Source organism: Nocardiopsis halotolerans DSM 44410, assembly GCF_000341065.1.
GTDB lineage: Bacteria > Actinomycetota > Actinomycetes > Streptosporangiales > Streptosporangiaceae > Nocardiopsis > Nocardiopsis halotolerans.
The window spans coordinates 928-57,786 of the sequence record NZ_ANAX01000102.1 but is presented as its reverse complement, the minus strand read 5'-3'; the positions used below and the strand labels follow the sequence as shown (position 1 = coordinate 57,786).

General features: G+C 68.8%; 57 protein-coding genes, 1 tRNA gene and 1 pseudogene (2 of these 59 cut by a window edge). 34 read left to right on the top strand and 25 right to left on the bottom strand.

Annotated features, from left to right (window positions below):
• From D455_RS0108190 to trxA, 3 genes and pseudogenes are all read left to right on the top strand, one after another.
• Positions 1-247, top strand: partial view of a hypothetical protein gene (locus D455_RS0108190; RefSeq protein WP_017570256.1) — the 3' portion only. The gene continues 206 nt to the left of window position 1, outside the view; 247 of the gene's 453 nt are visible here — the last part of the coding sequence; the start codon falls outside the window, past its left edge; it ends in the stop codon at positions 245-247.
• 375 nt (positions 248-622) lie between these two features.
• Positions 623-1,547, top strand: a pseudogene (gene trxB, locus D455_RS32630) (thioredoxin-disulfide reductase).
• A gap of 85 nt (positions 1,548-1,632) precedes the next feature.
• Positions 1,633-1,956 carry a thioredoxin gene (gene trxA, locus D455_RS0108175; protein ID WP_026122433.1) on the top strand — a complete coding sequence of 108 codons (324 nt, stop codon included), beginning with the start codon at positions 1,633-1,635 and terminating at the stop codon, positions 1,954-1,956.
• Between the two features lie 106 nt (positions 1,957-2,062).
• Here the strand turns inward: trxA and D455_RS0108170 are convergent, their stop codons facing one another.
• The 8 genes from D455_RS0108170 to rpmH all read right to left on the bottom strand — a co-directional run bounded on the left by D455_RS0108170 (position 2,063) and on the right by rpmH (position 7,683).
• Positions 2,063-3,010, bottom strand: a complete 948-nt coding sequence (locus tag D455_RS0108170; protein WP_017570254.1) for a ParB/RepB/Spo0J family partition protein — start codon at positions 3,008-3,010, stop codon at positions 2,063-2,065.
• Positions 3,011-3,032: 22 nt separating this feature from the next.
• Positions 3,033-3,878: a ParA family protein gene (locus D455_RS29695; RefSeq protein ID WP_051064599.1), complete on the bottom strand. Its 846-nt coding sequence runs from the start codon at positions 3,876-3,878 to the stop codon at positions 3,033-3,035.
• A gap of 158 nt (positions 3,879-4,036) precedes the next feature.
• Entirely contained in the window at positions 4,037-4,792 is a 756-nt protein-coding gene (gene rsmG / locus D455_RS0108160) for a 16S rRNA (guanine(527)-N(7))-methyltransferase RsmG (RefSeq protein WP_017570252.1), read from the bottom strand.
• A gap of 282 nt (positions 4,793-5,074) precedes the next feature.
• The gene (locus tag D455_RS0108155) at positions 5,075-5,563 is read right to left on the bottom strand and encodes a Jag family protein (protein ID WP_017570251.1); all 489 of its coding nucleotides are present in this window, start codon (positions 5,561-5,563) and stop codon (positions 5,075-5,077) included.
• A 129-nt stretch (positions 5,564-5,692) separates the two neighbouring features.
• A complete protein-coding gene (gene yidC, locus D455_RS0108150) occupies positions 5,693-6,637 on the bottom strand; it encodes a membrane protein insertase YidC (RefSeq protein WP_017570250.1) in 945 nt (314 codons plus the stop codon).
• A 28-nt stretch (positions 6,638-6,665) separates the two neighbouring features.
• Positions 6,666-6,980 (bottom strand): membrane protein insertion efficiency factor YidD, encoded by a 315-nt coding sequence (gene yidD / locus D455_RS0108145; protein WP_017570249.1) that lies wholly within the window; start codon positions 6,978-6,980, stop codon positions 6,666-6,668.
• Between the two features lie 5 nt (positions 6,981-6,985).
• Positions 6,986-7,450 carry a ribonuclease P protein component gene (rnpA, locus tag D455_RS0108140; RefSeq protein WP_017570248.1) on the bottom strand — a complete coding sequence of 155 codons (465 nt, stop codon included), beginning with the start codon at positions 7,448-7,450 and terminating at the stop codon, positions 6,986-6,988.
• An 89-nt stretch (positions 7,451-7,539) separates the two neighbouring features.
• Positions 7,540-7,683: a 50S ribosomal protein L34 gene (rpmH, locus tag D455_RS0108135; RefSeq protein ID WP_013155858.1), complete on the bottom strand. Its 144-nt coding sequence runs from the start codon at positions 7,681-7,683 to the stop codon at positions 7,540-7,542.
• A 787-nt stretch (positions 7,684-8,470) separates the two neighbouring features.
• Here rpmH and dnaA point away from each other — a divergent pair.
• The 9 genes from dnaA (at position 8,471) to D455_RS0108090 (ending at position 21,791) form a co-directional block, all read left to right on the top strand.
• On the top strand, positions 8,471-10,402 hold the full coding sequence (gene dnaA / locus D455_RS0108130; RefSeq protein ID WP_017570247.1) for a chromosomal replication initiator protein DnaA: 1,932 nt from the start codon (positions 8,471-8,473) through the stop codon (positions 10,400-10,402).
• 1,279 nt (positions 10,403-11,681) lie between these two features.
• Positions 11,682-12,821, top strand: a complete 1,140-nt coding sequence (gene dnaN / locus D455_RS0108125) for a DNA polymerase III subunit beta (RefSeq protein WP_017570246.1) — start codon at positions 11,682-11,684, stop codon at positions 12,819-12,821.
• Between the two features lie 97 nt (positions 12,822-12,918).
• Entirely contained in the window at positions 12,919-13,821 is a 903-nt protein-coding gene (gene gnd / locus D455_RS0108120) for a phosphogluconate dehydrogenase (NAD(+)-dependent, decarboxylating) (RefSeq protein WP_017570245.1), read from the top strand.
• 109 nt (positions 13,822-13,930) lie between these two features.
• Entirely contained in the window at positions 13,931-15,064 is a 1,134-nt protein-coding gene (gene recF / locus D455_RS0108115) for a DNA replication/repair protein RecF (protein WP_017570244.1), read from the top strand.
• A gap of 16 nt (positions 15,065-15,080) precedes the next feature.
• Positions 15,081-15,563, top strand: a complete 483-nt coding sequence (locus D455_RS32625) for a DUF721 domain-containing protein (RefSeq protein WP_083922173.1) — start codon at positions 15,081-15,083, stop codon at positions 15,561-15,563.
• A gap of 482 nt (positions 15,564-16,045) precedes the next feature.
• Positions 16,046-17,983, top strand: coding sequence for a DNA topoisomerase (ATP-hydrolyzing) subunit B (gene gyrB, locus D455_RS0108105; RefSeq protein WP_083922172.1), 1,938 nt, complete (start codon positions 16,046-16,048; stop codon positions 17,981-17,983).
• 79 nt (positions 17,984-18,062) lie between these two features.
• Entirely contained in the window at positions 18,063-20,648 is a 2,586-nt protein-coding gene (gene gyrA / locus D455_RS0108100) for a DNA gyrase subunit A (protein WP_017570241.1), read from the top strand.
• 108 nt (positions 20,649-20,756) lie between these two features.
• Positions 20,757-21,539 carry a DUF3566 domain-containing protein gene (locus tag D455_RS0108095; protein WP_017570240.1) on the top strand — a complete coding sequence of 261 codons (783 nt, stop codon included), beginning with the start codon at positions 20,757-20,759 and terminating at the stop codon, positions 21,537-21,539.
• Between the two features lie 178 nt (positions 21,540-21,717).
• Positions 21,718-21,791 (top strand) — tRNA-Ile (locus tag D455_RS0108090).
• Positions 21,792-21,958: 167 nt separating this feature from the next.
• On the opposite strand, the gene D455_RS29690 is transcribed toward D455_RS0108090, so the two are convergent.
• From D455_RS29690 to D455_RS0108075, 3 genes are all read right to left on the bottom strand, one after another.
• Positions 21,959-22,210 carry a helix-turn-helix domain-containing protein gene (locus D455_RS29690; RefSeq protein ID WP_017570239.1) on the bottom strand — a complete coding sequence of 84 codons (252 nt, stop codon included), beginning with the start codon at positions 22,208-22,210 and terminating at the stop codon, positions 21,959-21,961.
• Between the two features lie 207 nt (positions 22,211-22,417).
• A complete protein-coding gene (locus D455_RS0108080) occupies positions 22,418-22,603 on the bottom strand; it encodes a DUF397 domain-containing protein (RefSeq protein WP_017570238.1) in 186 nt (61 codons plus the stop codon).
• Positions 22,572-23,462 carry a helix-turn-helix domain-containing protein gene (locus tag D455_RS0108075; protein ID WP_017570237.1) on the bottom strand — a complete coding sequence of 297 codons (891 nt, stop codon included), beginning with the start codon at positions 23,460-23,462 and terminating at the stop codon, positions 22,572-22,574. Before D455_RS0108075 ends, D455_RS0108080 begins: the two co-directional genes overlap by 32 nt.
• Positions 23,463-23,576: 114 nt before the next feature.
• Between D455_RS0108075 and D455_RS0108070 the strand changes: the two genes are divergently transcribed.
• The 4 genes from D455_RS0108070 to D455_RS0108050 all read left to right on the top strand — a co-directional run bounded on the left by D455_RS0108070 (position 23,577) and on the right by D455_RS0108050 (position 26,258).
• Positions 23,577-23,891 (top strand): hypothetical protein, encoded by a 315-nt coding sequence (locus tag D455_RS0108070; protein WP_026122431.1) that lies wholly within the window; start codon positions 23,577-23,579, stop codon positions 23,889-23,891.
• Positions 23,891-24,130 (top strand): hypothetical protein, encoded by a 240-nt coding sequence (locus D455_RS0108065; RefSeq protein WP_017570235.1) that lies wholly within the window; start codon positions 23,891-23,893, stop codon positions 24,128-24,130. The genes D455_RS0108070 and D455_RS0108065 overlap by 1 nt, the downstream gene beginning before the upstream one ends.
• On the top strand, positions 24,123-24,299 hold the full coding sequence (locus tag D455_RS34130; RefSeq protein ID WP_017570234.1) for a hypothetical protein: 177 nt from the start codon (positions 24,123-24,125) through the stop codon (positions 24,297-24,299). Before D455_RS0108065 ends, D455_RS34130 begins: the two co-directional genes overlap by 8 nt.
• Positions 24,300-24,587: 288 nt before the next feature.
• Positions 24,588-26,258, top strand: coding sequence for an SUMF1/EgtB/PvdO family nonheme iron enzyme (locus D455_RS0108050; RefSeq protein ID WP_241480204.1), 1,671 nt, complete (start codon positions 24,588-24,590; stop codon positions 26,256-26,258).
• Here the strand turns inward: D455_RS0108050 and D455_RS0108045 are convergent.
• Positions 26,241-26,669 carry an NUDIX domain-containing protein gene (locus D455_RS0108045; protein WP_017570231.1) on the bottom strand — a complete coding sequence of 143 codons (429 nt, stop codon included), beginning with the start codon at positions 26,667-26,669 and terminating at the stop codon, positions 26,241-26,243. The genes D455_RS0108050 and D455_RS0108045 overlap by 18 nt on opposite strands.
• 41 nt (positions 26,670-26,710) lie before the next feature.
• Here D455_RS0108045 and D455_RS0108040 point away from each other — a divergent pair, with 41 nt between their 5' ends.
• Positions 26,711-27,508 (top strand): transcriptional regulator, encoded by a 798-nt coding sequence (locus D455_RS0108040; protein ID WP_241480203.1) that lies wholly within the window; start codon positions 26,711-26,713, stop codon positions 27,506-27,508.
• A 1,122-nt stretch (positions 27,509-28,630) separates the two neighbouring features.
• On the opposite strand, the gene D455_RS0108035 is transcribed toward D455_RS0108040, so the two are convergent.
• The 7 genes from D455_RS0108035 to D455_RS0108005 form a co-directional block, all read right to left on the bottom strand.
• A complete protein-coding gene (locus tag D455_RS0108035; protein WP_241480202.1) occupies positions 28,631-29,383 on the bottom strand; it encodes an ABC transporter permease in 753 nt (250 codons plus the stop codon).
• Between the two features lie 32 nt (positions 29,384-29,415).
• Positions 29,416-30,156, bottom strand: coding sequence for an ABC transporter permease (locus D455_RS0108030; RefSeq protein WP_051064597.1), 741 nt, complete (start codon positions 30,154-30,156; stop codon positions 29,416-29,418).
• A gap of 62 nt (positions 30,157-30,218) precedes the next feature.
• Complete coding sequence (locus tag D455_RS0108025; RefSeq protein WP_017570227.1) at positions 30,219-31,223, bottom strand: ABC transporter ATP-binding protein; 1,005 nt, start codon at positions 31,221-31,223, stop codon at positions 30,219-30,221.
• Positions 31,210-32,040, bottom strand: a complete 831-nt coding sequence (locus D455_RS29685; protein ID WP_017570226.1) for an aminoacyl--tRNA ligase-related protein — start codon at positions 32,038-32,040, stop codon at positions 31,210-31,212. Before D455_RS29685 ends, D455_RS0108025 begins: the two co-directional genes overlap by 14 nt.
• A gap of 82 nt (positions 32,041-32,122) precedes the next feature.
• Positions 32,123-33,298, bottom strand: coding sequence for an acyl-CoA dehydrogenase family protein (locus tag D455_RS0108015; protein ID WP_017570225.1), 1,176 nt, complete (start codon positions 33,296-33,298; stop codon positions 32,123-32,125).
• Positions 33,295-33,534, bottom strand: coding sequence for an acyl carrier protein (locus D455_RS0108010; RefSeq protein ID WP_083922171.1), 240 nt, complete (start codon positions 33,532-33,534; stop codon positions 33,295-33,297). The genes D455_RS0108015 and D455_RS0108010 overlap by 4 nt, the downstream gene beginning before the upstream one ends.
• 63 nt (positions 33,535-33,597) lie before the next feature.
• Positions 33,598-34,602 (bottom strand): hypothetical protein, encoded by a 1,005-nt coding sequence (locus D455_RS0108005; RefSeq protein WP_017570223.1) that lies wholly within the window; start codon positions 34,600-34,602, stop codon positions 33,598-33,600.
• Positions 34,603-35,072: 470 nt separating this feature from the next.
• Between D455_RS0108005 and D455_RS35205 the strand changes: the two genes are divergently transcribed.
• The 13 genes from D455_RS35205 to D455_RS32610 all read left to right on the top strand — a co-directional run bounded on the left by D455_RS35205 (position 35,073) and on the right by D455_RS32610 (position 46,146).
• On the top strand, positions 35,073-35,888 hold the full coding sequence (locus D455_RS35205; protein WP_017570222.1) for an SCO6745 family protein: 816 nt from the start codon (positions 35,073-35,075) through the stop codon (positions 35,886-35,888).
• Positions 35,849-36,619 carry a thioesterase II family protein gene (locus D455_RS32620; RefSeq protein ID WP_338037815.1) on the top strand — a complete coding sequence of 257 codons (771 nt, stop codon included), beginning with the start codon at positions 35,849-35,851 and terminating at the stop codon, positions 36,617-36,619. The genes D455_RS35205 and D455_RS32620 overlap by 40 nt, the downstream gene beginning before the upstream one ends.
• A gap of 58 nt (positions 36,620-36,677) precedes the next feature.
• Positions 36,678-37,322 (top strand): hypothetical protein, encoded by a 645-nt coding sequence (locus D455_RS29680; RefSeq protein ID WP_017570220.1) that lies wholly within the window; start codon positions 36,678-36,680, stop codon positions 37,320-37,322.
• Positions 37,319-38,284, top strand: a complete 966-nt coding sequence (locus tag D455_RS32120) for an NAD(P)-dependent oxidoreductase (protein ID WP_017570219.1) — start codon at positions 37,319-37,321, stop codon at positions 38,282-38,284. The genes D455_RS29680 and D455_RS32120 overlap by 4 nt, the downstream gene beginning before the upstream one ends.
• A 68-nt stretch (positions 38,285-38,352) precedes the next feature.
• The gene (locus D455_RS0107980) at positions 38,353-39,471 is read left to right on the top strand and encodes a hypothetical protein (RefSeq protein ID WP_152487025.1); all 1,119 of its coding nucleotides are present in this window, start codon (positions 38,353-38,355) and stop codon (positions 39,469-39,471) included.
• A 14-nt stretch (positions 39,472-39,485) separates the two neighbouring features.
• Complete coding sequence (locus tag D455_RS32115; protein ID WP_017570217.1) at positions 39,486-39,851, top strand: cupin domain-containing protein; 366 nt, start codon at positions 39,486-39,488, stop codon at positions 39,849-39,851.
• A 190-nt stretch (positions 39,852-40,041) separates the two neighbouring features.
• Positions 40,042-41,100 (top strand): metal-dependent hydrolase family protein, encoded by a 1,059-nt coding sequence (locus tag D455_RS0107970; RefSeq protein WP_160167832.1) that lies wholly within the window; start codon positions 40,042-40,044, stop codon positions 41,098-41,100.
• Entirely contained in the window at positions 41,100-42,299 is a 1,200-nt protein-coding gene (locus D455_RS0107965) for a cytochrome P450 (RefSeq protein ID WP_017570215.1), read from the top strand. Before D455_RS0107970 ends, D455_RS0107965 begins: the two co-directional genes overlap by 1 nt.
• Complete coding sequence (locus D455_RS36115; RefSeq protein ID WP_083922167.1) at positions 42,187-42,585, top strand: ferredoxin; 399 nt, start codon at positions 42,187-42,189, stop codon at positions 42,583-42,585. The genes D455_RS0107965 and D455_RS36115 overlap by 113 nt, the downstream gene beginning before the upstream one ends.
• A gap of 1 nt (position 42,586) precedes the next feature.
• The gene (locus D455_RS0107955; RefSeq protein ID WP_017570213.1) at positions 42,587-43,402 is read left to right on the top strand and encodes a class I SAM-dependent methyltransferase; all 816 of its coding nucleotides are present in this window, start codon (positions 42,587-42,589) and stop codon (positions 43,400-43,402) included.
• An 88-nt stretch (positions 43,403-43,490) separates the two neighbouring features.
• The gene (locus tag D455_RS0107950) at positions 43,491-44,537 is read left to right on the top strand and encodes an aminotransferase class I/II-fold pyridoxal phosphate-dependent enzyme (protein WP_017570212.1); all 1,047 of its coding nucleotides are present in this window, start codon (positions 43,491-43,493) and stop codon (positions 44,535-44,537) included.
• A gap of 446 nt (positions 44,538-44,983) precedes the next feature.
• Positions 44,984-45,904, top strand: a complete 921-nt coding sequence (locus D455_RS0107945; RefSeq protein WP_017570211.1) for a replication-relaxation family protein — start codon at positions 44,984-44,986, stop codon at positions 45,902-45,904.
• Between the two features lie 89 nt (positions 45,905-45,993).
• A complete protein-coding gene (locus D455_RS32610) occupies positions 45,994-46,146 on the top strand; it encodes a hypothetical protein (RefSeq protein WP_241480200.1) in 153 nt (50 codons plus the stop codon).
• A 59-nt stretch (positions 46,147-46,205) separates the two neighbouring features.
• Here D455_RS32610 and D455_RS35200 read toward each other — a convergent pair whose 3' ends face one another.
• The 3 genes from D455_RS35200 to D455_RS0107925 all read right to left on the bottom strand — a co-directional run bounded on the left by D455_RS35200 (position 46,206) and on the right by D455_RS0107925 (position 50,098).
• A complete protein-coding gene (locus D455_RS35200) occupies positions 46,206-46,403 on the bottom strand; it encodes a tyrosine-type recombinase/integrase (protein ID WP_083922164.1) in 198 nt (65 codons plus the stop codon).
• Between the two features lie 96 nt (positions 46,404-46,499).
• Positions 46,500-47,186, bottom strand: coding sequence for a CBS domain-containing protein (locus D455_RS0107930; RefSeq protein WP_017570208.1), 687 nt, complete (start codon positions 47,184-47,186; stop codon positions 46,500-46,502).
• A 218-nt stretch (positions 47,187-47,404) separates the two neighbouring features.
• Positions 47,405-50,098 carry a bifunctional acetate--CoA ligase family protein/GNAT family N-acetyltransferase gene (locus D455_RS0107925; protein WP_017570207.1) on the bottom strand — a complete coding sequence of 898 codons (2,694 nt, stop codon included), beginning with the start codon at positions 50,096-50,098 and terminating at the stop codon, positions 47,405-47,407.
• Between the two features lie 230 nt (positions 50,099-50,328).
• Here D455_RS0107925 and D455_RS0107920 point away from each other — a divergent pair, with 230 nt between their 5' ends.
• The 3 genes from D455_RS0107920 to D455_RS0107910 all read left to right on the top strand — a co-directional run bounded on the left by D455_RS0107920 (position 50,329) and on the right by D455_RS0107910 (position 52,899).
• On the top strand, positions 50,329-51,009 hold the full coding sequence (locus D455_RS0107920) for a helix-turn-helix domain-containing protein (RefSeq protein ID WP_026122424.1): 681 nt from the start codon (positions 50,329-50,331) through the stop codon (positions 51,007-51,009).
• Positions 51,010-51,168: 159 nt separating this feature from the next.
• Positions 51,169-51,840, top strand: a complete 672-nt coding sequence (locus tag D455_RS0107915) for a response regulator transcription factor (RefSeq protein WP_017570205.1) — start codon at positions 51,169-51,171, stop codon at positions 51,838-51,840.
• A 153-nt stretch (positions 51,841-51,993) separates the two neighbouring features.
• On the top strand, positions 51,994-52,899 hold the full coding sequence (locus D455_RS0107910) for a universal stress protein (RefSeq protein ID WP_017570204.1): 906 nt from the start codon (positions 51,994-51,996) through the stop codon (positions 52,897-52,899).
• 54 nt (positions 52,900-52,953) lie between these two features.
• Here D455_RS0107910 and D455_RS0107905 read toward each other — a convergent pair whose 3' ends face one another.
• Positions 52,954-53,481 (bottom strand): flavodoxin domain-containing protein, encoded by a 528-nt coding sequence (locus D455_RS0107905; protein WP_017570203.1) that lies wholly within the window; start codon positions 53,479-53,481, stop codon positions 52,954-52,956.
• A 197-nt stretch (positions 53,482-53,678) separates the two neighbouring features.
• Here D455_RS0107905 and D455_RS29660 point away from each other — a divergent pair, with 197 nt between their 5' ends.
• Positions 53,679-54,416, top strand: coding sequence for a DUF4389 domain-containing protein (locus tag D455_RS29660; protein ID WP_040684681.1), 738 nt, complete (start codon positions 53,679-53,681; stop codon positions 54,414-54,416).
• 132 nt (positions 54,417-54,548) lie between these two features.
• Here the strand turns inward: D455_RS29660 and D455_RS0107895 are convergent, their stop codons facing one another.
• Together D455_RS0107895 and D455_RS0107890 are read right to left on the bottom strand one after the other, a co-directional pair.
• Positions 54,549-54,968 (bottom strand): Hsp20/alpha crystallin family protein, encoded by a 420-nt coding sequence (locus tag D455_RS0107895; protein ID WP_017570201.1) that lies wholly within the window; start codon positions 54,966-54,968, stop codon positions 54,549-54,551.
• Positions 54,946-56,859 carry the 3' portion of a heavy metal translocating P-type ATPase gene (locus D455_RS0107890; RefSeq protein WP_017570200.1) on the bottom strand. 528 nt of this gene lie beyond the right edge of the window, so 1,914 of the gene's 2,442 nt are visible here — the last part of the coding sequence; its start codon lies off the right edge, out of view; its stop codon occupies positions 54,946-54,948. Before D455_RS0107890 ends, D455_RS0107895 begins: the two co-directional genes overlap by 23 nt.

Below are 56,859 nucleotides of genomic sequence, written 5' to 3'. Positions count from 1 at the left end.
CGTGGTGGTCGCCCACGTCCCGCGCCCCCTGCTCACCCTGGTGTACACGGGGCTGGCCTACGCCGTGTTCTCGGTCGTGCTGAGCGCGGTCCTGTCCCCGGTGATGCTCGGCGAACTCCGGGGGCCGCTCACCAACCCGTTCGGCCTCGTCTCCGTCCTGGCCCTGAACGCCCTCTGGGGGCTCGTGGCGGGCGCGATCGCCCTGGCGGTACGGTCGGCCCTCGACGGCGGCCGGAGGGGCGTCTGAGGCGCGCCTGGGCGCATGAACACGGAAAGCGCTGCTCCGCATGCGCCCCTTGAGGGTGGTAGTCCGCTCTGGCGCGGAGCGCCCCCGGCGGGCGATGGCGGGCGGCGGGCGGGAGGAGCGGAGGCCCAAAGGAAACACAGCCGGGGCACGGAGTGGCAAACCCCTCCCGGCGCCCTCCCGCCGCGTCCCCGTCCGGAGGACCGTCGCGATCGCACGGAACCGCCCCGGGACAGGCGGTTCCGTATACCCCACCCCCGTAACCTGGGGGGATGTCCCACTGGGAATGCCCGGCGCCTACCATCGGTTGTGCTAACCATCTTCCCCTGAGGTCACACCCCGTGGCCAGGGCAGTGACTGTGTGAAGGGCCAATGAGCGTGAGTGACGTCCGCAATGTCATCATCATCGGTTCCGGACCGGCGGGGTACACCGCCGCCGTGTACGCCGGCCGTGCCGAGCTGCGGCCCCTGGTGTTCGAGGGATCCATCACCGCCGGCGGCGCTCTGATGAACACCACCGAGGTCGAGAACTTCCCCGGTTTCCCCGACGGCATCATGGGGCCCGACCTCATGATGGATCACATGCGCAAGCAGGCGGAGCGGTTCGGCGCCGAGCTGGTGCCCGAGGACGTCACCGCCGTGGACCTGACCAAGCCCGTCAAGGAGGTCGTCGCGGGCGGCGAGACCTTCCTCGCCCACACGGTCATCCTCGCCACCGGCTCCGGCTACCGCGAGCTGGGCGTGCCCGGCGAGAAGGAGCTGTCCGGGCGCGGCACCTCCTGGTGCGCCACCTGCGACGGCTTCTTCTTCCGCGACCAGGACATCGCGGTGGTCGGCGGCGGCGACACCGCCATGGAGGAGGCCCTGTTCCTCACCCGCTTCGCCAGGTCGGTCACCGTGATCCACCGCCGCGACCAGCTGCGCGCCAGCCGCATCATGGCCGAGCGCGCGCACGCCAACGAGAAGATCACCTTCCTCTGGAACTCGGAGGTCACCAGGGTCCTGGGCGAGGAGCGCGTCACCGGCCTGAGCGTCCTCGACAACCAGACCGGCGAGACCAGCACCCTGGACGTGACCGGGCTGTTCGTCGCGATCGGCCACGACCCGCGCGTCGAGCTGTTCGACAAGCAGATCGAGCTCGACGAGGAGGGTTACGTCAAGGTGGACTCCCCGTCCACCCGGACCAACCTGGAGGGCGTCTTCGCGGCGGGCGACGTGGTCGACCACCAGTNCCCCCGCCGCGGGCACCGGCTGCGCCGCCTCCCTGGACGCCGAGCGCTACCTCGCCGCGCTCGGCAACTGACGGCGGGGAGGACGGTCCTCCGGGCCGCCCGTCCCCACCCCGAACCTCTCCCACCCGCCCCGGTTACACGGAACCAAGGAGAACCATGTCCACCGTCAAGCACGTCACCGACGCCACCTTCAAGGAGGAGGTCCTCGCCAGCGACAAGCCCGTCCTGGTGGACTTCTGGGCCGACTGGTGCGGCCCGTGCAAGCAGATGGCCCCGGTCCTGGACAAGCTGGCCGAGGAGTACGGCGACAAGATCGAGGTCGTCAAGCTCAACACCGACCAGAACCCCGAGACCCCGCGTTCGTACAACGTGATGTCCCTGCCGACGATGAACGTCTACAAGGGCGGCGAGGTCGTCAAGCAGATCATCGGCGCCAAGCCCAAGCGCGTCCTGGAGAAGGACCTGGCGGAGTTCCTGTAACTCCCCGCACCGCGCAGCACGAAGGCCCCCGGGTTCCTCCGGGGGCCTTCGTCGTTCTCCGCGGCGGTGAGTCGGTGTTTCACGTGAAACACGACCGCCGCACCGGTCAGGAACCGCCGGTGTCCATCTGGCCGATGATGCGCTCCAGGTCCTCCATCGTCGCGAACTCCACGACGATCCTGCCCTTCTTCTTGCCGATGTCGACCTTCACGGTGGTGTCCAGCCGGTCGGAGAGGCGGGTCGCCCACTCCTCCACCTGGGGCGGGTTGTCGGTCCGCACCGGGGCGCGACGGGGCTTGGGAGCGTCATCGTCGGACTCCTCGCGGAGCGCGACGATCTCCTCCAGGGAACGGACCGAGAGTCCCTCCTGGATCACGCGCGCGGCCATCCGGTCCTGGCGGTCGGGGTCCTCCACACCCAGCAACGCCCGCGCGTGTCCGGCGCTGAGCACACCGGCGGCCACGCGGGTCTGCACTTTCGGCGTCAGGTTGAGCAGCCGCAGGGTGTTGGTGATGTGCGACCGGGAACGGCCGATCCGCTGGGCCAGCTCCCCGTGGGTGGCGCCGAAGTCGTCCAGCAGCTGCTGGTACGCCGCCGCCTCCTCCAGCGGGTTGAGCTCCTGCCGGTGCAGATTCTCCAGGAGGGCGTCGCGGAGCAGTTCGTCGTCACTGGTCTGCCGGACGATCGCGGGGATCCGGTCGAGACCGGCCTCCTTGCTCGCCCGCCACCGGCGCTCGCCCATGATGAGCTCGTAGCCGGACTCCCCCGTGAGCCTGCGCACGACGACGGGCTGGAGCAGACCGACCTCGCTGATCGAGTCCCGGAGTTCCTCCAGGGCCTGGTCGTCGAAGTGGTGCCGCGGCTGGCGGGGGTTCGGGGTGATCGCGCCGAGCTCGATCTCCTCCAGGTACGTTCCGTCCGGCAGGGGCGTCGGCCCCTCCTGTGCGGAACCGGGCGTGATCTCCTCCACGTCCTCGGAGTGCGCGGAGTCCGAGGGCCCCTGTGTGATGAGTGCCCCCAGTCCCCTGCCCAGTCCGCGCCGCTGCTGGCTCACCGGCAACTCCCTTCACACTCCCTCACAGACTCTGCCCGGCGCTGCCCGCCGGACCCTTGGCTCCCCGGTGGGCCATCTCCCGGGCGGCCTCCAGGTAGGCCACCGCACCGGTGGACCCGGGATCGTAGGTCATCACCGACTGGCCGTAGCTGGGTGCCTCGGACACCCGGACGCTCCGGGGGATCAGCGTCTCCAGGACGGTCTCGCCGAAGTGCGAGCGCACCTCGTCGGCCACCTGCTGCGAGAGCCGGGTCCGGCCGTCGTACATCGTCAGCAGGATGGTGCTGATCGCCAGTCCCGGGTTGAGGTGGGACTGGACGAGCTTCACGTTGCGGAGGAGCTGACTGAGTCCCTCCAGGGCGTAGTACTCGCACTGGATGGGGATCATGACCTCGTCGCACGCCACCATCGCGTTGACCGTGAGCAGGCCGAGCGAGGGCGGGCAGTCGATGAGGATGTAGTCCAGGTCCGAGGTGTCGTAGGCGGCGAAGGCCCGCTTGAGCCGGGCCTCCCGCGCGACGAGCGAGACCAGCTCGATCTCGGCGCCCGCCAGGTCGATGGTGGCCGGAGCACACCACAGGTTGGGGATGTCCGGGACCGGCTGGGCGAGTTTGCGGATCTCCTCGTCCTCCACCAGGCAGTGGTAGATGGACCGGGTCTGGCCGTCGCGTTCCATGCCGAGGGCGGTGGACGCGTTGCCCTGCGGGTCCAGGTCGACCACGAGGACGCGCTGACCGTGCATCGCCAGGGCGGCGGCGATGTTGACCGTCGTGGTGGTCTTGCCGACGCCGCCCTTCTGGTTGGCGACGCTGATCACCCGGCAGGCTCCGGGACGGGGCCAGGCGTCGTCGTGCCCGCGAACCGTCATGGCCGCGCGGGCCGCGCGTGCGAGCGGGGTGTCGGGGACTCCGTGGTCACCTTGGGGCGACGTTTCACGTGAAACATCGAGCAGGTCTCCATAGGCGCCCCCGGATGTTTCACGTGAAACACCGGCGTTGTCGGATGGGTTCTGGGGCACGAAGAAGTTCACCTCTTCCGTCCGCGCTTCTTCTTGCCGCCCCGCGCCTTCTTCTGGGATCCCGCTGACGGGGGCGGACCACCGTCGGATGTCACCGTGACGCGAACGACCGTGGTAGCGGGATCGACTTTACCCCGCCCCACCCGGATCACATCGCTAACGCTGGGCCGCAGTTTCGAAACGTCTTGCTCCGCGGCGGCCAGTTCGGCCTCCGCCTGTTCCCCCTTGAGCGCCAACAGGCTCCCGTTCCTGCGCAGCAGGGGGAGGGACCACCCGGCGAGGCGACCCAGGGGTGCGACCGCGCGGGCGGTGACGAAGTCGGTGTACAGGTCGCCGTGCGCCTCCTCCGCCCGGCCGCGCCGCACCTCCACGTTGGGCAGCTCCAGGAGGTCGACCACCTCGTTGAGGAAGACCGTTCTGCGCAGGAGGGGTTCCAGCAGGGTCATCCGGATGTCGGGGCGCAGCAGGCCGAGCACGATGCCGGGCAGTCCGGCCCCCGATCCGATGTCCACCACCTCCGCCCCCTCGGGAAGCAGCTCCTCGACGACGGCGCAGTTGATGAGGTGTCGCTCCCACAGGCGGGGGACCTCACGCGGACCGATGAGCCCCCGCCGCACTCCGTCGTCGGCGAGGAGTTCGGCGTAGCGCCGCGCCTTCGGCAGGGAGTCCCCGAAGACGTCCTCCGCCTCCTCGGGTGGGGAGGGGAGCGTGGAGCCGGACTCCTCAGAGCCCGAGGGGTCACCACCTGTGAACTCGTTCATCATCACTTCCATGCTCGGTTCGCCAAGCGGTGCAACGCGGTTGGCGGGGGAAAGACCCTCTCTGATCCTACGCGCGGGGTACACCGAAGGTTTCACGTGAAACGTGCCCGCCTCCGTGTTCCGCCTCCCCCGCGCGGAGGCCCGACGCGCCGCGCGGCGACCGAAGAACACTTGTCGACACGGCCACATGTCGGTTCGACCACCCCGGCGGCGTGTTTCACGTGAAACGCGGACACAGAGAAGGGGCGGTGTTTCACGTGAAACACCGCCCCGGAGACCTGCGTTCTAGGACGCGGGGTGCACCACCACGTAGCGGTTGGGCTCCTCGCCCTCGGACTCACTGCTCAGGCCGGCCGCCGCCACCGCGTCGTGCACGACCTTGCGCTCGAAGGGGGTCATCGGCTCCAGCGGGTGGATCTCGCCGCTCTCCTTGACCTTGTTGGCGGCGTCGGTGCCGACCTGGAAGAGCGCCTTGCGGCGCCCCTCGCGGTACCCGCCGATGTCGAGCATCAGACGGCTGCGCTCGCCGGTCGCCCGGTGCACCGCCAGGCGGGTCAGCTCCTGGAGGGCCTCCAGGACCTCCCCCCGGTCACCGATCAACTCGTCGAGGGTGGCGCCGACGACGGAGACCATCGCCCGGTCGCCCTCGACGTCCATGTCGATGTCGCCGTCGAAGTCCGCGATGTCGAGGAGTCCCTCGATGTAGTCCGCGGCGATGTCGCCCTCGTTCTCCAGGGCCTCGATGTCGATTCCGGCCTCAGGCGCCTCAGCCACCGCTACTCCACCGCTCTCTTCCTCGCTACTTGCCACAGCGATCCCGTCTCCTCATCCTTCACGCCCTGGCCGCCGTACGCCTCAGGGGCAGTGTCGCCTGCGCACTCGCAGCGCCTCCGCAGCCCGGAACTAGCGTGAACCGCCACCGGTGCGCTTGGAGCGCGGCTGCTTCTTCGGCTGCTTGCGTTCGATCTTAGGCTGTTCCTTCGGCTCAGGAGCGGATTCCGCGGCCTTCTTTCGGCTGAGCATGCCCTTGGCGGAACCGTTGGCCGAGGCGCCGTTCGCGGTCTTGGCGTCCTCCTGGCCGGGAGCCGGCTGGTTGCGGTAGAGGAAGTGCTGCTGCCCCATGGTCCAGACGTTGGAGGTGACCCAGTAGACCAGCACACCCACGGGCATCATGAGACCGAAGAGCCCGAAGAGGGGCGCCATGTACATCATGATCTTCTGGGTCTGCATCATGGGGTTGTCGGGCATCTGCGAGACGCTGCGCTTCATGCTCTGGCGCATGGTGAGGAACGTCGTCATACCCATGATCACGCAGGCGAGGGCGATGATGACCTTCGCCATGATCGGGTCGCTGGCCCCCAGGGCGGTGAGCTCCTCGGGGGAGCTGTTGAACTGGGCCGCGACGGGCGCCTCGAAGATCAGCGCGGCACGGGCGCTCTCGACCAGCTCCGGGGTGAAGCCGTACTGCGCGTTGCCCTCGGCGACGCTGCGCAGCACGCTGAAGAGCGCGAAGAAGACCGGCATCTGCAGGAGGAGCGGAAGGCAACCCATGATGGGGTTGGTACCGCTCTCCTGGTAGAGCTTCATGGACTCCCGCTGCAAGCGCTCCTTGTCGTGCTTGTAGCGCTCGCGGAGCTTCATGATCTTGGGCTGGATGTCCTGCATCTTGCGCTGCGTGTTCATCTGCTTGACGAACAGCGGCACCAACAGGAGCCGCATCAGCACGGTGAGCAGGATGATCGACAGGCCCCAGGCCCAGCCGCTGTCTGTGTCGAGGCCGATGAGTGTCAGACCCGAGTGGATCTTGACCAAGATCCAGCCGACGATGTTGTAAAGCCAGTCCAGCACCGGCCAACTCCTATGTGATTCGGTTCAGCTACTGGTCCCCGGAAGCAGTTCCGGTGTGACCGGCTCCGCCCGCAGACTCCTCGGACTCCCCGCTCCGGCGCCCCCTGGGCGGCGGAACCGGATCTAGCCCTCCCGGATTGAAGGGGTGGCAGCGGGCGATACGCCGGATGCCCAGCCACAACCCGTACAGGGCTCCGTGCACACGCAGCGCCTCGACGGCGTACGCGCTGCACGAGGGGTAGAAACGGCAGACCGGGGGGAAGAGAGGGCTGATGAAGCGCTGGTAGCCCCGAATGGGCAGGATCAACACGCGCGCGAACACCGTCGGTCCGTGCTCGGTCATCGGCCTCACCGCTCTCCGCCCGTGTCCGGGCGTCGGTCCCCTGATGTCTCGCGCCCCGCGGGTTCCACCGCCGGGGGCCGCGGTCGACCACGGCCGGACCGGCGGCGCGACGACGTCCCACGGGGACGCATCGCCGCGGCGATCGCGCTGTCGAGTTGTGCGGCCAGCTCCTCGTGCCCCGCGGTGGCGGCGGCGGGCCTGGCACGCACTACCAGCAGGCTACCGTTTGGCAGAACAGCCAACCGGGGGCGCATCAGGTGGCGCAACCTGCGCTGCACGCGCTTGCGCACCACCGCTCCCCCGACCGCCTTGCTGACCACGAACCCCACCCGGGGCGGGTCGGCGTCCTCGGCCCCGGAGGGCGGCGCGAGGTAGACCAGGCCAAGGGAGTCCCGGGACGCCCGCCGTCCCGAGCGCATGACGGAGCCGAACTCGGCACTGTGGCGCATCCGGTTCCTCGGCGACAGCATCGGCTTCCTTCGGCCCTTCTCCCACGACAAAGGGACCGGCCGGCGAGAAGGCCGGATCCGGTCCCGAAGAACTTGGGGCTGAGCGTGGCCTAGTGGCTCACGGTCAGCGCCGCGCGTCCCTTGCGGCGACGCGAGGCGATGATGGCGCGACCGGCGCGCGTACGCATGCGCAGCCGGAAGCCGTGGACCTTCGCGCGACGCCGGTTGTTCGGCTGGTACGTACGCTTGCTCACTACTGGCTCCAGGGGCGTGTCAGGATAAGTACTACGACAGACCCCCAGGATATGCGGGGCCTCAGGGTGCGTGGACCGTGGCCGCGCCTCCGTGTCGGCACGGGCGCAGGCAGATCAACGGCATAAGCATAAAGAAGATACGGCCATGCCCGCTCGGGGTCAAATCGGGCCGGGGACACGGGTCCCGCCACGGCCCCGGGCGCCCGCCGGCACGCCGGCCGGATCGACATCTCCACAAGTCGACCCCGCCCCCTCCCCGTCTCCGTGGACAACTCGTTGTCCACAGGCGTGTGAGACTTCCACATCCCCCGGTGTCTGTGGATAACCTCAGCCTGTGGATAACTTGTCCCCAGCGCCCACCGGCGCCCCTCCGACTGCGGGATCGGTCTTCTTGCGCACCTTCTGACCAGCAGTTTGTGGATAACTCTGCGCTGTGCACGAAGATCTGCCATCCTGTGGACAACCCTGTGGAAAACCTGTGGACAACGCCCTGAAGCTGTGGATATCCGGGGTTGCCCACAGGTACGACCGCTTCGGCGGCGTGAAGTTATCCACAGGCACATAACGCCCAGAAACCCCGATTCCGACCCGCTCGCCCGACCCGGCACACCGTGGGAGGGAGGACAATGGGGAGTCGCTCCCCGCGAGCGCACCACCGACCGACGCGCCACGGACTTCACCGTGGCCTCCATCGTGCCCTCCCGCTCACTCCGCACCGCACAGATCCGCACCGAAGGGACAGCACCCATGGCAGGTCGCCTTGTCTGACGCACAGGTCAACCTCGCAATGGTCTGGTCCAGCGTGCTGGACGGGATCGACAACGACTCCCTTCCCGCGCACCAGCGCGCGTGGCTGCCGCAGACCCGTCCGCTGGGCCTGATCGAGGACACCGCACTGATCGCGGCGCCCAACGAGTTCACCAAGAAGGTGCTGGAGACACGCCTGTACCCGGCGATCAGCAAGGCGCTCTCCGCGCACCTGGGCCGGGAGATCCGGGTCGCGGTGACGGTCGACCCCACCGCGGTTCCGACCCCGCCGCCCACTCCGACGCCTCCCGTCTCCTCCGCCCCGCAGGCCCCGACGCAGCGGTCCGTGGAGGAGCACGCCACACCCGCCTTCTCCCCCGCCGTGCCGGGGACCACGCCCCCGCCCAAGGGAGCCCACGGGTCCTCCCCGGAGGCCGCGCGGAACGCCCCCCGGGGCCAGCACGCGCGACCGGCCGCCTCCGACGAGGAACCGCCCACCGCGCGCACCGACGGCCCGGCGGCGCCGGAGCAGGCCGACCTGCTGGACACGCCCTCCCCCACCGAGGAGGAGCCGCACACGGTCCGCGACGCGCCCGCGCCCTGGGTCCAGCAGACCTTCGCCTCCCCGCAGGAGACCCCCACGGCTCCTCCGCTGTGGGAGCAGCCCTCCGCGCGGGAAACGCGGCAGGAGGCCGCCTCGTGGGAGCAGCAGGCCTGGACCGACCCGGAGTGGGAGCGTCCCAACCGCTGGGAGACCCCGCAGGAGGACGTACCGGTGCCCTCCGCCGGGGCCGGGGAGGCCGCCGGTGAGGGGAGCTCGGCCGAAGGGACGCCCGCGGAACAGGTCGAGGCCGCCGAGCCGCCCGGTGAGGGCGAGGCCGAGCCCGACGCCCCGTACTCTCCCCCCGGGCGCTCGCAGGAGGCCCCTCCCGGCGAGCACGCGCGGCTGAACCCGAAGTACACCTTCGACACCTTCGTCATCGGTTCCAGCAACCGGTTCGCGCACGCGGCGTCGGTGGCCGCCGCCGAGGCCCCGGCCAAGGCCTACAACCCGCTGTTCATCCACGGCGGCTCCGGGCTGGGCAAGACCCATCTGCTGCACGCCATCGGGCACTACACGCACCGCCTCTACGAGGGCTCGCGGGTGCGGTACGTCAGCTCCGAGGAGTTCACCAACGAGTTCATCAACTCGATCCGGGACGGCAAGGCGGACGGGTTCCGCCGCCGCTACCGGGACATCGACGTGCTCCTGGTGGACGACATCCAGTTCCTGGAGAACAAGGAGCAGACGCAGGAGGAGTTCTTCCACACCTTCAACACGCTGCACAACTCCGACAAGCAGATCGTCATCTCCAGCGACCGGCCGCCCAAACAGCTGACCACGCTGGAGGACCGGATGCGCAGCCGGTTCGAGTGGGGCCTGCTCACCGACGTCCAGCCGCCCGAGTTGGAGACCCGGATCGCCATCCTGCGCAAGAAGGCCGCGCAGGAGGGTCTGGCGGCCCCGCCCGAGGTGCTGGAGTTCATCGCGAGCAAGATCTCCACGAACATCCGCGAGCTGGAGGGCGCGCTGATCCGCGTGACCGCCTTCGCCAGCCTGAACCGGCAGTCGGTGGACCTGGAGCTGACCAGCCAGGTGCTGCGCGACCTGGTGCCCAGCACCGAGGTGCCCGAGGTCACGGCGGGGGCCATCATGTCCCAGACGGCCGCCTACTTCGGGCTGACGGTCGAGGACCTGTGCGGGAGCTCCCGTTCCCGGGTCCTGGTGACCGCCCGGCAGATCGCCATGTACCTGTGCCGCGAGCTGACCGAGCTGTCCCTGCCCAAGATCGGCCAGCAGTTCGGCCGTGACCACACCACGGTGATGCACGCCGACCGCAAGGTGCGCGGTCTGATGGCCGAGCGCCGGTCCATCTACAACCAGGTGCACGAGCTCACCAGCCGGATCAAGGACCAGCCCTCGCTGAACTGATCCACAGGCTGTGCACGTGGAGGCGGCCTCCCCAGGGGAGGCCGCCTCCACGTGTCCCGGGTCCTGGTGGTGGCCCCCCCGGGGGCGACGCGCGTGCGGATCCGTGACCCGAACACCGCGGGCCCGGGAAACCACCGCCGAACGGGCCGCGCACTCCCGACTCACGCGGCGGGGACGACGGGACGCTCGCCGCGCCCGGGAGGACGGAGCGAAGGTGGACCCGGCGACGAAGGTGGACCCGGTGACATGTCGTCCTGTGGAGAAGTACGCCTGTCGACTCGTCCACAAGGCGACACGCAGGTTATCCACAGGCTCTACACACCCCGGGCCGAGTTATCCACAGGCTTGTGCGTGCGAACGACCGCCTCTGGAGGGGTTCGCCGCCCCTGTGGTCGTCCGGGACCGTTCGTGCTCGGCACGCACCGTTTCCCCCGGTTTCCCGTGGCTCCCGGCCAGCTGTTGCCCTTCCCACATCCTCGCTGGACACGACCGTGTCAATGGTCGGTGCGCAGAACGCGGGACCATCTTGTGGACAACCCTGTGCACAGACTCTTTGTCCAGGTTCGCGAGGTCTGTGGAGGAGGCCAGAAAAAAATTTTGGCGCTCTCTCGCCGAAGTTATCCACAGGAGAGGGGTCAAATCTGTGGACAACCCTGTGGACAACCTGTGGAAAACCGCTCCGAGGCTGTGGGTAACTCCCCCTCCCCCTGTGGACAAGACAGCACCTCATCCCATGACCAAACCACGGGCTGTTGTGGACAACCTGGGGACAACCTGTGGACGAAGCTGTGGACAGAGTGTGGAAAACCTGTGGGCGCCTCTGTTCGTCCACAGGCGGGCGGAGTTACCCACAGGGTTACCCACAGGGCCTGTGGACAAAATTTCCCGCACTGACCTGCGGAAACAAGGGTTATCCACATTATCCACAGGCCCTACTACTACGACGCACCTTCAGTAACCAAGATGTGGCTTCACAACCGCTCCGCGGAAAATCTGTGGACAACTCGCCGAGTCCGGTGCGACGACGGCCCGGTGCTGAGCTGTCAGCGGCAGCGGATGAATCCGGGTAACGTGTGGTCTCGCCCCTGTCCTCCGCCGCCCGGGTCCGAGCGGTGGCCCCTACGGGACCCGAGGCAGCTCCCGGCGGCACCGGACGCCCGCTCGACCGGCGCGACGTCCACAGCCCTGTTGACGGAGCCCTCGGCAGACCCACAGATCCACGAGCTGCAACGTTGAGGCTTCGACCGGTACCCCGGTCGTGCGGAAAGTGAGTCGGAAAGTGAAGTTCCGGGTCGAACGCGACGTACTGGCCGAGGCTGTCGCCTGGACCGCGCGCACACTCCCGACGCGCCCCTCGGTCCCGGTGCTGGTGGGCATCCTGCTGGAGGCCGGTGAGTTCGACGGCCGTCAGCAGCTGCGCCTGTCCGGCTTCGACTACGAGGTCTCCACCCAGGCCGCGGTGGACGTCGAGGTCGAGGAGGCCGGCACGGTCCTGGTCACCGGCAAGCTCCTGGCCGAGATCACCCGCAACCTCCCAGCACAGCCCGTGGAGATCTCCACCGACGGGCCCAAGGTCGTCGTCACCGGCGGCAGCGCGAAGTTCACCCTGACCACCATGCCGGTGGAGGACTACCCCACGCTCCCGGAGATGCCCGGTGTGAGCGGGACCGTCGGCAGCGACGCCTTCGCCGCCGCGGTCAGCCAGGTGGCCGTCGCCGCCGGACGCGACGACACCCTGCCGATGCTCACGGGTGTGCGCGTCGAGATCGAGGGCGAGACCATCACGCTCGCCTCCACCGACCGCTACCGCCTGGCCGTGCGCGAGCTCACCTGGAAGCCGGAGAACCCCGAGCTGTCCGCGGTCGCGCTGGTCCCGGCCAAGACCCTCAACGACACCGCCAAGTCGCTCACCTCGGGTGCCGAGGTCTCGATCGCGCTCTCGGGCAGCGACTCCGGCGAGGGCATGATCGGCTTCGAGGGCGGCGGCCGCCGCACCACGACCCGCCTGCTCGACGGCGAGTTCCCCAAGTACCGCGCGCTGCTGCCGGACACCTTCAACACCGTCGCCGAGGTCAGCCGCTCCGAGTTCGTCGAGGCGGTCAAGCGCGTCTCGCTGGTCGCCGAGCGCAACACCCCGCTGCGGCTGTCCTTCACCCAGGGCCAGCTGGTCCTGGAGGCCGGTACCGGCGAGGAGGCCCAGGCGGTCGAGGTCCTGGAGGCCGACCTGGACGGCGACGACATCCAGATCGCCTTCAACTCCGGCTTCCTCCTGGACGGGCTCGGCGCCATCGGCACCGACGTCGCCCGCATGAACTTCACGACCTCGACCAAGCCGTCGATCCTCACCGGCAAGCCCCCGGAGGAGGGGGCCTCCCCCGAGTACCGCTACCTGATCATGCCGGTGCGTCAGCCGGGCTGATCCGCGGCCGGTCCGATTGACTGGCACCTGCCGGATCCGGTCCGCGAGCCGGACCGACCGATGTCCATCCACAGGCGGCGAAGGGGAGCAGAGCACGATGCAGATCGGAATGATCGGTCTCGGCAAGATGGGCGGCAACATGGCCGCCCGCCTGCGGGAGAAGGGCCACGAGGTCGTCGGGTACGACGTCTCCTCCCAGGAGCGCGACGTCGACAGCCTGGCCGCGCTGGTCGAACGCCTGGAGGCCCCCCGGGTGGTCTGGGTGATGGTCCCCGCGGGCGATCCCACGTCCAGGACCATCAGCGAACTGGCCGAGCTCCTGGACGGGGGTGACCTCGTCATCGACGGCGGCAACTCCCACTACGCGGACGACCGCGTCCGCGCCGAGGAGCTGGAGGGCGAGGGAATCGGCTACCTCGACGCCGGTGTCAGCGGAGGTGTCTGGGGCCGCCAGAACGGCTACGGCATCATGGTCGGCGGTACGGCGGAGAACGTCGAGCGGGCCCGCCCGATCCTCGACTCCCTGACCCCCGACGAGGGCGGCGGCTTCGTCCACGCCGGCCGGGTCGGCGCCGGACACTTCGTGAAGATGGTCCACAACGGCATCGAGTACGGCATGATGCAGGCCTTCGGCGAGGGCTACGAGCTCATGGCCGCCTCCGGACTCGTGGACGACGTCCCCGGCACGTTCGAGAGCTGGCGTGAGGGCACCGTGGTGCGCTCCTGGCTGCTGGACCTGCTCTCGCGGGCCCTGGAGGAGGACCCCGACCTCTCGAAGCTGCGCGGCTACGCCGAGGACTCCGGAGAGGGCCGCTGGACCGTGCAGGCCGCCGTCGACCTCGCGGTCCCCGCCCCGGCGATCACCTCCTCCCTCTACGCGCGCTTCGCCTCCCGCCAGGACGACAGCCCGACCATGAAGGTCGTGGCCGCCCTGCGCCAGCAGTTCGGCGGACACGCCGTGCACTCCGTGCACCGCGCCGAGACCGCTGAGGACGCCTGAGGCGCCTTCCCCACCCCACTCCCCGGGGGACGGGTCCGTCACGGGCCCGTCCCCCGGGTTCACCCTTCCCCCGACCGTTGCCGCGCCACCGCCCCAGGAGGAAGGCCGGATGTACGTATCCCACCTGCAACTGGCCGACTTCAGGTCCTATGACCAGGCCCTGCTGGAGATGGGCCCCGGCGTGAGCGTGTTCGTCGGCGCCAACGGCCAGGGCAAGACCAACCTGGTCGAGGCGATCGGCTACGTGGCCACCCTCGGCAGCCACCGCGTCTCCTCCGACACCCCGCTGGTCCGCCAGGGCGCGCCCCGCGCGATCGTCCGGGCCAAGGTGGTACGCGACGAGCGCTCCATGGTGGTGGACCTGGAGCTCAACCCGGGAAAGGCCAACCGCGCCCGGATCAACCAGGCTCCCGCCGGTCGGCCGCGCGAGGTCCTGGGGATCCTGCGCACCGTGCTCTTCGCGCCCGAGGACCTGTCCCTGGTCAAGGGCGACCCCGGTGAGCGGCGCCGGTTCCTGGACGACCTCCTGGTGGCGCGCGCACCGCGGATGGCGGGCGTGCGAGCGGACTACGACCGGGTGCTCAAACAGCGCAACGCCCTGCTCAAGTCGGCCTCGGGCCGGATATTCAGGCAGCGCTCGATGCCCGACCTGAGCACCCTGGAGGTGTGGGACTCCCACCTGGCGGAGACGGGCGCGGAGCTGCTCACGGCGCGTCTGGAGCTGGTGGAGGAACTGCGTCCGCTGATCGCCGACGCCTACGCGGGTCTGACCGACTCCGGCGGCCCCGCGGTTCCCCACTACCGCTGCGGGGCGGTCCCGGAGGGGGTGGAGCCCCCGGCCGCCCGTCCACAGCTTGTGGAAACCCTGCGCGAGGCCATGGCGGAGGCGCGGGAGCGCGAACTCCAGCGCGGGGTCAGCCTGGTCGGCCCGCACCGCGACGACCTGGTCCTCCAGCTCGGCGGCCTGCCCGCCAAGGGCTACGCCAGCCAGGGCGAGTCCTGGTCCTACGCGCTCTCCCTCAAACTGGCCGCCTTCGAGCTGCTGCGGGCCGACGGCGACGACCCGGTGCTCATCCTGGACGACGTGTTCGCCGAACTCGACAGTGAGCGCCGCCGCAGACTGGCCGAGCGCGTGCGGGACGCCGAGCAGGTCCTGGTGACCGCCGCCGTGCCCGAGGACATCCCCGAGGAGCTGCACGGGGCGCGGTTCGGTGTGGGCGAGGGGAGCGTCCGGAGTGAGTGAGGGTTATCCACACCCTGTGGACGGCGGGCGCCGCGCGCCCGACCCGGGGCCGACGGCCCCGCCCGTTCCTCCGGCGCCGTCCGGGGCGGACCTCGCCCGCCAGGCGCTCGCACGCGCACGGGCCGAGGCCAGGGACCGGGGCGCGGCTCCCCGCGGCGCCCCGCGTTCCCGGCGGCGTGGCCGGTTGCGGTCACGCAACGAGCCCCAGATGTTCGGCGACGCCGTGCGCACGTGGCTGATCGAGCACGGGTGGCAGGAGCAGGTGGCCATCGGTGGCGTGTTCGGCCGCTGGCACGAGATCGTCGGTGAGTTCAACGCCCAGAGGCTGCGCCCGGAGAGTTATTCGGAGGGCGAACTCGTGGTCGTGGCGGATTCGGCGACGATGGCGACTCAGGCGCGGTCGATGGTGCGCGATCTCATGCGCCGCCTGAACCAGGAACTGGGTGACGGCACGGTCGTCTCCATCAAGGTTCGCGGACCCGGTTTCCGGCGCCGCTGAGGCGAGACCGCAGGGGACGCCGTACCGGTGCGCCGGGTCCCTCCCCGTCCACAGCCTGTGGATATCCGCAGGTGAACACCTTCTCCGCGCCGGGGAGGGGACGGTTCGCGGAAGGGGCGCCGACCGGCGGCGGAGCACTTCCGGTGGTCTCCTCGACTCGGGCGCCACTCAACCGCACCGGGACTTGCGCGGGGGGCGTCCCGCGTGTAGGGAGTCGTCTCCCTCCCCGAACGTTCGTTGTGAGGCGGCACAGGGCCGCCAATGCCACTTTGTCGTACCGCGCGGGGTATCATGGAGTCGGTTCTTCAGACGCCTGTAGCCGGTACCACGCCCCCAGAGAAGAGGGTGGGCGGACGGCCCCGTGGCGCACGGTGATCCCCCAGGTGTCGCGGCACGATGACCCTTCCGATCACCGAGTCACGGGTTGACCGTCTCCGCTCGGCCACGGTCGGCAGGCGTCCCCAGCAGGAGGGTGTACCCACTTGGCCTACGACGCTCGATCAATCACGGTTCTGGAGGGGCTTGAGGCAGTACGCAAGCGCCCCGGAATGTACATCGGTTCCACCGGGGAGCGGGGCCTGCACCACCTGGTCTACGAGGTGGTCGACAACTCGGTCGACGAGGCGCTCGCGGGACACGCCAGCGCCATCGAGGTGACGCTGTTGGCCGACGGCGGCGTGTGCGTGGCCGACAACGGCCGCGGCATCCCCACTGATCTCCATCCCGTCGAGAAACGCCCCGCCGTCGAGGTCGTCCTCACCACGCTGCACGCGGGCGGAAAGTTCGACGGCAAGTCCTACGCGGTCTCCGGCGGTCTGCACGGCGTCGGCGTCTCCGTCGTCAACGCGCTGTCCACCGCCCTGGACGTGGAGATCCGCCGCGACGGACACGTGTGGCGCCAGCACTACGAGATGACCAGGCCCACCGGAGACCTGGTCAGGGGCGAGGAGACCGACGAGACCGGCACCCAGATCACCTTCTGGCCGGACGGGAACATCTTCGAGACGACCTCGTTCACGTTCGAGACGCTCGCCCGCCGCATGCAGGAGATGGCCTTCCTCAACAAGGGGCTGTCCATCACCATCCGCGACGAGCGGCCCGAGCACACCGACGGCGGTCCGGAGGTCAACACCTTCCACTACGAGGGTGGGCTGTCCGACTACGTCCGGCACATCAACGCCAAGAAGGAGCCCGCGCACGCGTCGATCATCTCCTTCGAGGAGGACGGCGAGGGCCTCTCGGCCGAGATCGCGATGCAGTGGAACCAGTCCTACACGTCGTCCGTGCACACCTTCGCCAACACCATCAACACGGCTGAGGGCGGCACGCACGAGGAGGGCTTCCGCTCCGCGCTGACCACCCTGGTCAACCGGTACGCCCGCGAGCAGCGGCTGCTGCGGGAGAAGGACGACAACCTCACCGGTGACGACATCCGCGAGGGTCTGACCGCCATCATCTCGGTCAAGCTGGCCGACCCGCAGTTCGAGGGCCAGACCAAGACCAAGCTGGGCAACACCGAGGCCAAGTCCTTCGTCCAGAAGGTCACCAACGAGCACCTGCGCGACTGGTTCGAGCGCAACCCCGGCGAGGCCAAGGACATCGTGTCCAAGGCCAGCCAGGCGGCCCGCGCCCGTGTCGCGGCCCGCCAGGCGCGCGACCTCACCCGGCGCAAGACCCTGCTGGAGTCCACCTCCCTCCCCGGCAAGCTCTCCGACTGCCAGTCGACCAACCCGGAGGAGTGCGAGGTCTACATCGTCGAGGGTGACTCGGCGGGCGGCTCGGCCAAGGGTGGCCGCGACCCGCACCACCAGGCCATCCTGCCCATCCGGGGCAAGATCCTGAACGTCGAGAAGTCCCGGATCGACCGCATCCTCAAGAACGCCGAGGTCCAGGCGATCATCACCGCCCTGGGCACCGGTATCCACGAGGACTTCGACGCCAGCAAGCTGCGGTACCACAAGATCATCCTCATGGCCGACGCCGACGTCGACGGTCAGCACATCCGCACGCTGCTGCTCACCCTGCTCTTCCGCTTCATGAAGCCGTTGGTCGAGGCCGGGAACGTCTACCTGGCCCAGCCGCCGCTGTACAAGATCAAGTGGGACCAGCGCGGCAGCGACGCGGACTACGCCTTCTCGGACCCCGAGCGCGACCGCCTCATCGAGGCCGGGGTCGCCGCGGGGAAGAGGGACCCGCGCCCGCGCGACATGGTGCAGCGGTTCAAGGGTCTGGGCGAGATGAACGCCAGCGAGCTGTGGGACACCACGATGGACCCCGAACGGCGGGTGCTGCTCCAGGTCAGCCTGGAGGACGCCGCCCAGGCCGACGAGATGTTCAGCGTGCTCATGGGGGAGGACGTCGAGTCCCGGCGCTCCTTCATCCAGCGCAACGCCAAGGACGTCCGCTTCCTGGACATCTAGGGACCCCGCCCGTGTCCGGGGCGTGAGGCCCCGGACGGCGAACCAGCTCAGACAAGCTTCGTAGAAGGGATCGACATCCGTGACGGATGCGAACAACCCGGACGCCCCCGAGGGTTCTGAGGGACCGGACTCCGCGGTGGAGGCCCCCGCACGCCCGGCCGACCGGGTCGAACCGGTCGACATCCAGGTCGAGATGCAGCGCAGCTACCTCGACTACGCGATGTCGGTCATCGTCGGCCGCGCCCTGCCCGACGTGCGTGACGGACTCAAGCCGGTCCACCAGCGCGTGCTCTACGCGATGTACGACGGCGGATACCGTCCCGACCGGGGCTACTTCAAGTGCGCCCGCGTCGTCGGCGACGTCATGGGCAACTACCACCCGCACGGCGACAGCGCCATCTACGACACCCTGGTGCGTCTGGCCCAGTGGTGGTCCATGCGGATGCCGCTGGTCGACCCGAACGGCAACTTCGGCTCCCCGGGCAACGACCCGGCCGCCGCCATGCGCTACACCGAGTGCAAGCTCGCGCCGCTGGCCATGGAGATGCTCCGGGACATCGACAAGGAGACCGTCGACTTCCGGCCCAACTACGACGGCCGCTCCTCCGAGCCCGTCGTACTGCCCGCCCGCTTCCCGAACCTGCTGGTCAACGGCTCCTCGGGCATCGCGGTCGGCATGGCCACCAACATCCCGCCGCACAACCTGCGCGAGGTCGCCGACGGCGTCAACTGGTACCTCGACAACCCCGAGGCCGGGGACGAGGAGCTGCTCGACGCGCTCATCGCGCGGATCAAGGGACCGGACTTCCCCACCCGCGGGCTCATCGTCGGCAAGCGCGGCATCGAGGAGGCGTACCGGACCGGGCGCGGCTCCATCACCATGCGCGCCGTGGTCGAGGTCGAGGAGGACCGCCGGGGCCGGCAGACCCTGGTCATCACCGAGCTGCCCTACCAGGTCAACCCGGACAACCTCGCGCTCAAGATCGCCGACCTGGTCAAGGACGGCAAGATCAACGGTATCGCCGACGTGCGCGACGAGAGCAGCGGCCGTACCGGTCAGCGCCTGGTCATCGTGCTCAAGCGCGACGCCGTCGCCAAGGTCGTGCTGAACAACCTCTACAAGCACACCCAGCTCCAGGAGACCTTCGGCGCGAACATGCTCGCGCTGGTCGACGGGGTGCCGCGCACCCTGCGCCTGGACCAGATGATCCGGTACTGGGTCAAGCACCAGATCGAGGTCATCGTCCGCCGGACCCGGTACCTGCTGCGCAAGGCCGAGGAGCGGGCGCACATCCTGCGCGCCCTGCTGCGGGCCATGGACCGCATCGACGAGGTCATCAGCCTCATCCGGGCCAGCGCCTCCGCCGACGAGGCCCGCAGCGGCCTGATGGGCCTACTGGAGATCGACGACGTCCAGGCCCGCGCGATCCTCGACATGCAGCTGCGCAAGCTGGCCGCGCTGGAGCGCAACCAGCTCACCTCCGAGTACGACGAGCTCATGGCGCAGATCGCCGACTACAACGACATCCTCTCCTCGGACGTGCGCCAGCGCGCCATCATCCGCCAGGAGCTCGGCGAGCTCGTGGAGAAGTACGGGGACGAGCGGCGCACGCACATCATCCCCTTCGAGGGCGACATGCGTATGGAGGACTTCATCGCGGAGGAGGACGTGGTCGTCACGATCTCCCGCGGTGGGTACGCCAAGCGCACGCGCATCGACAACTACCGCGCGCAGAAGCGCGGCGGCAAGGGGGTGCGCGGGGCCCAGCTCAAGCAGGACGACATCGTCCAGCACTTCTTCGTCACCACCACCCACCACTGGATCCTGTGCTTCACCAACCAGGGCCGGGTGTACCGAACGAAGGCGTACGAGCTGCCGGAGGCCGCCCGCGACGCGCGCGGCCAGCACGTGGCGAACCTGCTCCCGTTCCAGCCGGGCGAGGAGATCGCGCAGATCATGGCGCTGCGCGACTACGAGGCCGCCCCGTACCTGGTGCTCGCCACCCGTGAGGGCCTGGTCAAGAAGTCCCGTCTGGAGGACTTCGACTCGGCGCGCTCTGCGGGCATCATCGCGATCAACCTCCGTGAGGGCGACGAGCTGATCGCCGCGCGGCTGGTCTTCCCCGACGACGACCTGCTGCTGATCTCCAGCGACGCCCAGGCGATCCGTTTCCCCGCCTCGGACGAGTCGCTGCGGCCGATGGGCCGTGCCACCAGCGGTGTGATCGGCATGCGGTTCCTGGAGGGGGACTACCTCCTGAGCATGGACGTCATCCGGCCCGACGACGGCTCCACGGACGTCCTGGTCACCACCGAGAACGGCTACGCCAAGCGCACCCCGTCCGAGCAGTACCCGGTGCAGAACCGGGGCGGCAAGGGCGTGCTGACGGCCAAGGTGGTCGAGGCCCGCGGCAAGCTGGTCGGTGCCCTGATGGTCGACCCCGAGGTCGACGAGGTCTTCGCGATCACGTCCGTGGGCGGGGTCATCCGCACCGGCGCCGACGAGGTCAAGCGGTCGGGACGCACGACCATGGGCGTCCGGCTGATGAACCTGGACAAGGGCAACAAGATCGTGGCCGTGGCACGCAACGCCGAGGCCGCCGAGGAGGAGGCCGTCGACACGGCCGAGGGCACGGTAGAGGCCGAAGGCAACCCAGAGGCCTAGAATTTGCGTTAGGCCCCATATGACCCGCGGGGTTCGTTTTGCGGACCCCGCGGGAAGCCGGTCGTGCCAATCACCCGTTCTCAACGAAAGTCCAGCGGTAACGTTTCTATGTCTGACAACCAGCGGAACACCACCACGAACGAATCCGACCCGGACGCGGCGAAGAGCGCCAAGGGCGGGGACGTGGAGACGGCCGAGAAGGACACGGGAGGGACGGGGGCCACCGTGACCACCGAGGCCGACGAGAAGGCCGAGAAGGCCGAGGAGACCGAGGAGGTCGCCTCGGCTGAGGAGTCGGAGAAGACCGAGGAGCCTGGGAAGGCCGAAGAGGCCGACAAGGCGTCCGACGAGGGGGACGAGGGTTCCGCCGAGAAGGCGGAGGGGAAGCCCGAGGCCTCCACCGCATCGGCCGAGACCGTGGCGGAGGACCGCGCCGAAGCGGGGGGAACGCCAGTGTCCGAAACGAAGACCTCGGGGCCCCAGGGCCCGAGCGCCGTGAAGGCGAGCCTGTCCAGCCGTAAGGCACACCTGACGGTCTCCCGAGTGGAGCCCTGGTCGGTGATGAAGTTCAGCTTCGTCGTCTCCCTGGTGTGCTTCATCATCCTGTTCGTGGCGATCGCGGTGATCTACGCGACGCTGTCGATGCTGGGCGTCTTCGACGAGCTCACCAACATGCTCACCGCGCTCCTGGAGGGCGACGGCACCGAGGACGAGCTCGGCCTGGACCCGGCGTCCTGGTTCTCTCCGGGACGGGTCCTGGGCTACACCGGTGTGGTCGGCGCGCTGAACATCGTGCTGATCACCGCGCTGTCCACCGTGGGCGCCATGGTGTACAACCTGGTCGCCGACCTGGTCGGCGGCGTCGACGTGACGCTGACCGAGGCCGAGTAGGACCGTGTGTGGGCCCGGTTCCCGCGGGGCCGGGCCCACACGTGTCCGTCCGGAGCACTCTCCCACGGGGGTAAAATGGGAGGTGAAGGGGCGCGCCAGGCGCGTCCCGCGCCGTGTCCTCCCGGGATCACCGGTTCGCCCCGGTCCTGCGGATGCGGTAGAGTTCCACACGGAACGAGGGCGTATAGCTCAGTCGGTTAGAGCGCATCCCTGATAAGGATGAGGCCCCAGGTTCAAGTCCTGGTACGCCCACCCAGTTTCACCTGGTCAGAGCCTTGCTTCTCCACTCGGAGAGCAGGGCTCTTCCTGTTGTGACCGTCATCTGACCGTGGAACCCCACGGCATCCCCTGTCCGAGCCTGTGCTCCCCCGGTACTGAGCGGTACCGACAGGACGCCAAGTCGACAACAGATCGCATCGCTATGTCGACTCGACTCTAGCCGACGCTCCCCCAGCAGGCAGAGGCACGCCCAGAAGCTCCAGGAGCTCCGCGGTAGCCACCCGGTAAGTCCCGCCGTAGCGGAGCAGCCGACAGGGAAACTCACCGCGTCTGGCGAGCTCGTAGGCCATCGTCCGACCCATGTGCAGCGCACGGGCAGCCGTCATCAGGTCCACTGCCGCTGGTAGGTCGTACAGCTCTCGGATCGTGAAGGCCTTGCTCTCCTCGGTCACTGCTCTCCCGCGCGTTGGTTTCGTCGTCAAGGGGAGTAAGCCTCTACAGCCACAGCTTGTGACATCGTCCGGGAGAGATACCTTTTCGGAGGATCAACGACCCGGTGGGACGGTATGCTCGCGTCGATCCGCTCGCAGGTCGTTCTTTCTTGGGTATGCGTCGGCCCCCGGTCATCGACCGGGGGCCGCGTGTGTGTTCATGGCGCGTCAGCGGCGGTGCGTCTCGGCGCTGGTGAGGAACGCTGCCCACTCGGTGAGTGAGAACCGCAGGTGTCCGAGGCCGGGGTTCTGCGAGTCGCGTACCGCGGCACCGCTGGGCACGTCGGCGACCTCGACGCAGTTGTTCCGATCGCCGCTGTAGCTACTCTTGCGCCAGTTCTGCGGGCTCTGCATCTCGGTCCTCTGACTCGGCTATGAGCTGTTCCAGGAAGTCAACGGACTCGGCGGCACTGAGGGCGGCGTTGCTGATCAGGCCGAACGCGACGTCGTACCGCTCGATTTCGTCCGGTTGCTCTAGGAACATGCTAGCGGCGTAGGTCTCCGCGTAAGCCAGAGAAGGATCCAGGGGGTGCGGGAAGTCCAGCAGGACGAACGAGCCGTTCATCCCGGCGTGGTGACCGGCTGAGAACGGGAGCACGTTGATGGTGATGTTGAGGCGCGCGGCCATGTGTACCAGGTGGCGAAGCTGGGCGCGCATCGCTTCGGGGTCACGGGTCGGGCGCCGGAGGGCGGCTTCGTCGATGATCGCCCAGTAGCGGGGAGGGTCGAAGCGGTTGAGGATGCTCTGCCGCTGGATTCTCGCGTCAACGTTGCGGCGCACCGCATCGCCATCGCGGACCTGCCCACCACGGAACACGCTCTCCGCGTAGTCCGGATGCTGGAGTAGGCCGGGGATCACCTGGCACTCATAGGTCCTGATCACCGATGCCTCGGCCTCGAAATCCGGAAGCGAGTCAGTGAACACGCCACGGTACGGCGCGCGGGACCACCAGCCGCGTTCCTTGGAGTCCTTCAGCAGTTGGTGAAGCTCGGACCGGGGCTCGGGGTCGGTCACGCCGTGCAGGTCGAGAAGTCTGTCGAGATCGGTGGCATTCAGGCGCCGCTCTGCGTTCTCGATCTTGGACAGCTTCGGGGAGCCCCAACCGAGGGCCTTCGCCGCTTCAGCCAGGGACTTTCCGGTCGCCTCCCGTGCCCTGCGCAACTCTGTGGCGAGTCGGCGTAGCCGGACGGTGGGGCTGTGGTCGCGTCGCATGTCCCGCAGTCTAGACACCTCGAATCATGGCAATTTCCAGTTTTCTGCTTGTGCAATGGCAAGTTCCGATACATCATGGCTGTACCTAAGGATGGCCACAGAGAGTGAACTGACATGACACTTTCGATGATCAACGCTACAGGGGAGCAACTTGCCCTAGAGGTGGATCAGGGATCCCGCCATGGCCACATGGCGCGGGTAGCGGACGTGGCGTCGTTCGGCGTTGGCTTGGTGCGTCAGTCGCGTTCCAGCGGGGCCATGTTCCGCTACGTGTGTCTGGTGCTGACGACCGTGCGGCTGACCGTCAACATCGACGTTCGGCGACGTCGGGCCCGCCGTGTGCGCCGCTATGCCAATCCGGGCCTCGCCTGGCCCTCCGCCGTCACCGGGCCCGTTCCGCTTGTCCGGCCCAGGGCGGCGGTGGCGTGATGGCACCCGAAACGGTCTGCGACATCCGCGAACTCGCTGACATGCACGCGCTGAGCGCGTGGGCCCACGATCACCGCACCAACGTGCGGTACCTCGGTTCCACGTTGGAGGGCGAACCGCTGTGGGGTGCCACCCAGGGACCCGTCACCCGCGTGGCTCGTGGACGCCAGCCAGACCCTCACCCGCTTCCCCTCGTGTGGGAGTCCCCCCTCGAACACCTGGAGACCAGTGGTGAGTGACCCCTACGATTCCGCTTTCGACGCCCCCGAGCCTGAGCCAACCGAAGTGCCGATCCCGTCCACCCTCGCGGACGCGGTCGGACTGGCCTTGATCGCGCCTCCCAGACCCGTGACCGACGGCGACGTCGTCGCCCAACTCCAGGTCGTCATCCGCGCGGCCATGGGTTGACCCGCAGGCCCGGAACGTTCCCCGGCTTCGGAGACGGTTCCCGGCCGCGCATGCGGCCCGGTGACGCTCTCGTCCCAGTGCACGGGAGCGTCACCACCCAGAGTTTCGCGCCCGCCCCAAGGCACCTGGACAGGAGCACGGTCATGGACGGCGCAACCCCATGTACCAGCCCGCAAGGGCACGACTACATCCCGGACCAGCCCCCGGTCCGCCACGGCCGTACCGCTACGGCCACCTGCAAGTACTGCAAGGACACGATCACCGCGACGCGGTGACCACCTCTTCCCCTTGGAGGACGTTCCCATGGCACCTGACCGCCCGCCGATACTCCTGCTCGGCACGTCGGAACGTGTGGGATCCAACTGGACTCTGGACGTTCTGCGACACGCGACGATCCAACACAACGAGCCCCTCCGGCAACAGTTGGGGTCGGAACATCCCTACTCACCCCTGTCCCTCGCTTCGAGCGATCACACGAGCGCGTCGCTCTCCCCGATCGCGGTGCACTGGTTGAAGGCGTTCGTACGAGGCAAGCACCAGGGCGGGCCGCACGTGATCAAGGAGACCAACCTCTACTTCGCGAACGACAGGTTCCTGCGTCTCTTCCCCGAGTCACCAGTGCTCGTGCTTTCCCGCTCCCCGTTGGGAGTGGCCAGCTCGTTCGTTCGCGGAGACCTGTGGCGGCGATGGGGGTACGGCGATACCTACCGCCGAGTCGTCGCCATGGCCCACGACCTGGCACGCAACCAGTGGGCCCGACTCGTTCCCGATGACAGCCCTGGCGCGCCTGTCGCTCTGACCCGCCTGATCGCTTTGAACGCGGGCTTGCTCGCGGAGGCCCTGTCCGGACGCGAACACGCACATGTTTCCTACGAATCCGCCGTGCTCGATCGAGACGCCGCCATGGGTCCGACCATGCGCCTCGTGCCCGAAGCCAGGCGAACGGTGTTCCCCGGATCCGAAGCCGACCAACCCGTGGTGGACGGCACCTTCGCCACCAACCGCACCAAGCACGAACTGGTCGTGGGCCTGAGCCCAGGTGACGTCGAACTCGTCAACGCCGAGACCGAACGTAACGCGGCCCTGTTGCGTGACTTGTTGACACCGTCAGCCGCCGACCTCGCCACCCGCTGGCTGGCAGGGGCGGACCGTTACCGACGCACAGACCCTCCCACCCGCGGCTTCAGGAGTTCGCGGGCACCCGCTTCGCTGCTGGCCCCTCCGCCGAGCCCTACCTACGTCGCGGCCACGCCGGGCGAGCTCCGGTGGCGCAACGTCCTGGTGACGAACGCCGAGATGTGCGTTCTGCTCAACGGCCTTGCCGCGGCCGGGATGGACAACACGGTCGACGGTGTACGCCTCCTGACAATCGTCATGCCGCACGAACGCGGCGGCCGACTGCATCACGCCAAGGAAGGATGGCGTGTCAGTCCTGGCTTCGAGCACCACCCCGTCTACTGGGTCACCTGGATCGGCGCGGCTGCCTACGCCCTCTCCGAAGGGGCACGATTGCCCACCCGGGCGGAGATGGAAGACCTCACCGAAGGAGTGCAGGCGAGCAACGCCGCTTACTCGGTGGGAGACGTGACCCCGGTCGCCGAGCCCGGCTCCGGGGCGGACGCGGTGCACCACCGGGTCGGCAATCTCCAGGTCTGGTGTGACGACGGCCCGCGGAACGAACCGTCGTGGGCACCGGTGACGCGCTATCTCCACGGGGCGGCGTGGAACACTCCGAGCACCCGGGAGGAGGTGAGCCGTCCTCGTTCCCGACACCTGCTCGGAGCCTCACGCGGGGTCGGTATCCGCCTGGTCCGCGACTGGACGACCGGATCGGGTCTCCCGCTGGAGGAGATCGCGGATCGCCTGCGCACATGGACGGAGGATCTCGACCGGACCGACCGCTCCCTGAGCGAACACGACCAGCAGGTGATCAGCGTCCTGTCACAGGCCGATCGCTGACTTCGGCCCCATGTAGGAACCGGCTCCGGGGAACCCGTCCTCGACCAACCGGACGAAACGCTCGCTGAATCCGAGGTGGGGTAGATCCCCCGTCTTCACGAATTCCACCCCTCGAATCGGACGCGAGTCGAGCCCTTCCGTTATTTCACCCAGGGATCCACCCAGACGGCGAACCTCAAAGGTGATGTGCACGACGTGCAAACCCTTTTCCGGGACGATGTGGTCACACAGGTACAACAGGCGCCCCACCTGAACCTCGACGCCGGTCTCCTCACGCATCTCGCGCACCAGGGCGTCGCCGAGCTGCTCGCCCTCCTCGACTCGCCCACCAGGCAGGCTCCACCTGCGAGGACCGTCGGTGTCCTGGTCCAGGAGCAGTACTTTCCCGTCCTCCACGAGGAGGCCCGTCACTCGTGTATCCATACCAGCACACTAGCGAACGGAATGGAACCATGAAGCTGGTCGATAACCACGGTCGAACCGATGTCGTGATCGCTGCCGGTGGTCTGGGAACACGGAGAGAGAAATGGTCCCGCTATCTCCCCAAGGAGTTCTACCCGGTGCGGGGCATTCCGGGGATCGTTCACGTCCTGGACGAGATCGCCCGAATGGGGCGCGTGCGGGCCGCGATGGTCCACCATCCCTACTACGAGCGCTTCATCCTCGCCTGGGCCAGCCGGGCTCTGATCGACTCCCAGGAGTACGCTCGAGCGGCTGAACGGCCCCTTCCCCGTGGTCCACGCTGGCCCGACCTCGACCTGAGGTTCACGGCGCAGCGAGGCCCGTACAGCGACATCACCTCGGTCCTCAACGCTGACGCCATGCTTGGCCACCCCCACGAGCTCTATGTCGCCTACGCAGACAACCTCTATCCCGAAGACGCCCCGTTGTTGAGGCTGCGTGATGCGGACGGAGGTACGTCGGTGATCGCGCGTCCGTACAACCGAGTGGAGGCGCCGAGCCGAGGGGTGATCGTCTGCGACCGCGGGCTCATGGTGGATCTGGTGGAGAAACCGGACGAGTCCACGGCACGTGGTCTCGAACGCGAGCACGGTCCGGACGCGCTCGTACTGCTGGAGGGACGGGCTCGTACCGACCGCTCCTTTCTCGACTTCCTGTGGTCGTACCGTCCCGACCACGCTATGGAACCGAAACTGTCTCTGGCCCTGTCGGTCTACGCACGCACCCATCCAGTCCGTGTGTGCCCCGTCAGCTCACCTGTGACCGACCTCGGAGCCCCAGCGCCGTGAGAGCGTGGCCAGGGCCCGTGGTACGTGTCTCGTGCTGGTACGCCAGAGCCTCCATCACATCCCGGAACGAAACAACGGGCGTCATTGCCAGCAGCCGGAGATAGCCAAGGGCTGGTTCTTCGTCATCGGCCCCATGGGCGTCTGGCTTTGAGCGGACCAATGCGGGCCTACTCCGCCTCACAGGGAAGGAAGTGGGGGTTAACGCCATATTCAGGACGTCGGCAACCCTTGGGAGCGGTGACGCAGGCGGATTTGCCGACGTGGTTTGCCGATTCTGTCGGAAAACCACTGTGACCAGTGCCGGTGCCCTTGCCGACGGGTGGAGGAACAGAGTGGTACGGGGTTGGCCCATGGTGGTACGCGTGCACGGTCAGCCTGGTGCACCCATGGATACGACCACGCAGTAGTACGGTTCGACGGCCAGGCGTGGGGCGTTCTTCGAACGCCGAGTGTTCCTGGCCGTACAGGCATGGCCGGAGAGTCTGCCCGGGGTGTATCACCTCTTCTGTGACCTGGTCCGCTTGGACCACGTCACCGGAGCGGATCCGGATCGCTCTCGCCGGGGCTTTGGCCCCGTTGCTGTCTGAGCCTGCGTCAGTCGACTCCCGGGGCTGGAACGCTTGAACGGTCATCTCGCTGCGCCCTGACCGGGTGGCCTCCTGTCCGCAGTCCCGCGGAGAGTAGGCACCAAGACTCGAACACCCTCGGCAGGGTTGACATAATGGTTCGAACAAGGGTTGACCCTATGGTTGACCGGGCGCTACAGGCACCACTACAGGAACGGGTTCAACCTTTCCGAGGTCGCGGGAAACGTCAAAGCCTGACGCAGTATGGGATGGGGCGTTGTCGGCAAATCCCGACATCTTCTCTCTTGCCTCATGTAAGAGAGAAGCTTCTTCGTCCCTATGGATTCTTCCTTTCACAGATCCGCCTGCATCATGCTCTCACCCTTTATGAACTTGATGCTTCCCAGGCCACGATGACCTACCTTCCACGCAACCTCCACATGACCTGCGGTGTTGCTACGAAGGTATGACACCACCGACGATCAGGCCGATCAACAGAGCAACTACCTTGGTCAAACGTCCCTTCGGAAGAGCAACACCCTTCGTCGTTCCCGCGTCAGCTGCCGGTCATCTCGTACCTGCGCAGCCCCGTGCTCCAGAGCGTGAGACCCACTGCGAGCACCGCGGCGGCCGCCACTGGCGACCACAGCACCTCGTCCCTCTCTCCGAAGAGGAGGTAGCGTGCGGGGAAGTACGCGGTGAAGGCGAACGGGAGCACCCAGACCAGGGCCCGGCGCAGCACCGGTCCGTAGAGTTCCAGCGGATAACCGGAGAACTCGGATATCTGGTTGGCGCCGTGCATGACCGGATGGCTCGTCGTAGTCCAGAACGCCAGTGAGGCGGTCACCAACTTCACTCCTGTGAAGACCAGCGCCCCGCAGAGCACGAGAAGCGGTCCGGTGACCGCCGCCTCGGCCAGAGGCACCCCCAGGCCGACCCGGCTCCCGGCGTAGACGACCAGGACCAGACCGAGCAGGATCTCCCCCAGGGCGTCGGGCCAGAAGAAACGTTCGGCGATCACCAGGAAAAGGGGGCGCACCGGGCGGATCATGAATCGGAAGAGGTCACCCGTCCGGACGAGGAACCCGCCCACCATCCACAGGTTGTCCGTGAAAAGCTTGTCCATTCCCCGGGCCAGGATCGCGAAGCCCAGAAGGAACAGGACCTGCTCGTAATCCCATCCGTGCACAGACGGCACAAGCGAGAAGATGATGTGGACCAGGGCGACCTGCACGCCGACCCGCAGTAGGAAACCGACCAGTCCGATCATGAAGTCGGCCCGGTACTCCACCAGCCTGTGCAAGCTCACACCGCACAGGAACCAGGCAAGACCGACGTACCTCATCCGCCCTGCACCTCGATCTTGGCCAGTGCCCACCGCCACGCCACGGTGCACAGCACCACCATGATGACCGCCCACATCCACTGCTGTCCCAGAATCGCCAGAGCTCCCCAACCGCCCTCGTGCCGCCCCATCAAGAGGTTGACGGGACCGTAGACCATGCTCTGGAAGGGGAGTGCGGAGGCCACCGCGGCAAGCCAGTCGGGCATCAGGTCCACCGGCACGAGAGCGCCGGAGAACAGGGAAACGACACCCCCCACGACGATGCCGACACCCCAAGTGTTGACGGTTAGCAGGGCCGCAGTGCCGATCAACATCTCGATGCAGAAGGCGATGACCAGCGAGGAGAGAGCCGCAGTGATGAACAGGAACACGCCCTTGAGGGCCGGCGGTTCCACCGGAAACATCAGGGAGAAGAACAGGACCACCGGTACCCCCACGAGGACCGTGTTGGCGAACGCCACGGGAAGTGCGAGGGCGAACCGGCTGATCGGATAGCTCACCGGCCGTACCAGCGCGACCGCGATGGAACCCCGTGCGATGTCGTTGCTGATCTCGGCGCTCACCCGGGTCGCCTGCATGGTGGTGAGCAGCTGCGCGGCGATGACGTACGTGGTGATGCCGCGCTCGTTGAAGCCGGCCGTCTCGAAGCCAGAGGACTGGCTGAATACCGCACGCCACAGGAAGATCATGACGGCCATCGTCGTTGCGGTGGTGGCGAGGTTGGTGAACAGCAGCATGCGGTACCTGATCAGGGTCTGCAAACCGGCCCCGGCAAAGGGCAGGTAGCGTCCCAAGGTTGTCATACGGCACCGGTCCCGGCACCGTAGATCTCGCGGACGACGCTCTCGAGATCCGGCTCCGGTGCGTAGCAGTCCGTGACCTCGAAATGCTCCAGGAGGATGGACAGGACCTCCCGTGACCCGAAAGCCGCCGACGGGTAGTCGACCCTGAACCTTCCGTCCTCCATCACCGATGCCGCAGACCCCGGCAGGACGGAGCGCACCCGGGTGAGTGTCTCTTCCTCCCCCAAGCCTTCTTGATGACCGAAGAGGACCGACCTGGACGTGGCCGTACCAGCCAGCTCCCGTACGGTTCCACGGTGGATGACCCGGCCGCGGTCCACCACCAGAACGCGGTCGCAGATGGCGGTGATGTCACCGATGTCGTGGCTGGTGAGCAGGACGGTGGTCCCGAGTTCACGGTTGGCGTGGGTGATGAGCTCGCGGACGGACTCCTTCAGGCGCAGGTCCAGTCCCACGGTGGGCTCGTCCCAGAAGACGACCCTGGGGTCGTGCAGGAGGCTTGCCGCGATCTCCGCCCTCATGCGCTGCCCCAGGCTCAGCTGTCGGACGGGGGTCGTACCGAGCGCGTCGATGTCGAGCATTTCCCGGTACAGGCGGAGATTGCGCTGGTAGACCGAGTCAGGGATCCGGTAGAGGCGCCTGAGGATGCGGAAGGAATCGGGGACAGAGAGGTCCCACCAAAGCTGGCTGCGCTGGCCGAAGACCACCCCCATGTCCAGGGCTGCGCGCCGCCGGTTCAGGTAGGGCTCCCTGCCATTGACCAGGCAGCGGCCCGACGTCGGGGTCATAATGCCGGTGAGCATTTTGACGGTGGTGGACTTGCCCGCCCCGTTGGCGCCGATGTAGGCGGTCCTCGCCCCCTCCTCCAGTTCGAACGACACCGCGTCCACCGCGCGTACGCTCTTGTAGGAGCGGTTGAAAAGTGTCGCCAGCCCGCCGCGCAGACCGGTTCCGCGCTCATAGCTGCGGAACTCCTTGACCAGCGACTCAGCGCGAATCATCGTTTCCCCTCTGGTCCCCGACACGGAAGGGCCAGTTCGCCGGGTCGGGGCCGTGCGCCGCAATGAGGGCCAGGACCACGCGTTCGAGCCCGAAGCCGACGCAGGAGGTGTGTACCGGGGCGCCTTCAGGTCCCCGGATGCTGAACGAGGAGGTGAAGTGGTCCTTGTGGTGGTTGGAGGAACCGAGGGCTTGCACCCGCCCCCCACCGGTGTCGGCGTGGAACTCCCACTTGAGTCGCTGCTCCCGTTGGGACGCCTTGAGCAACCGCTTCCCGGGACCGAAGAAGGGGTCGGAGGCGGCTTCGACGGTGTGCCGGATGCCCAGGCCGGTCAGCCAGTCTCGAACCCGTTCCAGGGAGCTTTCCCGTAGTTCGACGCAGGTCTTGGGCTCGGCCACGAACACCGCCTCCCGCTGGCGGAAGCTGAGTAGCCGTCCGTGTTCGGTCGTGGACTCGTCGCGGAAGCACGGGCTCTCGGTGGTGAAGGCCGAAGGGGAGGCCACTTCCCGGCCGCTGAGCATGGTGTAGACGTGGTGGCAGGCGGCTGGGACGAGGACTAGGCCGCTGGCCCGCCCTCTCCCGCTGTCCCCGCCAGAGGCCGGCACCCCCTCCTCCGCGATCCCCTCACCCGGTCGGGCCGCTCCCACTTCGGCCAGCAGGTGCGGGAAGGAGTCCGCGTACCCGGCGCGAACCGGGGCGGAGCGGGAGATGACGGGCGGTCCCCAGAAGACGGAGGGCCGGTAGGGGGCGAAGGCGTCGGCGAGGCCCTCCCGCAGGACGTCGACCACCTGTTCGTGGAGTCCGGTCAGCAGTCGCACCCCTGGTTCCGGGGTGCTGACGGAGAACCGGGATAGATCTGCGTTGAGGGCCCCTGCCGGAGAGCCATCCAAGGAAGGGGAGTCATCCAAGGAAACGGTGTTCATAACTTCCCTTCACCGAAGCGGCCAAAGTGGTGTTGGCGGAGAGCAGACGCTGGTTGGAGACCATGAGGGGCGCGGACAGGAGGTCGCGCAGGATGCGGGCGACCGAGTGGTCGCCGTGCTCCAGGTAGCCGGGCATGCCTGTTGCGCGCAGCGCGATCTGGGCGATGTCAGTCGCCAGTTCGGAGGCGCCGACCTTGAGCGCGTTCAGGCGCGCGCTTTGCGACATCGACGCACTGTGGTCTGCGGACCACAGGCGGCTGACCAGATCCACCGCCGCCGAGATCTGTGCTTGGAGCGCGTCGAGGCGCCACTGGGCCTCCCCCAGGAGGGGTGAGGGGTGGTCCCGTCTGCGTGCGAGGCGCGCGGCCCGGTGCACGGCCTCCGTGGCGAGCCCGCACCAGACCGCTGCCTGGAGTACATGGGCGATAGGGGTCATAGTGTCCTCGGCGATCTGCCTGAACGGTGCCGGGAACACCTGTTCCGCCGAGAACTTGGACGAAAGTTCGAAGGGTGGGCTGCAGGTCCCCCGCATACCGAGCGAGTCCCATACCCCACTCTGTGTCAGGGCGGTCTGCTCCCGGTCAGCGAGGACTAGGACCTGGTCGTTGGGGGCCGCGTCCTCGGACCGCCGTGCGGTCACGAGGAGGAAGTCGGCGTAGGCACCGTAGGAGATGACGGGGGAACTCTTCTGGACGGAGAGGCCTTCACCGGATGGCACGACCGCCGCGCCGCTGCTGCCGAGATCGCCGCCGACGGCCTTTTCGCTGGTGACGGAGGCGACCAGGCACTGCCGGCTGACGATATGGTCCAGGCGGTCCCGCAGTTCCGGAACGGACCGCCCGTGCCTGAGCAAGCAGGCGACTTGGATCTGATTCATGGCCCAGATCATCGCCGTGGCCCCGCATGAGCGGGCGAGGGCGACCGCGATGTCGGCGAGCGCGGCGACCCCGCCCTCCGGTCCGAGGCCCTGTTCCCCGCTCGCGACCGCGCACAGCAAGCGCGCACGTCTGAGGGCATCGATGCCCTCCACGGGGAAGCGGGCCCCGCGGTCCACATCCCGGGAGTGCTTGGCGAGCACCTTCTGGGCGATGCGCGCGGCCTTTGTGACCGGTTCCGTTCCTACTGCCTCCCGGGCGGGTTCCGTGACGGTCATCCCGCCTCCTGTTCACCGGTGATGGAGAGGACCGCTTCGGCCAGGGCCCGTATGCTGGAGAAGGTTTCCCTGGTGAGGAGTTCGTCCGGCATCTCCACGTCGAACTCGTCCTCGACGGCGATCATGATGCGTACGCTGCGCGCCGAGTCCATACCGGCGTCCCAAAGGTTCGTGTCCGGGGCTGACACGTCCGTGGATTCGTCGAGCCCGGAGTTCTCGGCAACGATTCTCCGCACTCGGTCGAGTGTTTCCAAAGGTCGTCTCCTGTTCTTCAGGGGAAGGGGTGGGCACGGGGCCGGTCATGTCGGACGAAGGGCTTCGACGGCGCTGCGGAGAATCTCCGTCTCCCGTTCCCTGACCCGTTCCAGGCGTGCTTTCCAGGTGTCCGCGAAACGGGAGGAACGCCCGCTGAGCTCGTACTTCAACATCCCGTTTCGCAGGGCTAGCGCGTCGGCCTCCACCTCTCGGAACGTTGTCGCCAGTCCGGAGAGGCAGTCCTTCCCTGTCAGTTCGGTGAGTCGCTCGAGCCGCAGGGTCATCAGGTGTTTGTGTTCCCAGAGGACGTGCAGGTTCCGGATGTCGTAACGCTCGGCTCCGGAGACGTAGTCGGTGACGTACTCGGAGAGAAGGTCGTAGGACCGAATCCCGTAGACGCGGTTCCAGGGGGTCTGGAGCGAGCCGAAGCGCAGCGACGCGTTGTCCCCCCGCAGGTACTCCTCCAGGGCCTCTCCGACGAGTGAGGGGTTCATCGTGTAGTCGCAGTCACGACTGACTCTGTAGAAGAAGACCTGGTGGCAGCCGTTCGGAATGGCGTCGAGGTCGGCGTATCCCGCGGCGAAGTCCCGGTAGCCGATGTGTGAGCGGTCCAGCGTTCCCGTGTCCGAGTAGCCCAGCAGCTCGAAGACCCCTGCCCCGTCGTCGAATCCGCACAGGAGCACGTCGTGGGACTGGTCGCGTTTCCCTGTGGCGTCGCGGCCCGGTACCCGGAACTCGTTGAGATTCAGGTACGGGTAGTACCCGGCGGCGATGGCGTCCCTGCAGACCGACACGGCGTCCTGCCCGGTGGCCGCCATCCAGAACCGGTCCGTCTTGACCGTTTCCAGCCAGGGGCTCCGCGAGTAGTCGAAGAAGTAGAACGCGAAGGGGACCGGAGCCCTCTGCTTCCTGGGGTCGTACACCACGTGTATGTGGTTGCTCAGCACCCAGTCGGTGGCGTCCTCGACGGTGGCGAGGATGGCCAGGGGAAAGGCGTAGAACTGATACCCGGAGGCCAGGGGGACCTCGATCGGAAGAGAGATCCGCACGGTACTCCTGTCTTCCTGATGTGAATGATGGCGCCGGGGCAGACCAACACTCACGCACCCGGAGTAAAGATCCTTGCTCTCTCTTGCTTGGTCAACACAAGAGCAAGAGGCGCGTTAAGCCTGATCATTAGGGCTTTCCGGCTAGAGCCACGGCGAGAAGCTACCACCGATCAAGTCACACACGCAAGGTTTTTCAGGTTCTGGTTAATCTTGCGTTCACACTTTCATGGGGCTAGTGTCTGCTCCCGTCCACTGGCGAGAAGGAAACCCCTTATCGAGACACAGGCACTCCCCCAACGCTCCTTGGCGGTCCCGGGAAGCCTTCCAGGAAAGCGGTCTTGACCTTGTGTTTCACCCATTTCGCAAGCCCTCGCTGGTACTACGGAACGAGACGTGCTCCCTCTTGGAGAGAGGGGAACCCTCTTGCGAGGGTTTCCGTAAGAAGTTCACAGATACGGAAGGCGAAACCCATGCCCACCCCTCTCGGTGATGTGTCCACATCCGGCCATTCGAAGGTCGAACGTGCTTCCCTGCTGGCAGAGACGAGCCGGGATCTCATCGTCCGTGTCGGAGGCGAGTTCATGAGGTCGTCCAACATCGCGGAACGCGAGGCGGAAATCGGGGTGCGGGAGCGCAGCCTCTACGTACGCGGCAGGCTTTCCGCTACCGGCACCCCTTCCCTGGCCACCGCGACCCAGGTCTTCGGGATCTTCCCGGAGTGGTTCATGAAGTACGTCTTGCGCAGATCACGCACTCTGACCGGTGAGGATGCGCTCCGGCACTACAGCGAGGTCTGCTGGGAGTGGGGAGAGCGCAACCTTCCCGAAACCGGTGACGAAGGCGCTCTGGCCCGCACCCTGCTCACCATCGCCGACCGCGCTGACGCCGGTGCCCTCCCCCTGTTCGCGGGCTGGCGGTCCGCCCCCCGCCCTGAGAGCGACCGTGCTCTGCTCGCCCACGCCTTGATGCTCGTGCGCGAGCTGAGAGGCGGCCTCCACTTTGCGGCGCTCCGCGTCCACGGACTTGACATCCCCCTCGCCATCGTGGCGGACCGCTTCGAAGGGGGCCGGGCGCGTCTCCTGCGCAGCGGTTGGAGTGAGCCTGAGGTGGACGAGCTCATGGCCCGGGCCGAGCAGCACCCCGACCTGCACCAGGCCTGGAAGCGGGCGGAGGACACGACCAACCGCCTGTTTGGCGAGGTGTTCGTCGGGACCCTCACCGCCGAGGAGTTCGACCGTCTGACCGTATCCCTGTCGAACGCGTCAGAGCAGGCCGACCCCGCCTGAGCGCCTCCACCCTGACCAAGGAGCTGTCACCGCTGTCCCCCATCCGGCTCTTCTGTTTCCCCCACGCTGGGGGGAACGCACGATTCTTCGCCCCTTGGCGCCCCGCCCTCGCGCCCGGGATCGAAGTGTGTCCGATCGAAATCCCTCCCCGTGCGGAGGTCGCACGGCCCCACGCGACGACCCTGGCGGAGACACTCGCCCGCACCGTCCGTGAGCGTTCCGGCGACCGCCCCTACGGCCTCCTCGGTCACAGCATGGGGGCCACCCTCGCGTTTGAGACGGCACGGGCACTGGCCCCCTTGCCGGGGCCGCGTCCGCTGTGTCTGGTGGTATCCGCGTGTGCTGCCCCGGGGGTCGCAGAACCGGGTGCCCCGCACGCCCTCATGGGTGACGACGAACTGGTCAGGGCGATCACCTCAATCGGTGGGGTCCCCGAGGAGCTGGCCCGGCATCCGCGGATGCTTCGTATGCACCTGGGCACCCTGCGATGGCACCTGGACCTCGATCGGGAGCTTCGTGCGCGCCCACGGACCCGGCTCGACCTGCCCTTGGTCGTCTACGTGGGCGCTGCCGACCGGCAGGTCGACCACGCCGAGCTCTCCGTATGGCGGGAGCACGGGACCGGACCGTTCACCTTCCGGGTTTTCGAGGGTGACCACTTCTACCTCCAGGGCGCGCCGGCGGAGGTCATGACTGCCCTGGTCGATGATCTTGGCGCCCCGGCCGGCTGAGACCAGGGAAAACCAGAGCAGGCCCGACCGGGCACACCACCGGAGGAACTCGGAAGAGATGGCACAGAAACGAGCGGAACGGCTGGCGACGCGGCCCTTCCCGAAGGGATCACCGCCCCCTGCGGGCCTTGGCCGGGCGATCGCCACGCTCGGACCGAAGGGGACCGACGCCGAGAACGAGGCCCGGAGGTGGTCCGAGGACGTCGTGCTGAAGGACTCCTTTCCCGAGGCCATCGAACACGCGCTGAAGCACTCCTCCTATGCCCTCGTCGCCGCCGGATACCTCGACATCGTCGACGGCGCGGTGGTCGACAACTGGGCCGACGTGCACTTTCGCTACCACGGCAGGCTCAACCTGGCGTGCGTTTGGGAGAGCCCCACCAAACCCATGTGCCTGGCCGTCAACCCCGCGAAGGCACAGGTGAGGGATCACATCGGCTCGGCCGCCCTGCACCCCGCCACCCTGGCGTTCGCGAAACGACTCCTTCCCCCTACCGCGCGCCTCACCTTCGTCACCGCGAAACCGCTCGGTGCGTACAAGGCCTCCTCCGGTGAGGTCGACGCGTGCATCGGATCCGTCGACGTGGTCGAGGAGCTGGGAAACCTCACGGTCCTGGAGACCATGCACCCCAGCATGGTCTGGTGCCTGTACGGGCCCGACCCGCGCAACCGCACCGAGATCGCGCGATCGGTGACCCCATGAGCCGGGAACCGCGCATCCGCACCGTGGCGGTCCTAGGGGCCGGTGTCATGGCCTCGGAGATGATCCCCCTGCTCCGTCGGTCCGGGTTCCGACTGCGCCTGTACAACCGTGGGGTGGAACGGCTCCGGGCGGTCGCGGGTGCGGACGAGGTCGCCGCCACGCCTCGGGAGGCCGCGGAGGGCGCCGACCTCATCTGCTCTGTCGTCGCCGACGACGACGCAGGCCGCGCCGTCTGGACCGGACCGGATGGGGCCCTGGCCGGGTTGCGCACCGGCGCGGTCGCCATGGAGTGCTCCACCCTGAGCCACCGGTGGGCCGACACCTGGGCTCGGATGGTCGAGGCCTGCGGCGGTCTGCCGGCGGACGCCCCGGTGACGGGGAGCCGACCGCGTGCCCGTAGCGGGGAGCTCATCATGTTCCTGGGAGCGGACGACGAGACCGCCGAACTCCTCAGACCGGTCACCGATGTTCTGACCGAGCGGGTCTATCGCCTGGGCCCCCCTGGGTTCGGCACCCGTTTTAAGCTGGCGCACAATCTGTTGGCGGCCTCCCTCCTGGCCGCCCTCTCGGAGGCCCTCAACCTGTCGGACTGTATGGGGCTCCCCACCGGGACGGTGGGCGAGATCCTCTCGACCTATGGTTGGGCGTCCGGGGTGGCGTCCACGTACTCGGACAACATGCTCTCCGACCGTCACGACCAGATCATGTGTCGACTCGGGCTCATCGCTAAGGACGTCCGCTACGCGGTCGACGCCGCGCGGGAGCACCGCGCGGAGGTTCCGCTGGGCGAGGCCGCCGACCGGGGTTTGCGCCGCGTCGTGGCGGAGGGGCACGGAGACCTCGACATGTCCGCGATCATGCGCCTCTACTCCTCCGCGGTCGCGGTCCCAGGAACAGCGGGCACCGGACCGTCCGACGCCAGACCGTTCGACACTGACCGACGACCGCGGAGAGCACTCTGATGCCGTACGCCTTGCGCCACCCCTCCCGATTCGCACCCCAGGGTTCCTGGTTCAGCCACTCAGTCTTTGTGCCGGACGAGGCTCGAACGCAGGTTTCCGCGTGGCTGGACCTCTACGTGGAGGCCGTGCAGGAGGAGTCCGCCGGGCTCACGGAGACGGACATCCTGGTGAGCGGGTCGCTGGCCCGGGGTGAACCGGCGGTCCTGGAGCACGCTCCGGGGCAGTTCCGGCTGGCTTCCGACGTCGACCTGGTCGCGCTCGTCCCGGACTACTCCCGCGACCGGTCCCGGGATCCTTTGTCGTCCCTGCCCTCAGCACTCAGGAGGCGCTTCCCGGACGTGGTGACCACGCTCTTCCAGGTGCGCAGGTCTCGGCTCGCGCACGTGCGCTCCCTCTTCGGCCTCGACCTGTGGTCGGGGAGCCGCCGCCCCCTGGCGGCGCGGGTCCCTCCGGCGGACTTCCCTCCCCCGGCGATCGGGCGTGAGGAGAGGTTGGAGGTATTGGTCCACCAGTTGGCCTCCTTCCTGCTCCTTGCTCCCCGGACAGGGCCGGGCGCTCTCCCGCTCCGGGAGGGGCTCTGGTTCCAGCGGAACAAGATCGCCTTGGAAGCGCTGCGGGGGACCCTCCCCCCGGGTGGAATTGGACCGCTCCGTTTCTCGGACCTCGTTCCCCAAGTGCCGGAAGGAGATCCGGTCGCCTGGGACACCGCCGCCCGGTTCGTCAAGGCACGGGAGTTGACTCTGGTGTCGGACCCCGGCGCCACCGACCTCGACGCTCTGGTCTTCGCAGTCCTGCTCCAGCACTTCACGTCCGAGGACCGATCGCCGGAGGCCCTCGTCCACGCGGTCGGGGCCGAGGCCGAGAACGCCGACGACCCCCTGGTGCTCTTCCGCCGCATGCTCCTACTCCACTACCTGGCGGTGCGGGGGCCGGTCCGTGCGCGGACGGCCGCCGCCGGGACCCTGCTCTCGGTCCTGGACCGCACCGAACCTTTCGGCCCTGAGGGGAGCCGGACACTGCCCGCCCGGGTGGCGTGGACGGCTCCCGAAGAGGTCACCTGTGGGACTGGGACGGGCCACGAAGAAACAACGGCCGTGCTGCGCGCACTGCGCCTCGATTACTACGCCCTGCTGGGGCCCCGCAACTTCGGAGAGCCGGCCGGGAACGCCGACCCCTCTGCCACATGACGAGGAGAGAAAGCATGCCTGAACACACACTGAGCGCCTACCCCGAATGGGTGTGGCGGCTGCCCGAGGCCGACACGTCCTTTCCCGGTTCCGAGGGGCGCCTCATCTCCGGGGGCACTGGGACGTCCGGGAACGGCGGGCAGGTCGTCCTGTGGACGTTCGAGGAAGGCGGTACCGTCCCCCCGCACGCGCACGGCCCTCAGCTTGGGGTGGTCCTGACCGGTGGCATGGAGCTGACCATAGGCAATCGGGTGCTTCGTTGTGGCCCCGGCGACGCCTTCGAAGTCGCGGACGGGGAGACACACTCCGCCGTGCTGGAGCCCGGAACGCGCGTGATCGAACTGTTTGAGGAGGGTGACCGGCACCGTGCGCGCGCCTGACGCCTCCGCTGTGTACTGGAACCCGCCCCCGACCCCCGGGAGCGCGGACGAGGCGTATCTGCTTCTCCCGGACCGTGTCGTCACGGGGAGGGGCGGGCGCGTCCTGAATGGGGGTTCGGTCCTGGTCAGGGGCGACCGGATCACCTGGGTCGGCTCTTGCGGGGAGCGATCTCCGAGCATCTTCCACCGCGTGGTCCGGCTCGAAGGCACCACTCTCCTGCCCGGGCTGATCGACGCTCACACGCACCTAGCCCTCGACGGCGGAACTGACCCGATGGGCGAGGCGCTCAGGAGTTCGGACGACGAGATCCTCGCGACCATGGAGACATCCGCCCGGCGGCTCCTGCTCTCCGGGGTGACCACGGTGCGCGACATGGGTGCCCCCCGCTTCCTGGACACCCAGTTCCAGGAGATCGCGTCCCGGGACGGCCTGCCTGTCCCCCGGCTCCTACTCTCGACGCGCCCGCTCACCCGACCCGGCGGCCACTGCTCCTTCATGGGCGGGGAGGTCACGGACGCGGAGCAGGGTAGAGCGAAGGTCATCGAGAACGCCGGTCGGGGCGCCGACTGGGTGAAGATCATGGTCACCGGTGGGTTCACCAGCGGAAGCGGCTCCCCGCACCGGTCGCAGTTCGACGACCGCGAACTGGATGCGATGGTTGGCGCCGCACACCTGCACGGCCTGCCCGTCTCCGCCCACGTTCACGGGACCGAGGGGGTGCGGGCCGCTGTACGTGCCGGGGTTGACACCCTCGAGCACTGCACCTGGTTCACCCCGTCCGGATTCGACCCCGACGCCGCGCTCATGAACACGATCGGCGCGAGCGGGATCGCCGTCTGCCCGACGATCAACCACCGTGCGCGAGCGTCCACCGGAAGCCTGTCCTGGGCAGTGCGGGCCGCCCACCTGCGGTCGATGCGCTCGGCGGGAGTCAGCTTCGCTGCGGGCACCGACTCCGGTATCCCCGGTTCCCCCCACGACCGAATGGCTGAGTCCCTGGCCGCCTACCGGGACCTCGGGTTTTCCGCCCTGGAGGTAATTGAGACCGCGACGTCGGGCACAGCCGAGGCCCTGCGCCTGGGCCACCTCGTCGGTGCGGTAGCGCCGGGCCTGCGCGCCGACCTCGTCGCCGTGCGCGGCACTCCCGACCATGACCTCTCCCACCTGCGGAGCGTGGCCTTCGTGATGCGGAACGGCCGCGTGGTGGGCAGTGCCCTCCCCGTTCCCCCGACCCACAGGAGTGAGTAGTGCACACCGACGAACGCCTGGTGATCGCCTATCCCTTCGATCCGGCCCCGACCCTCGACCTCGAACCGGAGTACGGCCCGATTTTGCTCGGCGATAGCCTCGTCCGGATCGCCATGCCGGTGGGCGGCCAGGCCTGGCTGGCCACCGCCCACGCCCATGTCAAGCAGGTTCTGTCTGATCCTCGGTTCTCCCGAGCTGCGGCGACCACTCCCGAGACACCGCGGCTGTCCCCGGAGATGATCCCCGCCAGTTCGATCATGGCCCAAGACCCTCCCGAGCACACACGGCTGCGGCGGGTCATCGCGGGGGCGTTCACTTCCAGGCGGATCGAACTCCTCCGCTCCCGGGTCCGGGACATCGTGGACGATCTCCTGGACGGAATGGAACAGGCTGGGGGTCCCGCCGACCTGAACACCCACCTGTCGGTCCCACTCCCGCTCATCGTGATCTGCGAGCTTCTGGGCGTCCCCGACCAGGACAGGGAACGCTTCACCGCCCTCGCGGAGAAGTTGACCTCCCGGGAGCTGAGTGGAGACGAGATCGCCCGGGCCAGGACCGACATGGAGGAACGCCTGCGCCTGCTGATCGCGGACCGCACACTGGCACGGGGTGAGGACCTCCTCAGCGACATGCTCGACGCACAACAGGAGGCGGACCGCCTCAGCGAGGCCGAACTCGTCAACCTGGTCGTCGCCCTGTTGGTGGGCGGTCGTGGCAGCCCTTCGGTCTTCCTGAGCAGCTCAGTGTTCACTCTGCTCCAGAACCCGGACCAATGGCAGTTGCTGTGCGAGGACCCCACACTCGTCCCCAGCGCGGTGGAGGAGCTGCTCCGGTACGTACCCATCGGCGTGGCCGGAGGCTTCGTGCGTGTGGCCTTGGAGGACGTCAGCGTGGGCGACACCCTGGTCCGCGCGGGAGAGGCGGTGGTCCCGGCCATGATTGCGGCGAACCGCGACGGCCGCGTCTTTGAGGAACCCGACCGCCTCGATATCACTCGGGAGCGCTGCCCCCACCTGGGATTCGGACACGGAGCCCACCACTGCGTGGGCGGCCCACTGGCCCGGTTGCAGGCGCAGGTCGCCCTGGATGCCCTGGTCCGGCGCTACCCCCGCCTGTCACTCGCCGCCGGGGAGCGGGACACCGACTGGGAGACAGGCCGGGTCGTCCGTGGCCTTGCTTCCCTACGGGTCGTGTGGTGACCCGGTGAGAGAGGAGAGAGGGAACGAAGCGGAGTGGTCGGTATGGGTCGACCCCCTCCGGTGCGAAGGGGCGGGGGTGTGCGTCTCCGCCGCTCCTGGATACTTCGTACTTCGTGAAGGGGTGTCCCACCCGCTCAACGGGCGGGTATTCCCCTCCGACGACCTCCTGGCGGCGGCGCAGACCTGCCCGGTCGAGGCCATCAGGCTGCCTGGGATCACGGAGTCACCGCCCCGACAGACGCGGGCGGAGCCAAGCACGACGAGCGCAGAGCATGAGGAGCAGTGACATGAGCCAGGGAGAGTTTCTGACAGCGGTCGCCGAGGAGTATGCGAGCCTCGATCCGCTGAAGGTCCGCATCGCCGCACACCAGGAGCTCAGCGAGTTCCCCGACGACGTGGAGGCGGCCGTCCTCGATGGCGCGGAGTGTTCCCCTGAGCACGACGTCGTCGACGTCGGGTGCGGCACTGCGGGTTTCCTCCGCGCCCGCTCCGTGGCCGGGCACCGCGGACGCCTCGTGGGTATCGACACCGCACCGTCCGCCGTCGAGGCCGCGCGGGCGGTGCCGGGTACAGAGGGACTCCTGGGTTCGGCGACGGAACTGCCCCTCCCCGGTGGAGCCTTCGACCTCCTGTACGCCCGACACATGCTCTACCACGTGGACGATCCGGCGAAGGCCCTGGCGGAGTTCCGCAGGGTCCTGCGCCCCGGAGGGACCGCGGTCACTGTGGTCAACCACGCGGAGGTGGTACCGCACGCCACCGGGATGGTCCGCGAGGAGATCGCCCGCCAAGGGCTGGACCCGGGCATGCGCACGGTCAACGGCATCCACTCCGACAACCTTCCGCCACTCCTGGAAGCCGCGTTCGGCAACGTGCGTACCACCAGGTACGACAACAGCCTGATCTTCTCGGAACCCGGCCGACTGGTGGAGTTCTCCGTCGCCTTGCTGTCCGTCTGCGGGCTGCCACCGGAGGCGCCGGAGCGCCCCGCTGTCGTCTCCGCGCTCCATGATCGGATCCATGCCTGGTTCGACGGGAACCGGGGCCCGTGGCGCGACCCGAAGGGATACACGGTCAGTGTCTCCGTCCGTACAGACTCATGACCCGTCCGTGAGGGGAAGCGCCCTTCCGGAGCTCCGCTTTTCGGCCCGCTGGCAGGCCGAGGGCGGCGGCGTTGATGGGACGGTCGTGATGACCGAGGCCGACATGGACTTCCTCCCGGACCCGCTGATCCGAGCCGCGGTCGAGGAGAGGTTCAACGAACCCGTTGGCTACGCGCCGCCCTACGGAACCAGCGGTGTTGCGGGCGCCCTCGCTGACTTCTACCAGCATCGGCACGGCTTGGACGTCCCGGCCGAGGCGTTCTGGCTGCACAGCGGGACCCTCCAGGCTGCGGTACTGATCTTCGACGCCCTGTTGGAGGCCGGGGACGAGGTTCTCTACTTCACCCCGTCCTTCCGGCCGATCAGGGAGGTGGTCGAGGCAGCCGGGGGGCACCCGGTCCCGGTGGGATTGGATCCGTTCTCCGAGCGGCCGTTCTCCCCAGAGGGGCTCTCCCGGGCGCTGTCTCCGCGGACGCGGGCGATCTTCCTGTGCCACCCGCACAACCCGACCGGGTACGTCTTCTCCCCCGAGGACCTGGCCTTACTCGCGGAGGTCGCGGTGCGTGAGGACCTGATGATCGTGTCGAACGAACTCCACGCCCGCGTCCTTCTGGAAGGCACGTACACCAGCATGGCCTCCTTCGGGGGCGAGGTGGCACGGCGGACCCTCGTGCTGTCCGGGGCGACCAAGTCCCACAACATCGCGGGCATCGGCGGCGGGTTCGCCTTCTCCCGCAGCCGGGAGCTGGTCGACCGGATCAAAGGCAGGGTGGGATACCGGCTGGGTTCGGCCCGCCCCCTCCAGCAGGCGGCCATGGTGGCCGCCTACCGGACGGAGGACTCCCCTTGGCTGGTCGAGACGCTGGCGACCCTCAGGAGGTCACGCGACCTGCTGCGTGATGCGCTCGCGGAGAAGGGGGTGGTCTCCAGCGCTCCCACAGCCACCTACTTCCTCTGGTCCGTCCTACCCGAGGACGACGACCGCTCGCTGGCCCGGCTCATGCGGGACCGATGCCGGGTCGCGGGGCTCCCCGGCACCGACTTCCTCTCGTCGGACCGGCACCTGCGACTCGTCTACGCGACGGACGCGCGAAGGATCGGGGAGGTGGTCGGGCGTCTGCGGAAGGAGTGGTGAACACGGTGTCTGCCCCGGTCCTGCCAGGGAGCAGGGCGGGGCGGGCACCGGGCCCATTCAGGCCTCTGCGGGGGAGCAGCGGGTGCAGGGCGCCCGCGGCTTCGAGGGCCCCGACTTCGAAGGAGGCCCGGTTCGCGATCGCGTTGGGTATGTCTAGGCAGGTGCCATCCACCGCGCTCAGTCGATAGTCGCGCCAGAACGCCTCCAGGGGTCTTCGGAGCGGCCATGGGGTCGGACGTGCGGGTGAACAACAACGCCAACGGTTCGGTGCCCAGTCGCTCTCGTCCTTGGCTTGCTTGCCTGTCCACGCTCGTGGTTTCTACCAGCGACAACACCCTAGAACAACGGTGTTGGGGTTGTGCGGTCGCGATGCGTCACATGCTTGCCCCTGGCTGGCTTCCTCCTTATGACGGGATTTCTTTTCCTACATCAAGGAGGACGAGGGTTTGCCGATCCGCACCATCGAGTCCAGCGCCCTGGCCCAACACGCCCAGGCGGTGCTCTACCAACACCGCCTGGTCACCAGCCACCAACTGGCCCGCCTGCTCACACCGGACACCGCCTCGCGCCGGTACATGCTCCACGTCCTGCACCAACTGCGAGCCCAGGGCCTGGCCGACCGCGTGGTGCCCCCGGGTCGCCGACCGCACCGCTGGTTCCTCACCCCCGCAGGGGCACACGCGGTACAGGACACCGACCAGGTGCCGGCGCGCCCCTACCAGATGAACCCCGAGCGCGCCGCAGGCCCGCTTGCTGAGCACATGCTGGCGGTAGTCGAGACGGGCCTGGCCTTCTTCGAACACGCCCGTCTCCTGGGGGATGACTTCGAACCCCTGCACTGGACCCCGGAGGTGGCCCACCGCTACACCAAGGCCAACGGCAGGTTCGCCGACACCCACGTGATCAGCGACGCCCTGCTGCACTACATCGCCGTCGAACCCCGTGGGACCCGTAGACAGATCCAGTTCCTGGTGGAGGTGGACCGCGCCACCATGCCCGTACACCGGCTGGCGGCCAAACTGGTGGCCTACGCCCGCTACTTCGACCACCACCCTCTGCGCAAACGCGGGAGCGCTGCGGACGGATCAGCGCGTCCGGCGTGGCAGGAGCGCTACCCGCGCTTTCCCCGGGTGCTGCTGGTCCTGGACGGAGCCAACGAACGACGCCTGGCCAACCGCCGGACCGACCTGGCGGTCTACATCCGGGCCTCGCAGTACCTGATGGTGCCTCGGCCGAGGTTCGCGATCGGATGCACGACGATGCCCGACCTGGTGGAGCAGGGGCCACGGGCACGAATCTGGCTCAACCTGCTCGACCCGTCGTGGGACCAGGAGCAGTACACGGACTTCGCGCTGGGTTTCGCGTAACCCAGGCCCTGAAGTCACCCTGTCCCAGCATTCTCGCGACCAGGGAGGAGAGAGCAGCGGAGAGAGACGACAGGAGCATGGAACGGCTGATGACGCTCAAGGAGATGGCGCGCTACTTGGGCAAGTCCGAGCGCTGGGCACGGATGGAGGGCCGTGATCTGGGGCTGCCCCTGGTGGTGATCGGCAGATCGCTGCGCTGCGATCCGGCCGAGCTGAGGAAGTGGGTGCGTCAACAGAGGTAGGGCCTGTCAACGGGGGAGGTCCCCGGCACGCCGCCGGGGACCTCCGGGCGTTGTCGGTGCTACTGGAACAGCGCCTTGCTGACCACTCTGCTCATGCTGGTCAGGGATTCGGGCAGCAGGTGCTTGTAGGTCTTGTGGGTGACCTGCATGTCCTTGTGGCCCATGTAGTCGGCCACGTCCGACAGCGGGATGCCGTTGCGCACGGCCGTCGAGGCGAAGAAGTGCCGCAGGCCCTTGGTGTCGACCTCGGACGGGATCCGGGCGATGCGCCGCTCTGGGACATACCGATGACGTATGGATCATGGATGGCTCGCGCGCCGTTTCGTCGATGGCGGCGTGCCAGCACTGGGGTGTCAGGGGGTCCCTGCCCGCCACTGAACGTGCTGGGGCACGACGTCGTCGGCGTGCCAGCGCAGCTCGGAGTCGACGGCCACCACACCCTCGATCTGCCGGACGCGGTGGATCAGCTTCTCGACGTCGCTGCGGTGCTCCACCTCGCCGGTCAGCCTCACCACCCCGTCCTCGACCGTGGCGATGGGTTCCGGCAGGATCTCTCTGATCACGCTCCGCGTCTCCTCGGCGATGTCGTCGTCCTCTCTCACGAAGACCGACAGCAGGTCCCTCCTACTCACGATTCCGATCAGGTTCCCGTCCCCGTCGACGACCGGCATCTGCTTGACCCCGTGCCGCTCCATCAGCCGGGCGGCGAGGACGACGGACGCGTCAGAAGCCACCGTCACGGCGGGTCTGGTCATCAACTCGGTCGCGTTCCTGGCCGCGGCCTTGTCTCCCGCGCTGCCCCCCGCCCCCAGCCGGGCGCGCAACCGGGCGCGCAGCGGGGGGTCGTAGTCCCCTCCCGTGAACTCCTCCTTGTGGAGCAGGTCTCCCTCGGAGACCACACCGACCACGCGGCCCTCGCCGTTGGTCACGGGCAGCGCGCTCACGCCGTGGGTGACCAGCGCCTCGGCGACCTCGCGGTAGCCGGTGTCCTCCGTGACGGAGAAGACCTCGGCCGTCATGACGTCGCGCACGGTGTGCATCAGGGGCTCCTCTCATGTCCTGCCCTGGACGGCGGCCGACCCGGAACGGCCAGTGCGGTCCGTTCTCTCGTGAACGCCCTTCCGGCCCCTCCGCCTCCACTCCGTCCCTCGTCCCAGCCTTGTCCGCGGATGCCCGGAGTACCAGGGCCTTGGGCCCCGGCTGAGGCGGGCCCTATGGCTCTCCCGGCCGGGCCCCGGCGTCCCGACTCCCTCGCCGGTCACAGCGGTCGGAGCGCGCGCAGGTACGGGTCCCCGTGCGGATACCTGGCCACCCGCACACGAGCGTCGACGCACACGGCCGACGAGGAGCCGGTGACGACCGGGTTCATCTCGGCTTCCGCGATCTCCGGCAGGTCATCGACCAGCTTCGAGAACCTCAGCAGCGGTTCCTCCAGTACAGCCGGCTCCACGCCCCTCTCCCCGTCCCGTTCGCCCAGGCGCCTGAGCTCGGGCACGGACCGGACCATCTCGGCCGCGTCGACGTCGGTCAGCGGGGTGAGCCTGGACGTCCGCGAGTTCAGCGCCTCGGCGTAGCTTCCGCCGGGCCCGCACACGATCACGGGGCCGAAGTCGGGTTGCTGGACCGATCCGATCAGGACCTCGAAACCGGGGGACACCATCCCCTGCACGAGGAAGTCGCGCGCCCTTCCCCGGAACCGTTCGGCCAGAGCACGGTAGGCGTTCCTGAACCGCTCCTCTCCGGTCAGGCCGAGGCACAGGGCGTCGGCGCGTCCGCGATGAACGATGCCCGCCACGTCCGCTTTGAGGGCGACCGGCCCGGAGATCTCCGCCGCCGCGCGCAGCGCCTCCTCTTCGGTGCGTGCGTGGCGCCACGGCGCGAGCACGATCCCGTAGCAGGCGAGCAGCTCCATCACACGGTGCAGGGGCAGCCATCCACCCTGGGACGGGAACTCCAGAGACTCGTTCACGATCTCGGCCGCCCGGTACGACGCCACGCCGGAGAGTGCGGGGATCCTCCCGGGCGGGCGGGCCAACCAGGAGGCGCGCCGCCACGCGGCGCCGAGCGCCGCCGCCGCCGGCTCGGGGCCGTTGTACGAAGGCACGCACCTGCCCTCGCTCCCGATGACGGCCACGGACTCGGGCTGTTCGGGCGTGACCGCGACCACCGGGACGTCCCGCACCGCCGCGCTGACGGCCGGGGCCGGATCGGCGAGCGCCGTGGGGACCGTGATGGCCATGACGGCGTCCACCTCCGGGGCCGCGGACAGCGCCTCCAGGCAGGTGCGCAACTGGTCGCTGCGGGCCGCCGGCGTGGTGTCGACGGGATTGGCGCACAGCGCTCCGTCGGGCAGTGACTCCTCCAGGCCGCGCCGCGTCCGCTCGGAGAGTTCGACGATCTCCAGCCCGGCGTCGTGACACGCGTCAGCGGCCATCCCCCCTATGCCGGCGGTGTTGGTCAGGACCGCCACACGGGGACCTCGGGGAAGGGGCTGGTGGGCCATGAGGGCCGCCGTCGCGACCAGTTCGCCGACTCCGGACACGGCTGTGACCCCGGCCTGGTCGAACAGGGCGTCGGCGGCCGGGACGGAGGGGAGGGAGGGACCGCCATGCGCCAGGGCCGCTCGTCTCCCCGCCTCCGAACGCCCCGTACGCACGGCCAGGACGGGCATCCGCCGCCCGACCCCGCGGGCGAGTCGGGAGAACTTCCGGGGGTTGCCGAAGGACTCCACGTGCACCACCGCCATGGTGGTCGACCCGTCCGCCTCCCACCAGCTCAGCATGTCGTTGCTGCTGACGTCCAGGCGGCTGCCCACCGCCAGGGACGAGGACACCCCCACGCCCAGACGGCTGAGGTGGTCGAACAGGCTGATGCCGACCCCGCCCGACTGCACGACCAGACCCGCGCCTCCGGGGGAGGGCGGACGCGCGGCGAAGGTCGCCTGGAGGTTCACCCCGGGCTCGGTGCAGACGACGCCGAAGCTGTTGGGTCCCACGAGCCGCATCCCGTTGTTCCGGCACACCGACAGCAGTTCCCGGCTCGTGTCGGGGCCAAGGTTCGAGGTGACGACGACGAGCGCTCCGACTCCCCGCTCACCGCAGGACCGTGCCACGGGGACCACCGCGTCGGGAGGGACCGCCACCACCGCGAGGTCGGGGGGCTCGGGGAGCTCCGCGACGGAACGGTGGACGGGAAGGGAGACGTCGGCGACGCTGGGAGCCTGAGGATGGACGGCGTAGACCGGTCCGGTGAAACCGTGGCACGCGATGCTGCGCAGGATCGCGTTGCCGATCGACACCGCACGGCTCGTCACACCGATGACCACGGCCGACCGGGGGCGCAGCAGTCGTTTGAGGCTCTCCCTGCTGGCCTGCTCCTCCCTGCGGCCCACAACGTCGACGTAGTGGTCGTCCTGGTCCAGGGGCAGGGTCAGTTCCACCACTCCCGCGTCGGTCCTGCGGCGCGACCGCAGTCCCGCCTCGTCGCACACGCGCAGCATCTCGTGGTTGGCGGCCAGGACGTCGGCGTGGAAGGCCCTGATCCCGCGTTCCCGTGCCACCGAGGCCAGGTGCTCCAGAAGCAGGGTGCCCACGCCGCGCCCGTGCGCTCCTTCCGCCACGGCCAGCCCCAGCTCCCCGGTGTGGGGGTGCTCGGTTGCGTCGTAGCTCGCGACACCGACCACCTCTCCGTCGAGGACCGCGAGGAGGGCTGCTCGGTGTGTGTCACCATCCGCGCAGGCCCTCTCGGACGCCGCCCTGGCCGAGGACGTACTGGGCAGGAAGAAGCGCATGCGCAGATTCTCCTGCGACATCCCCTCGTACAGCTTCCGTACCCTGACGACGTCCTCGGCCCGGGCGGGACGGATCAGCACGATGGCTCCGTCGGACAACAGGGCGTGAGAGGTGCCCTCGTCCGTTGTCCGTACCGCTTCGTCGTCGATTCGGCTGGTCATGGTCGCTCTCCCCCGGGTCGTGGCGTCCGAGCCGCCGAGTCGGCGGAAGGCGCCACCGCGTGTGACGCGGCGCGTCCTCCAGTCTTCTCCCCGCTCGCGGATCCGGCTTGGGGACGGAGGTCGCCTCCGTCCGGGTCCAACGGCCCATGCTCCGGTGCTCCACGACCGGTGAGGATGCGGGTAACAGGGGACGCGGGAGCGTCTTCTTCGGCGGGGAGGGGAGCAGCACCATGAGGCGTGAAGAGGCCACGGGCACCACGGGGAGCGACCTCGGACGCCGAGCCGCCGCGCGCCGGGCCGAACTCGGACTGACCCGTGAGGAGGTCGCACACCTGGCCGACATGGACCCCGGGTACGTGGCCTACCTGGAGGAGTACGCCCCCCGTATGACTCGGCAGGCTCTGTACCGCCTCGCGGGTGCCCTGAACACCACCCAGGACTACCTGTTGGGAGCCGACACCGACGTACCACCCGGTTCCGCGACCACCTCGGTCCTCCTTCCGGAGACGACCGTGCTCCCTCCGGAGAGGTGCATGGAACTCATCGGTCCGGGCGGTGTGGGACGCATCGGTTTCATGCCCGAGGGCGCGACGGCGCCGATCATCCTTCCGGTGAACTACCTCGTCCGCGACGACGCCATCGTGTTCCGGACCACGGACCACGGAGTGATCGCCGGGTACGTCCCCGGCGACGCCGCCTTCGAGGTCGACCGGGTCGACGGCGCGACGAGCGAGGGATGGAGCGTCCTCGTCACCGGCCGAGCCGTGCCGGTGACCGACAAGGCGGAGGCGGCGTCTCTGCGCACGAGCGCTCCCGTGCGCCCGTGGGCGGGAGGCGAACACGACCTCTTCGTCCGTGTCGTGGCGTACGAGGTCAGCGGGCGCCGTGTGGGAGGCCGGAGCATGCGCTGACCCGTGTCGGCATACCGTTTCGGGACGGGTCCGCCACTGGTATCCGACTGCCTTCGCGGGTAGGGGACGAGGTACACGACGGAACGCGGTCCGGTCGCGTACCGGGTCGCGCCCGGCCCCGTCGGGCGAGCCCGCCCGTGTGGGAGGAGATGACGGCCTATGCAGGAGGAGAGCCGGGCCATCCGCGTCTTCTTGGTCGACGACCACGACGTGGTGAGGCGGGGGATCACTGCCCTGCTCCAGGACGAGGGGGACATCGAGGTCGTCGGGGAGGCCGCCACGGCGGCCGAGGCGCTCGGCCGCGTACCGGCCGCACGACCCGACGTGGCGGTCTTGGACGTGCGTCTGCCGGACGGCAGCGGTGTGGAGGTCTGCCGGGAACTGCGGTCGCGGTTCCCGGACCTGGTGTGCCTGATGCTGACGTCCTACTCCGACGACGAGGCCCTCCACGACGCCGTCATGGCGGGCGCTGCGGGCTACGTGCTGAAACAGATCCATGGTTCGGACCTGGTGGGAGCGGTCCGTACGGTCGCCTCCGGGGAGTCCCTGCTGGACCCGCACAGCACGTCCCTCGTCATGCGGCGCATACGCGAGGGGGCGGAGCCGGCCGATCCGCTCGCCGGTTTCTCCCCCCAGGAACGCCGCGTGTTCGAGCTGATCGGGGAGGGGCTGACCAACCGACAGATCGGCGAGCGGATCTTCCTGGCGGAGAAGACGGTGAAGAACTACGTCTCCAGTGTGCTGTCCAAGCTCGACATGCAGCGCCGTACCCAGGCGGCGGCGTACGCCGCGCGGCTCAAGGGCCGAGGCACGCGCGGCGGGCCCGGATGAGACCGGACACCCGGGGTGCCCGGCGTCAAGTGGCACAGGTCCCCTCCCCGCCGCGGCCTTGGGACCGGCCGGCCGCGACGCCCGCACCTGGTGTGCGCACGTGGGCACTCCTAATGTGGCGTGGGAGGGCTCCACAGTTAGTGGGAGGCGGTCATGGACCAGAGAGCGGACTCGCCCGTGGTGGCGGCGTTCAATGGAACCGCGGCGAGCGGAAGGGCCCTGGACTGGGCCGCTGACGAGGCGCGACGGCGGGGACTGGGGCTGCGCGTCGTGTACGCCTTCGACTGGCCGCTCTACCACTCCCCTCCCCGCGGCCTGCCGGGATTCGACGTGGACGAGTTCGCGCGCCGCATCGTGGACGAGGGTCGCGAACGGGCGTTGGAGCGGGTGCCGGGCCTCGACGTCAGGGCGGTGCATGTCACGGGCGACCCCGAACCGGTCCTGCTGACCGAGAGCCAGAAGGCGCACTCGCTGGTCGTGGGGGCGCATCGTATGACGGCGCTGGACAGAGTCCTGCCGGATTCCACGGCCCTGGAGCTGCTGGCCTGCGCCTCGTGTCCCGTGATCGTCGTTCCCGACCGGGAAGCGGCACCCTTCCACGGGCGCGTTCTGCTGGGCGTGGACGGGTCGCGGTCCGCGCGTTCCGCCACGGAGTGGGCGTTCGCCACGGCCGAGGCCTGGGGGTCGCGGTTGCGCGTGGTGGCGGTACGCGAGGAGACCCGTTGGTGGCGCTTCGGGGCGCTGGAGGACCCGACCTGGACCCTGACGGAGGAGGAGAGGAGGGCGGCCGAGGCCGAGGACGCGCGCAGGACCCGCCGGATGGTGTCACAGGCGGTCGAGGACGACCGTGCGCGCTGGCCGGGAGTGCGGGTCGAGGAGGCCGTGGAGACGGGTCACCCCGTCGAGGCCCTGTGCGCCGCGGCCCGGGACTGCGACCTGATGGTCGTGGGATCGCACGGACGGGGCGGCTTCGCCGGGATGCTGCTGGGGTCGGTGAGCCGGAACGTCATCTCACACAGCCCGGTCCCGGTCGCGGTGGTGCGACCTCCCAGGCGCTGAGCTCCCGGCGTCGGGACAACGGGGTGTCGGGCGTGCCGAGCGGCGCCGTGGACGTCATACCGGAGTGCCGCCCGAGGCCCCGGTGGCGGACAGGTCCGCGGCGATCGCGTCGGCCCAGCCGTCGATCTCGTCCCAGTCCCGGAAGTCGCCGTAGCGTCCTCCCATGAGCCGGTAGACCGCACGCCCGAACAGGGGCAGGTGTCCGGGCCGCAGGGCCCCAGCCAGGAGGCGGTGTTCACGGAACCCGACGGCCCCACGCAGTTCAGCGATCTCCTTGGGTACCTGGACGTGTTTCCCGAACCAGCCTCCGAGGACCCTCGCCAGACCCACGCTGAACAGCCAGACCGGCATTCGGCCGAGCGACTCGGCGTTGGCCCGGACGTAGTCGTAGGCCCCCGGGATCCAGGAACCGCCGTGGACCGCGCTGCCCAGGATCACGGCCTCGTAGCCGTCGGCCTCCGGCGCCCCGGGCAGGGGCCGCACGTCCGCCGTGTGTCCGCGCCCACGCAGGCGATCGGCGATCCTCTCGGCGATCTCCCGTGTGGAACCGTGCTCGCTCGCGTAACCGACCAGTACGAACATGCCGGCACCTCCCTTTCCGGGTCCCCCTCGCGGCCAGTCTGAGCGCGCGAACCCGTGCCTCGGCAGAGACGGAACTCCTCCGTACACGGGGACGTAGGACCCGGGCGGGTCAGCCGGTCGGCCCTGACGGGAGTACGGCGACGGAGGCAGTGTCGGAGGTGAGGGGAGGCGGGCCCTCCCCGGGGAGGTGTCCCGACATGGCTCATGGCACGCGTTATCCGGTGGTGGTCGAGGCCGCTCCGGACCCGACGGCGGGGCGCTGGCTCTGGCTGGTCAAGTGGCTGCTGGCGATCCCCCACTACGTGGTACTCGTCTTCCTCTGGACCGCGTTCCTCGCGCTGACCGTGGTGGCCTTCTTCGCGATCCTGTTCACCGGCCGCTATCCGGCGTGGGTGTTCCGGTTCAACACCGGAGTCCTGCGGTGGAGCTGGAGGGTGGGGTTCTACGCCTACTGGGTGCTGGGGACCGACCGCTATCCGCCCTTCACCCTGTCCGGGGACGTGGACTACCCGGCCCGACTGACCATCAGGGAGCCGGAGCGGATGTCCCGCGGGCTGGTGCTGGTCAAGTGGTGGCTGCTGGCCCTGCCCCAGTACCTGGTGGTGGGTCTCCTCGTCCGCGGCGGCGTGACCGTGGTGGTGGAGGATTCGGGGGCGGGGACACCCGGGGTGTGGGAGGCGATGTACCAGTCGCCAGGCCTCATCGGTCTCCTGGTGCTGTTCGCGGCCGTTTCCCTGCTCTTCACCGGAACCTACCCGAGGAACCTGTTCGACCTCGTGGTCGGGCTGAACCGGTGGGTTCTGCGTGTCGTGGCCTACGCCGCGCTCATGACCGACCGCTACCCGCCCTTCCGTCTGGATACGGGCGGGCCGGATCCGGACGGAGCTGCCGCCGGGGCCGAGCGGAGTGTGCCCTCCGGAGGCGGGGAGACGTGATCCGACCGCCTGTCGGCCTCCTCCACGGGCGCGATCGGAGAGGAGCACGTGTACGGGGCCGGCGCTCCGGCTCCGGCTCCGGCCCCGTACACGTGCCGCGACCGATCCGGTGTGCGGGACCGGCCGCGGCGACTACTCCTCGGCCTTGCGCGAGATCGGCACCTTGCGACTGCCCTCGGGCTTCTGCGACAGGCCGACGCTCACCTCAAGGATGCCCTTGTCGTACGAGGCGACGACGTCCTCCTCGTCGGCGTCGGCGGGCAGAGCGAGCGTGCGGCTGAAGGAGCCGTAGTGGAACTCCGAGTGCTGGGGCGTCGACGTGCTCTCCCCGCGCTCGGCCCGGATGGTCAGCGTGCCGTGTTCGACGGTGACGCTTAGGCCGTCCTCGGGGTCCACCCCGGGCACCTCGGCCCGGACCAGGTACCGGTCGTCGCGCACCGAGGTCTCGACCCTCAGGTTGGAGGGCGAGCGCGTCGAGAAGAACGGGGCGTCGAACAGTTCGGCCAGGTCCGGGAAGCGTCCAAGGCCCTCACGGCGGGAGATCGCGTTCATGTCCTACCTCCTCCGGTCGGGTNGGTCGGGCCGCGGCCTTCCACCACCACCCAACACCGGGCCGGGATCCTCCGTCAGGAGCCGAAGGCTCGGAACCGCCGGGCCTTTGGTCCCCCGCCCCCTCCCCCTTGGGTTCGGCGAGCACGTGGAAGCCCTCCTCCTCTTGGGCGAAGTGCAGGCGCAGGACCGCGTACAGCTCGATGACCAGCCGGGCCGCACGACGGCGCGCGTCCGCGTCCCCGACGGCGCCCACCTCCTCCAGGCACGTGCGCAGACGCAGGCACAGCTCGGTGATCTCCGTGTGTCCGCGACTCATCGTCGCGGTGGTGTCGGGTCCGCCCAGGGCTCTGGCGACCCTCGGGTAGAGCAGGTGTTCGTCCCGTTCCTCGTGGGCGGCCAGGGCGTCGATGAACTCCCTCAGACGAGTGGCTTCGGCGGACGGGGCTCCTCCCTCACGGGTGAGGGCATCCGCCGCGTGCGGCAGCGCCTCGATCCCCGGCCACAGCCGGATGTGCTCCTCCTGCAGGGTGTGCACCAGGTCGGCGTCGTCACCGCGCAACTCCGGCACCCGCTTCCCGCGTCCGCCTGACAGCGCGCGCAAGGCGTTGAGGATCACCGCGACGTCGATCGCCTCCTGGGTCAGTGCCCCGGCCGTGGGGGGAAGCAGTCCGATCGCGGCGACGACCATCGCGGCCGCGGACAGCAGCATGCCGGCGGCCGCGCTCTGGCGCGCGATCGCCAGGGTGCGCCGGGCGACGGCCAGGCTCTCGGAGACCCTGGAGAGGCGGTCCACCGTGACCACCACGTCCGAGGTCTCCGAGGACGCCGTCGAGCCACGCGCGCCCAGGGCCACACCCACGCCCGCTGCCGCCAGGGCGGGTGCGTCGTTGACGCCGTCGCCGACCATCACCGTGGGGGCCCGTGCGCTCTCATGGCGCACCACGGCGACCTTGTCGGCCGGGGACTGCTCGGCGTACACCGCGTCCGCCCCCACACGGGCAGCGACGCGCTCGGCGACGTCCCGGCGGTCGCCGGTGACCATCACCGCGCGTTCGATTCCCGACAGACGCAGCAGGCGCAGGGTGCGCGGGGCGTCCGCGCGCAGCCGGTCGTGCAGCAGCAGGACCCCGCGCAGGGCACCGTCGACGCCCACGAACACGGTGACCGCTCCGTCGCGTGCCGCCTCCGCGCGCGCTCGGGAGGCCCATCCGGGCTCGGCCCCTCCGTCCGAGGCCCAGGCGGCCTTGCCCACTCGGACCGGCCTGCCACCGACCGTGCCGCCGATCCCCCGCCCCAACTCCTCGGCCACCTCACGTGGTGGTTCGAGGCGCGTTCCACGCTCCCTGGCCGTGCGAACGATGGCGGACGCCAGCACGTGCGGAGAGGCCTGGTCGAGCGAGGCGGCCAGGCGCAGCACCTCGTCGGCCGACGCGTCCTCCCCGGTGACGATCCGGCCCAGCGCCGGACGGCCCTCGGTGACGGTGCCGGTCTTGTCGAAGAGCAGCACCCGGGCGCGCGCCAGCCGCTCCAGGGCCGCGCCCCCGCGCACGATGACCCCGCGCCGTGCGTTGCGCGACATGCCCGAGGTGAAGGCGATGGGCGCGGCGAGGATGAGAGGGCACGGTGTGGCCACGACCAGCACGGCCACGGCGCGCACGGCGTCCCCCGACAGCCACCACGCCGCACTCGTCAGCAGCAGCGTGAACGGCAGGAAGAGGGCCGCGTAGCGGTCGGCCATGCGCACGAACGGCGCGGTGCTCGACTGGGCCTCGCGCGCCAGACGAACCATCGCGGCGAACGAACTACTCTCGGCGTCGGTCGTGGCACGCATGCGGAAGGGACCGCCGGCGTTGACGGTTCCGCCCCGCACATCCCGGTCCACGGACCGTTC

Bases quoted from the DNA above. Each gene is read 5' to 3' on its own strand.
- D455_RS0107915 (WP_017570205.1), top strand. From the start codon at position 51,169: ATGCAGGAGGAGAGCCGGGCCATCCGCGTCTTCTTGGTCGACGACCAC.
- D455_RS0107910 (WP_017570204.1), top strand. From the start codon at position 51,994: ATGGACCAGAGAGCGGACTCGCCCGTGGTGGCGGCGTTCAATGGAACC.
- D455_RS0107905 (WP_017570203.1), bottom strand. From the start codon at position 53,481: ATGTTCGTACTGGTCGGTTACGCGAGCGAGCACGGTTCCACACGGGAG.
- D455_RS0108080 (WP_017570238.1), bottom strand. From the start codon at position 22,603: ATGCAGAGCCCGCAGAACTGGCGCAAGAGTAGCTACAGCGGCGATCGG.
- D455_RS29695 (WP_051064599.1), bottom strand. From the start codon at position 3,878: ATGACGGTTCGCGGGCACGACGACGCCTGGCCCCGTCCCGGAGCCTGC.
- D455_RS0108095 (WP_017570240.1), top strand. From the start codon at position 20,757: ATGTCTGACAACCAGCGGAACACCACCACGAACGAATCCGACCCGGAC.
- D455_RS29680 (WP_017570220.1), top strand. From the start codon at position 36,678: ATGGCACAGAAACGAGCGGAACGGCTGGCGACGCGGCCCTTCCCGAAG.
- D455_RS0107955 (WP_017570213.1), top strand. From the start codon at position 42,587: ATGAGCCAGGGAGAGTTTCTGACAGCGGTCGCCGAGGAGTATGCGAGC.
- D455_RS36115 (WP_083922167.1), top strand. From the start codon at position 42,187: ATGCCCTGGTCCGGCGCTACCCCCGCCTGTCACTCGCCGCCGGGGAGC.
- D455_RS0108070 (WP_026122431.1), top strand. From the start codon at position 23,577: ATGACACTTTCGATGATCAACGCTACAGGGGAGCAACTTGCCCTAGAG.
- D455_RS32115 (WP_017570217.1), top strand. From the start codon at position 39,486: ATGCCTGAACACACACTGAGCGCCTACCCCGAATGGGTGTGGCGGCTG.
- yidD (WP_017570249.1), bottom strand. From the start codon at position 6,980: ATGACCGAGCACGGACCGACGGTGTTCGCGCGCGTGTTGATCCTGCCC.
- D455_RS0108065 (WP_017570235.1), top strand. From the start codon at position 23,891: ATGGCACCCGAAACGGTCTGCGACATCCGCGAACTCGCTGACATGCAC.
- D455_RS0108040 (WP_241480203.1), top strand. From the start codon at position 26,711: ATGAAGCTGGTCGATAACCACGGTCGAACCGATGTCGTGATCGCTGCC.
- trxA (WP_026122433.1), top strand. From the start codon at position 1,633: ATGTCCACCGTCAAGCACGTCACCGACGCCACCTTCAAGGAGGAGGTC.
- D455_RS32610 (WP_241480200.1), top strand. From the start codon at position 45,994: ATGACGCTCAAGGAGATGGCGCGCTACTTGGGCAAGTCCGAGCGCTGG.
- gnd (WP_017570245.1), top strand. From the start codon at position 12,919: ATGCAGATCGGAATGATCGGTCTCGGCAAGATGGGCGGCAACATGGCC.
- recF (WP_017570244.1), top strand. From the start codon at position 13,931: ATGTACGTATCCCACCTGCAACTGGCCGACTTCAGGTCCTATGACCAG.
- D455_RS0107895 (WP_017570201.1), bottom strand. From the start codon at position 54,968: ATGAACGCGATCTCCCGCCGTGAGGGCCTTGGACGCTTCCCGGACCTG.
- D455_RS0108030 (WP_051064597.1), bottom strand. From the start codon at position 30,156: ATGCTGCTGTTCACCAACCTCGCCACCACCGCAACGACGATGGCCGTC.
- D455_RS0107930 (WP_017570208.1), bottom strand. From the start codon at position 47,186: ATGCACACCGTGCGCGACGTCATGACGGCCGAGGTCTTCTCCGTCACG.
- D455_RS0108015 (WP_017570225.1), bottom strand. From the start codon at position 33,298: ATGACCGTCACGGAACCCGCCCGGGAGGCAGTAGGAACGGAACCGGTC.
- D455_RS0107920 (WP_026122424.1), top strand. From the start codon at position 50,329: ATGAGGCGTGAAGAGGCCACGGGCACCACGGGGAGCGACCTCGGACGC.
- D455_RS0107950 (WP_017570212.1), top strand. From the start codon at position 43,491: ATGACCGAGGCCGACATGGACTTCCTCCCGGACCCGCTGATCCGAGCC.
- D455_RS0108075 (WP_017570237.1), bottom strand. From the start codon at position 23,462: ATGCGACGCGACCACAGCCCCACCGTCCGGCTACGCCGACTCGCCACA.
- D455_RS29660 (WP_040684681.1), top strand. From the start codon at position 53,679: ATGGCTCATGGCACGCGTTATCCGGTGGTGGTCGAGGCCGCTCCGGAC.
- rnpA (WP_017570248.1), bottom strand. From the start codon at position 7,450: ATGCTGTCGCCGAGGAACCGGATGCGCCACAGTGCCGAGTTCGGCTCC.
- D455_RS0108025 (WP_017570227.1), bottom strand. From the start codon at position 31,223: ATGATTCGCGCTGAGTCGCTGGTCAAGGAGTTCCGCAGCTATGAGCGC.
- dnaA (WP_017570247.1), top strand. From the start codon at position 8,471: ATGGTCTGGTCCAGCGTGCTGGACGGGATCGACAACGACTCCCTTCCC.
- D455_RS35205 (WP_017570222.1), top strand. From the start codon at position 35,073: ATGCCCACCCCTCTCGGTGATGTGTCCACATCCGGCCATTCGAAGGTC.
- rsmG (WP_017570252.1), bottom strand. From the start codon at position 4,792: ATGATGAACGAGTTCACAGGTGGTGACCCCTCGGGCTCTGAGGAGTCC.
- D455_RS0107925 (WP_017570207.1), bottom strand. From the start codon at position 50,098: ATGACCAGCCGAATCGACGACGAAGCGGTACGGACAACGGACGAGGGC.
- D455_RS32120 (WP_017570219.1), top strand. From the start codon at position 37,319: ATGAGCCGGGAACCGCGCATCCGCACCGTGGCGGTCCTAGGGGCCGGT.